At 57.1% G+C, this 57,671-nt stretch carries 47 protein-coding genes (1 of these 47 running past the window's edge); 23 read left to right on the forward strand and 24 right to left on the reverse strand.

Annotation, left to right across the window (positions count from 1 at the left end; translation table 11 throughout):
- From C1N84_RS19090 to C1N84_RS19100, 3 genes are all read left to right on the forward strand, one after another.
- Positions 1-822 carry a TIM barrel protein gene (locus tag C1N84_RS19090; RefSeq protein ID WP_058781498.1) on the forward strand — a complete coding sequence of 274 codons (822 nt, stop codon included), beginning with the start codon at positions 1-3 and terminating at the stop codon, positions 820-822.
- A gap of 31 nt (positions 823-853) precedes the next feature.
- Positions 854-1,864, forward strand: a complete 1,011-nt coding sequence (locus C1N84_RS19095) for a Gfo/Idh/MocA family protein (protein WP_211724645.1) — start codon at positions 854-856, stop codon at positions 1,862-1,864.
- A 158-nt stretch (positions 1,865-2,022) separates the two neighbouring features.
- On the forward strand, positions 2,023-3,261 hold the full coding sequence (locus C1N84_RS19100; RefSeq protein WP_264443854.1) for an aromatic amino acid transporter: 1,239 nt from the start codon (positions 2,023-2,025) through the stop codon (positions 3,259-3,261).
- A 205-nt stretch (positions 3,262-3,466) separates the two neighbouring features.
- Here C1N84_RS19100 and C1N84_RS19105 read toward each other — a convergent pair whose 3' ends face one another.
- Positions 3,467-4,363 carry an SDR family oxidoreductase gene (locus C1N84_RS19105; protein WP_264443851.1) on the reverse strand — a complete coding sequence of 299 codons (897 nt, stop codon included), beginning with the start codon at positions 4,361-4,363 and terminating at the stop codon, positions 3,467-3,469.
- 99 nt (positions 4,364-4,462) lie between these two features.
- Here C1N84_RS19105 and C1N84_RS19110 point away from each other — a divergent pair, with 99 nt between their 5' ends.
- Positions 4,463-5,308, forward strand: a complete 846-nt coding sequence (locus C1N84_RS19110) for a helix-turn-helix transcriptional regulator (RefSeq protein WP_264444703.1) — start codon at positions 4,463-4,465, stop codon at positions 5,306-5,308.
- Between the two features lie 170 nt (positions 5,309-5,478).
- Here the strand turns inward: C1N84_RS19110 and uraH are convergent, their stop codons facing one another.
- From uraH to C1N84_RS19130, 4 genes are all read right to left on the reverse strand, one after another.
- Positions 5,479-5,892, reverse strand: coding sequence for a hydroxyisourate hydrolase (gene uraH / locus C1N84_RS19115; protein WP_264444701.1), 414 nt, complete (start codon positions 5,890-5,892; stop codon positions 5,479-5,481).
- 129 nt (positions 5,893-6,021) lie between these two features.
- The gene (locus C1N84_RS19120; protein ID WP_264444699.1) at positions 6,022-7,122 is read right to left on the reverse strand and encodes an NADH:flavin oxidoreductase/NADH oxidase; all 1,101 of its coding nucleotides are present in this window, start codon (positions 7,120-7,122) and stop codon (positions 6,022-6,024) included.
- Positions 7,123-7,482: 360 nt separating this feature from the next.
- Positions 7,483-8,397, reverse strand: coding sequence for an SDR family oxidoreductase (locus C1N84_RS19125; RefSeq protein ID WP_264444697.1), 915 nt, complete (start codon positions 8,395-8,397; stop codon positions 7,483-7,485).
- A gap of 36 nt (positions 8,398-8,433) precedes the next feature.
- Positions 8,434-9,171 (reverse strand): SDR family oxidoreductase, encoded by a 738-nt coding sequence (locus tag C1N84_RS19130; protein ID WP_082678671.1) that lies wholly within the window; start codon positions 9,169-9,171, stop codon positions 8,434-8,436.
- A gap of 119 nt (positions 9,172-9,290) precedes the next feature.
- Between C1N84_RS19130 and C1N84_RS19135 the strand changes: the two genes are divergently transcribed.
- Positions 9,291-10,205, forward strand: a complete 915-nt coding sequence (locus C1N84_RS19135) for a LysR family transcriptional regulator (protein WP_059010882.1) — start codon at positions 9,291-9,293, stop codon at positions 10,203-10,205.
- A 42-nt stretch (positions 10,206-10,247) separates the two neighbouring features.
- On the opposite strand, the gene C1N84_RS19140 is transcribed toward C1N84_RS19135, so the two are convergent.
- Entirely contained in the window at positions 10,248-10,979 is a 732-nt protein-coding gene (locus C1N84_RS19140; RefSeq protein WP_125311799.1) for an N-acyl amino acid synthase FeeM domain-containing protein, read from the reverse strand.
- Between the two features lie 607 nt (positions 10,980-11,586).
- Here C1N84_RS19140 and C1N84_RS19145 point away from each other — a divergent pair.
- Positions 11,587-13,140, forward strand: coding sequence for a diguanylate cyclase (locus C1N84_RS19145; RefSeq protein ID WP_394517668.1), 1,554 nt, complete (start codon positions 11,587-11,589; stop codon positions 13,138-13,140).
- Here C1N84_RS19145 and C1N84_RS19150 read toward each other — a convergent pair.
- Together C1N84_RS19150 and C1N84_RS19155 are read right to left on the reverse strand one after the other, a co-directional pair.
- Positions 13,137-14,636 (reverse strand): UbiD family decarboxylase, encoded by a 1,500-nt coding sequence (locus tag C1N84_RS19150; protein ID WP_104093283.1) that lies wholly within the window; start codon positions 14,634-14,636, stop codon positions 13,137-13,139. The genes C1N84_RS19145 and C1N84_RS19150 overlap by 4 nt on opposite strands.
- A 10-nt stretch (positions 14,637-14,646) precedes the next feature.
- Entirely contained in the window at positions 14,647-15,240 is a 594-nt protein-coding gene (locus tag C1N84_RS19155; protein ID WP_211724669.1) for a UbiX family flavin prenyltransferase, read from the reverse strand.
- A gap of 136 nt (positions 15,241-15,376) precedes the next feature.
- On the opposite strand from C1N84_RS19155, the gene C1N84_RS19160 reads away from it, so the two are divergent.
- A complete protein-coding gene (locus C1N84_RS19160; RefSeq protein WP_059010833.1) occupies positions 15,377-16,279 on the forward strand; it encodes a LysR family transcriptional regulator in 903 nt (300 codons plus the stop codon).
- Between the two features lie 124 nt (positions 16,280-16,403).
- Positions 16,404-17,324, forward strand: coding sequence for a LysR family transcriptional regulator (locus tag C1N84_RS19165; protein ID WP_058781485.1), 921 nt, complete (start codon positions 16,404-16,406; stop codon positions 17,322-17,324).
- Here C1N84_RS19165 and C1N84_RS19170 read toward each other — a convergent pair.
- Together C1N84_RS19170 and C1N84_RS19175 are read right to left on the reverse strand one after the other, a co-directional pair.
- Positions 17,314-19,008: a thiamine pyrophosphate-binding protein gene (locus tag C1N84_RS19170; protein WP_394541889.1), complete on the reverse strand. Its 1,695-nt coding sequence runs from the start codon at positions 19,006-19,008 to the stop codon at positions 17,314-17,316. The two genes, C1N84_RS19165 and C1N84_RS19170, sit on opposite strands and share 11 nt — an antisense overlap.
- A 144-nt stretch (positions 19,009-19,152) precedes the next feature.
- Positions 19,153-20,193, reverse strand: coding sequence for a tyrosine-type recombinase/integrase (locus C1N84_RS19175; protein ID WP_264444688.1), 1,041 nt, complete (start codon positions 20,191-20,193; stop codon positions 19,153-19,155).
- 556 nt (positions 20,194-20,749) lie between these two features.
- Between C1N84_RS19175 and C1N84_RS19180 the strand changes: the two genes are divergently transcribed.
- From C1N84_RS19180 to C1N84_RS19195, 4 genes are all read left to right on the forward strand, one after another.
- Positions 20,750-21,733 carry a DUF1852 domain-containing protein gene (locus C1N84_RS19180; RefSeq protein WP_021509409.1) on the forward strand — a complete coding sequence of 328 codons (984 nt, stop codon included), beginning with the start codon at positions 20,750-20,752 and terminating at the stop codon, positions 21,731-21,733.
- A gap of 27 nt (positions 21,734-21,760) precedes the next feature.
- The gene (locus C1N84_RS19185) at positions 21,761-22,789 is read left to right on the forward strand and encodes a methionine synthase (RefSeq protein ID WP_021509410.1); all 1,029 of its coding nucleotides are present in this window, start codon (positions 21,761-21,763) and stop codon (positions 22,787-22,789) included.
- A gap of 353 nt (positions 22,790-23,142) precedes the next feature.
- A complete protein-coding gene (locus C1N84_RS19190) occupies positions 23,143-23,526 on the forward strand; it encodes a hypothetical protein (protein ID WP_031280087.1) in 384 nt (127 codons plus the stop codon).
- A 31-nt stretch (positions 23,527-23,557) separates the two neighbouring features.
- Positions 23,558-25,615: a pyrroloquinoline quinone-dependent dehydrogenase gene (locus C1N84_RS19195; RefSeq protein WP_394541916.1), complete on the forward strand. Its 2,058-nt coding sequence runs from the start codon at positions 23,558-23,560 to the stop codon at positions 25,613-25,615.
- Positions 25,616-25,749: 134 nt separating this feature from the next.
- On the opposite strand, the gene malG is transcribed toward C1N84_RS19195, so the two are convergent.
- Genes malG through malE form a run of 3 tightly spaced genes read right to left on the reverse strand, consistent with a single transcriptional unit; the run spans position 25,750 to position 29,431 of the window.
- A complete protein-coding gene (malG, locus tag C1N84_RS19200; protein ID WP_021509413.1) occupies positions 25,750-26,640 on the reverse strand; it encodes a maltose ABC transporter permease MalG in 891 nt (296 codons plus the stop codon).
- A 9-nt stretch (positions 26,641-26,649) separates the two neighbouring features.
- Entirely contained in the window at positions 26,650-28,182 is a 1,533-nt protein-coding gene (gene malF, locus C1N84_RS19205) for a maltose ABC transporter permease MalF (RefSeq protein WP_264444681.1), read from the reverse strand.
- 58 nt (positions 28,183-28,240) lie between these two features.
- Positions 28,241-29,431 (reverse strand): maltose/maltodextrin ABC transporter substrate-binding protein MalE, encoded by a 1,191-nt coding sequence (gene malE / locus C1N84_RS19210; protein ID WP_165899346.1) that lies wholly within the window; start codon positions 29,429-29,431, stop codon positions 28,241-28,243.
- Positions 29,432-29,792: 361 nt separating this feature from the next.
- On the opposite strand from malE, the gene malK reads away from it, so the two are divergent.
- The 3 genes from malK to malM all read left to right on the forward strand — a co-directional run bounded on the left by malK (position 29,793) and on the right by malM (position 33,271).
- Positions 29,793-30,902 carry a maltose/maltodextrin ABC transporter ATP-binding protein MalK gene (malK, locus tag C1N84_RS19215; RefSeq protein ID WP_058770170.1) on the forward strand — a complete coding sequence of 370 codons (1,110 nt, stop codon included), beginning with the start codon at positions 29,793-29,795 and terminating at the stop codon, positions 30,900-30,902.
- Between the two features lie 41 nt (positions 30,903-30,943).
- Positions 30,944-32,245 (forward strand): maltoporin, encoded by a 1,302-nt coding sequence (locus C1N84_RS19220; protein ID WP_058759162.1) that lies wholly within the window; start codon positions 30,944-30,946, stop codon positions 32,243-32,245.
- A 114-nt stretch (positions 32,246-32,359) separates the two neighbouring features.
- Entirely contained in the window at positions 32,360-33,271 is a 912-nt protein-coding gene (gene malM, locus C1N84_RS19225) for a maltose operon protein MalM (RefSeq protein ID WP_058776338.1), read from the forward strand.
- Positions 33,272-33,365: 94 nt separating this feature from the next.
- Here the strand turns inward: malM and malQ are convergent, their stop codons facing one another.
- On the reverse strand, positions 33,366-35,441 hold the full coding sequence (gene malQ, locus C1N84_RS19230; RefSeq protein ID WP_211724677.1) for a 4-alpha-glucanotransferase: 2,076 nt from the start codon (positions 35,439-35,441) through the stop codon (positions 33,366-33,368).
- 8 nt (positions 35,442-35,449) lie between these two features.
- Positions 35,450-37,852 (reverse strand): maltodextrin phosphorylase, encoded by a 2,403-nt coding sequence (malP, locus tag C1N84_RS19235; RefSeq protein WP_058781475.1) that lies wholly within the window; start codon positions 37,850-37,852, stop codon positions 35,450-35,452.
- 276 nt (positions 37,853-38,128) lie between these two features.
- Between malP and malT the strand changes: the two genes are divergently transcribed.
- The 3 genes from malT to C1N84_RS19250 all read left to right on the forward strand — a co-directional run bounded on the left by malT (position 38,129) and on the right by C1N84_RS19250 (position 41,484).
- The gene (malT, locus tag C1N84_RS19240; RefSeq protein WP_264444675.1) at positions 38,129-40,831 is read left to right on the forward strand and encodes an HTH-type transcriptional regulator MalT; all 2,703 of its coding nucleotides are present in this window, start codon (positions 38,129-38,131) and stop codon (positions 40,829-40,831) included.
- Between the two features lie 126 nt (positions 40,832-40,957).
- A complete protein-coding gene (gene relB, locus C1N84_RS19245; RefSeq protein ID WP_058759167.1) occupies positions 40,958-41,197 on the forward strand; it encodes a type II toxin-antitoxin system antitoxin RelB in 240 nt (79 codons plus the stop codon).
- Positions 41,197-41,484, forward strand: a complete 288-nt coding sequence (locus tag C1N84_RS19250) for a type II toxin-antitoxin system RelE family toxin (RefSeq protein WP_021509424.1) — start codon at positions 41,197-41,199, stop codon at positions 41,482-41,484. Before relB ends, C1N84_RS19250 begins: the two co-directional genes overlap by 1 nt.
- Positions 41,485-41,602: 118 nt before the next feature.
- Here C1N84_RS19250 and C1N84_RS19255 read toward each other — a convergent pair whose 3' ends face one another.
- Together C1N84_RS19255 and C1N84_RS19260 are read right to left on the reverse strand one after the other, a co-directional pair.
- Positions 41,603-43,384, reverse strand: a complete 1,782-nt coding sequence (locus tag C1N84_RS19255; RefSeq protein WP_264444672.1) for a bifunctional diguanylate cyclase/phosphodiesterase — start codon at positions 43,382-43,384, stop codon at positions 41,603-41,605.
- 429 nt (positions 43,385-43,813) lie between these two features.
- Positions 43,814-44,695 (reverse strand): LysR family transcriptional regulator, encoded by an 882-nt coding sequence (locus tag C1N84_RS19260; protein ID WP_264444670.1) that lies wholly within the window; start codon positions 44,693-44,695, stop codon positions 43,814-43,816.
- 104 nt (positions 44,696-44,799) lie between these two features.
- On the opposite strand from C1N84_RS19260, the gene budA reads away from it, so the two are divergent.
- Entirely contained in the window at positions 44,800-45,582 is a 783-nt protein-coding gene (gene budA, locus C1N84_RS19265; RefSeq protein WP_238562326.1) for an acetolactate decarboxylase, read from the forward strand.
- 14 nt (positions 45,583-45,596) lie between these two features.
- Complete coding sequence (gene alsS / locus C1N84_RS19270; protein ID WP_262264959.1) at positions 45,597-47,276, forward strand: acetolactate synthase AlsS; 1,680 nt, start codon at positions 45,597-45,599, stop codon at positions 47,274-47,276.
- 83 nt (positions 47,277-47,359) lie between these two features.
- Here the strand turns inward: alsS and C1N84_RS19275 are convergent, their stop codons facing one another.
- The 7 genes from C1N84_RS19275 to C1N84_RS19305 form a co-directional block, all read right to left on the reverse strand.
- On the reverse strand, positions 47,360-49,009 hold the full coding sequence (locus tag C1N84_RS19275) for a methyl-accepting chemotaxis protein (protein ID WP_394541917.1): 1,650 nt from the start codon (positions 49,007-49,009) through the stop codon (positions 47,360-47,362).
- A 159-nt stretch (positions 49,010-49,168) separates the two neighbouring features.
- Entirely contained in the window at positions 49,169-50,179 is a 1,011-nt protein-coding gene (locus tag C1N84_RS19280; RefSeq protein ID WP_264444663.1) for a GlxA family transcriptional regulator, read from the reverse strand.
- A 271-nt stretch (positions 50,180-50,450) separates the two neighbouring features.
- Positions 50,451-51,569: an NAD(P)/FAD-dependent oxidoreductase gene (locus C1N84_RS19285; protein WP_222987158.1), complete on the reverse strand. Its 1,119-nt coding sequence runs from the start codon at positions 51,567-51,569 to the stop codon at positions 50,451-50,453.
- Positions 51,570-51,602: 33 nt separating this feature from the next.
- On the reverse strand, positions 51,603-52,676 hold the full coding sequence (locus C1N84_RS19290) for a Gfo/Idh/MocA family protein (protein ID WP_264444660.1): 1,074 nt from the start codon (positions 52,674-52,676) through the stop codon (positions 51,603-51,605).
- Positions 52,676-53,422: an amino acid ABC transporter ATP-binding protein gene (locus C1N84_RS19295; protein WP_021509433.1), complete on the reverse strand. Its 747-nt coding sequence runs from the start codon at positions 53,420-53,422 to the stop codon at positions 52,676-52,678. Before C1N84_RS19295 ends, C1N84_RS19290 begins: the two co-directional genes overlap by 1 nt.
- A gap of 1 nt (position 53,423) precedes the next feature.
- On the reverse strand, positions 53,424-54,230 hold the full coding sequence (locus tag C1N84_RS19300; protein WP_021509434.1) for an amino acid ABC transporter permease: 807 nt from the start codon (positions 54,228-54,230) through the stop codon (positions 53,424-53,426).
- Between the two features lie 73 nt (positions 54,231-54,303).
- Positions 54,304-55,125: an ABC transporter substrate-binding protein gene (locus C1N84_RS19305; protein ID WP_058759175.1), complete on the reverse strand. Its 822-nt coding sequence runs from the start codon at positions 55,123-55,125 to the stop codon at positions 54,304-54,306.
- A gap of 195 nt (positions 55,126-55,320) precedes the next feature.
- Between C1N84_RS19305 and C1N84_RS19310 the strand changes: the two genes are divergently transcribed.
- The 3 genes from C1N84_RS19310 to C1N84_RS19320 all read left to right on the forward strand — a co-directional run.
- Positions 55,321-56,397 carry a LacI family DNA-binding transcriptional regulator gene (locus C1N84_RS19310; RefSeq protein ID WP_159377730.1) on the forward strand — a complete coding sequence of 359 codons (1,077 nt, stop codon included), beginning with the start codon at positions 55,321-55,323 and terminating at the stop codon, positions 56,395-56,397.
- Positions 56,398-56,591: 194 nt separating this feature from the next.
- Positions 56,592-57,053, forward strand: a complete 462-nt coding sequence (locus C1N84_RS19315) for a hypothetical protein (protein ID WP_264444654.1) — start codon at positions 56,592-56,594, stop codon at positions 57,051-57,053.
- Positions 57,054-57,123: 70 nt separating this feature from the next.
- Positions 57,124-57,671 carry the 5' portion of an SMI1/KNR4 family protein gene (locus C1N84_RS19320; RefSeq protein WP_264444652.1) on the forward strand. Its footprint extends 91 nt past the window's final position, so 548 of the gene's 639 nt are visible here — the first part of the coding sequence; it begins with the start codon at positions 57,124-57,126; its stop codon lies beyond the right edge, outside the window.

The raw sequence follows: 57,671 nt of genomic DNA on the forward strand, positions 1-57,671 counted from the left end.
ATGACCTACAAAATAAGCAGTGACCGATTCTGTGTTAACCGTAAAATTGCCCCTCATCTCAGCATGGCGGAATTCTTCGCGCTGGTGGAACAGCTGGGATTAAATAAAGTTGAAATACGCAACGATATGAAAAGCGGCAGCGTGACCGACGGCGCAGGCGGTGAGGAGGTGCGTCGTCTGGCAGCGCAGCATCAGCTTGAGATCGAAACCATCAACGCGGTGTATCCCTTCAACCAGTTAGATGATGCGGTGCTGGAAAAAACGCGCGCGCTGTTAGCCGATGCGCGCGCCACCGGGGCGAAAGCGCTGGTGCTCTGTCCGCTCAATGATGGGACGCCGGTGAGTAATGAGCAAACCGTACAGGCACTGCAAACCCTGGCGCCGCTGTTTGCCGAATATGGTGTTGCCGGGCTGGTTGAACCACTCGGTTTTCCGCAGAGCTCACTGCGCTCCGCCGCGCTGGCGCAGCAGCTTATCGCTCAGGCCGGCGTGCCGTTTAACATCGTGCTCGATACCTTCCATCATCACCTTTACGAAGGCGCCGAACAGGATTTCGCCGGTGGCGTAGACGTGAATCACATCGGCCTGGTGCATCTCTCTGGCGTAACGGATGCGCGCCCGACTCATCAACTCACCGACGAAGAGCGCATCATGCTGAGCGCGGATGACCTGCTGAAATCCCGCGAGCAGGTGCAGCGCCTGGAAGAGATGGGCTATCGCGGTGTTTATGCTTTCGAGCCGTTTTCGTCGGTGATGGAGAGCTGGAGCGCTGAGGATATTGCGCGCGAAATCCGCAGCAGCATTGACTACCTCAACCACTAACCAATCCGACATTTCGCTGAAGGAACCTCGCATGACACTCAATATTGGTGTAATCGGCACTGGCGCTATCGGCCGTGAACACATTCGTCGTTGCAGCCAGGTGCTGCAGCATGCGCGCGTGGTCGCGCTTAATGATATCAATCGCAACAACTGTGAGCAGGTGATTAACGAGCTCGGCTTGCAGGCGGAGATTTACGACAACGCGCACGATTTAATCGTCGCGCCGGAGGTGCAGGCCATTCTGGTTACCTCATGGGGCCCGACGCATGAAGAGTTTGTGCTGGCAGCCATCAAAGCCGGCAAAGCGGTATTCTGCGAGAAGCCACTGGCGGTGACCGCGCAGGGCTGTATGAATATCGTCGAAGCGGAAATTGCCGCGGGCAAAAAACTGGTGCAGGTGGGTTTTATGCGACCGTACGACAGCGGCTATCGCGCGCTGAAAGCGGTTATCGACGGCGGCACCCTGGGTGAGCCGCTAATGCTGCACTGCGCGCACCGCAATCCGGCTGTTGGCGATGCTTATACCACCGATATGGCGATCACCGATACGCTGATCCATGAACTCGACGTGCTGCGCTGGCTGCTGAACGATGATTACGTCAGTGCGCAGGTGATTTACCCACGCAAGACCCGCCACGCGTCATCGCACCTGAAGGATCCGCAGATTGTGCTGCTGGAAACCGCGAAGGGCATCCGCATTGATGTCGAGATCTTCGTTAACTGCGCCTATGGTTACGACATACAGTGTGAGGTGGTTGGCGAGAGCGGCATTGCGCGCCTGCCTGAACCGATGTCGGTGCAAACCCGTCATGCGGCGCAGCTCTCCACCGGCATTCTGACCGACTGGAAAAAGCGTTTTATCGCTGCCTATGACGTTGAGCTGCAGGATTTCATTAACAACGTGCTGTCGGGCAATATGACAGGCCCGTCGGCGTGGGACGGCTATGCCGCCGCCGTGGCGGCCGATGCCTGTGTTGCGGCACAGAATAACGGTGACATTGTCCCGATTACCATGCCGCCACGTCCGGCTTTCTATCGTTAATCCCGTCACATCGCGGCTGGCGCACCGTGACCGGTGCGCTTTTATGTGACATTGTCACCTGTTGACAGCCATCTTCCCGTCAGTCACCGCCCGCGCCTCACATTTGTTAGCGATCCCGTGTATCATCGCCGCCTTTATGTTGTGCAAGGAAAAGTGTGATGACGGAGAGCGTAATGGCGCGCCGCCAGCCCTCGGTATGGTGGGGCGCCATGATCATCTGTGGGACGGTAGTGGGCGCCGGTATGTTTACGTTGCCGATCGTGATGGCCGGGGCGTGGTTTGGCTGGGCGCTGCTGCTGCTGGGCATAAGCTGGGGCGCAATGCTGCTCTCCGGGCTGCTGTTTATGCGTGTCAGCCTGCATTGTCCGCCAGGCGCGGGCTACGATACGCTGACGCGCGATTTGCTTGGGCGCGGCTGGGCCAGCATCAATGGCCTCAGCATCCTGTTTGTGCTGGGCATTCTCACCTACGCTTATATTTCAGCCAGTGGTCCGGTTTACCAGCACTCGCTGAATCAGCTTGGCGTGCCGCTCTCAACCGCCGGGGCCAAAATCGCGCTGACGTTGTGTGTCGCCGCCGTGGTGTGGCTCGGCACTACCGGCGTCAGTCGTTTGATGACGTTCTGTGTGCTGGCAAAAATCCTGCTATTGATTTTGCTGTTCGGCGGGCTGTTAACCCAGGTAGACGTGCCCTCGCTGTTCGCTGCCGCCGCGCCGGGAGACAGCTACTGGCCTTACGCACTGGGCGTGCTGCCGTTCTGTCTGGCCTCTTTTGGCTATCACGGTAACATCACCGGACTGGTGAGTTATTATCAGCGCCGCGAGTCGCCGGTGACACGCGCGCTGGTGCTGGGCACGCTGATGTCGCTGGCGCTTTACCTGTTCTGGATTGTCTGCACCATGGGGAATTTGCCGCGCGCTGTGTTTCCTGACATCGTGCAGCAGGGTGGAGATATTGCCGCACTGATGGCCGCGCTGCGCGATCATCTGCACGTGCGCGCGTTGTCGCTGATGATGTCGGTGTTCTCACATTTTGCGGTGATTGCCTCGTTTCTAGGCGTGACGGCAGGTCTGTTTGATTTCATCGCCGACCGCCTCGGCTGGGGGCATTCCCCGCGCGCGCGGCTGCAAACCGCCTGCCTGACATTTTTGCCGCCGCTGCTCGCTTCGCTATGGTGGCCGCATGGCTTCGTCGCCGCCATCGGTTTTGCCGGTCTGTTTGCCACGCTGTGGGCGGTGATTATTCCGGCGCTGCTGGCGCGGCGTGCGCAACAGCGCTTCGCCGATCGGCCGCGAACGCCACTGGCGATTGGTCTGGTGCTGCTTTTCGGCGCGCTGAATGTGCTGGCATGGACGCTGAGCTGGCTGGGTGTGTTACCGCAATTTGCTGCGGCCTGAGTGGCGAGAGTCGTGGGGTTCAGAGGTATTCGTAGCGGCGCGATTTATCGCGCGAATCTGGCCACCGCGCCGTTGTAAATTGTGCGATAAATTGCACCGCTTACGGTAACAGCACCAGCTTGTAGCGGCGCGATTTATCGCGCTAATCCATTCGCCGTACCGTTGTAAATTGCGCAATGAATTGCGCCGCTACCCGGCGCTGGGGCTACGACTGGGTTGAATAATTCACTCTGCTTAAATCAGCGATAAGACCCGGTCCTGTGGGCTGCCAGTTGAGCTGCTGACGCGTCCAGGCACCGCTGGCACGCAGATCCAGCCTGGCGAAAGCGGCGAACCAGCCGAAATGCTCCGCGGCCTGATCGGGTTTCAGCGAAACGGCAGGAATCCCCAGGCCTGCTGCCACGGTTTCAGCAATCAGCCGTGAGGCAATACTTTCCTCTGCTACCGCATGATACCGTTTGCCGCGTTCGCCTTGCTCAAGCACTTTTACGTACAGCCCGGCCACGTCATCAACGTGTGCCGCACACCAGGCGTTTTCACCTCCACCGATGTAAGCTGCCGCGCCTTTCTCCCTGGCAAGAGCGATGTAATAGCTGATTAATCCCTGACGTTCGCTGTTGTGAACCTGAGGTAAACGCACCACACGAAGATCGATCCCCGATTCAAGGAGCTTATTGCCTTCCAGCTCCGAGGCGACGCGTGGGTTAGGGTGTGCCGGGTTGAAATTCTGCTCAAGAGCGGGCTGGCCGCTGCCGTCATCACCCATTCCGGTACCAGAAGTGATGAGCAGCGGACGCTTACTGCCCTGCAACACAGAGCCAATCGCGCGAATAACGCGGCGGTCTTTTTCGCAATTGTCGACAAAACGGCTGAAATCATGATCGAAAGCGGTGTGAATCACCGCATCACATTGGTCAATGCCGGCAATCCACGCCTGGGGATCTTCCAGCGTACCGCGCTGGGCTGTGGCGCCCTTATCGTTTAACTGCTGAGCTGCTTCTTCTGAACGTACAAGACCGGTCACCTGATGGCCGCGAGCCAGCAGGTCCGATACAACGCGTGAGCCGATAAAGCCCGTCGCTCCCGTTACAAAAATACGCATAGCCTGTCTCCTGAGTGATTTAGTGCGACAGCGTAAGCGCGGATCTTTTACTATTAAAGTAGTGAGGTTATCAGGGTATAAACATTAACAGGGTGATTTATGACGCTGCTTTCTGAAAATCCGCTGGGTGAGTTTTTAAGGGCACGCCGTCTGGCAATTGACCCGGCTTCGTTTGGTTTTTTGCCCGGCCGCCGACGTACGCCGGGCCTGCGCCGCGAAGAGGTTGCCCAGCTCGCGAATATCAGCCCGACCTGGTACACCTGGCTTGAGCAGGGCCGTGGGGGAGCGCCCTCGCGTGAGGTACTGAACCGCATTGCTGCCGGGCTGCGGCTTACGTCTCCCGAGCGCGATCATCTGTTTATCCTCGCATTTGGGCATCCGCCAGAAAACCGGGTAAGTCGGTCCGACAGCATAACCCCACGGCTGCAACGCGTACTGGAAAGCCTGACGATTCCGGCGATTATCAAAACCGCCACCTGGGATGTGGTGGCATGGAATCACCCGGCGACGGTTGTGCTGAAGGATTACGGGCAACTTCCGCCCGCGCGGCGCAATATTCTGCGCCTGCTTTTTACCGATCAGGAAGCGCGGGGGATGCAAGACGACTGGGAGGGCGTGGCCCGTCTCATCGTCAACGCCTTTCGGGCGGATGCCGCGCGCCTGGGTGCTTCAGAGGAAATTGATCGACTGGTTGAGGAGCTATCCGCTCAAAGTGCTGACTTCGCCCGCCTGTGGCGTAACAACGATGTGGCCGGGCATGGCGAAGGGTTTAAGGTGCTGCATCATCCGCAAATGGGAACGATTGCCCTGGAGTTCTCGACCTTTTCTGTTGAAGGCAGGCCGGATTTAACGATGATGCTCTTTAATCCGGCAACCGATGAAAGCAGAGCGAAAACAGAGCGCTGGATTTCACAGAACCCAGCTCAGCAGTCAGACAGTTTTTAATGCGTCAGCCAGCACGCTATAGCAATCACACCAGCCGAAAAAAACAGGTTTACCCTGTAATAGGCAGGAGCAACGAAATAGAGGTTCTCCTGCCTGATTCAATCGCTTAACGAGGCAACGGTTCAACAAAACGTACTGGTATAAATATACCGTCCGCAGCGCCTTTTGGCTTAGTTGCCGCGATAGGTGGAGTAGCCGTACTGGCTGAGCAGCAGTGGAATATGGTAGTGCTGATCGGCATTATCCAGGTTGAACATCACCGGGATTTCCGGGAAAAAGGTCGGCTGGGCGTTTTTTTTGTAATAGTCACCGGTTTTAAAAATTACGCGGTAAATCCCGGTCTGCGCCTTCTGGCCCGCCGGGTAAAGCGCCGGGATGCGCCCCTGTTCATTGGTGGTGCCCTGCGCCAGTTTCACCCACTTGTCGCCCTGTTGCTTATCCAGCTCGACCTCAATACCTGCGGTCGGTACACCGGTTTGCAGATTCAGCACATGCACGCTCAGGGGATTTTTCATCTCAGCGGCCAGGCCGCTCACGCTGAAAGCGCAGAGCGCGCCGCCCAGTAAATAATGCTGCAATTTCATCTCATCTTCCTTTTGGTTAATTGGCCGGGAAAGCATAAGACGAAAACAGTGCAGTCGCGCACAATGGGCTGAAATCTGTGAAATTTCCCAGAGCAGAACCGGCAACCGGGCGGCTGCCGGCCAGGAGAACTACTGGTTGCTGATCAGGGTGCCTTTCAGGCCGTGCGGTTCGGAACGCAGATACTGAGGCGGCGCTTTGGCCTGCGCACCCAGTTCGGCGGCGGCGTGCCATGGCCAGCGTGGGTCATACAGCACCGCGCGTGCCAGCGCGATCAAATCGGCATCCTGCTCCTGCAGCGCCTGCTCGGCCTGTTTCGGTTTGGTAATCAGCCCCACGCCAATCACCGGAATCGAGACCTGCTGGCGAATCTCGCGAGCGAACGGCAACTGATAACCTGGACCGACGCTGATTTGCTGCTGCGGTGCCAGGCCCCCGCTGGAGACGTGAATGTAGGCGCAGCCTGCGGCTTCGAGCTGCTGGCTGAAAACAATCGATTGCTGATTATCCCAGCCGCCCTCGATCCAGTCGGTGGCCGACAGCCGCACTCCAACCGGGATTTCCGCCGGCAGCGCAGCACGCAGTGCCTTAAACACCTCAAGCGGGAAACGCAGACGGTTCTCTAATGAGCCGCCATATTCATCGTCACGCTGGTTGCTGAGCGGCGACAGAAACTGGTGCAGCAAATAGCCGTGTGCAGCATGCAGTTCGACCAGCTGAATGCCGATGCGTACCGCGCGCAGGGCGCTATCGACAAAAGCCTGTTTCAGCTGCGCCAGATCCTGTTTGCTGAGTGCGGCCGGCGGACGTTCATCCTGTGCAAACGGCTGCGCAGACGGCGACACGGTCTGCCAGCCGCCGTGTTCCTCAGAGAGCTGCGCACCGCCTTGCCATGGCGCTGCACAGGACGCTTTGCGCCCGGCGTGACCCAACTGAATGCCAATCGGCAGGGTAGCGTAGCGCCGCACGTCCTGCAGCACGCTGGCCAGCGCGGCTTCTGTCGCGTCGTCCCATAACCCCAGGTCGCCCGGCGTGATACGGCCAATGGCTTCCACCGCCGTCGCCTCGATAATCAGCAGTCCCGCGCCGGAGAGCGCCAGCTGGCCGAGATGAATGCGGTGCCAGGCCGTTGCCTGACCTTCTTCCGCTGAGTATTGGCACATCGGAGCAATCACAATACGATTTTCCAGCGACAGCTCGCCAAGCTGCGTCGCGCTAAACAGTAAACTCATGCATACCTCATATCCGCACGTTAATGACTCACTACAGCATAGGAGCTGCAGCCGGATTTGCAGCAATGCCAGATGTAAGCGGCAATGACATGCATTAATTACAACATACTATTAGTGATTGATGTAATGGCGCCGGGTTCGGCTAACGTGCCGGTAAGGCTGACTAGCGCCCTTTATTCAAACCAGGGGCTGAGGCTCAACAGAATGCAAGCTAACGCTAAGGGATGCTGAATTGTTGGTAGGGTGTACAAGCAAGGATATTTTATAGCGCAAAACCACAGATAAGGGTGACAACGGTGTGCATTTCCGGCGCTCCTGTTTGGTAAAGCGACCGGCGAGCGATCCCGCCGGTCACGCCTGTTACCCTTCACACGACGGTGCTTTCGCTGGCGTCAGAAGATCGGACAATCCAACCCGATGTAGCATTTCGGCGCGCAAACGGTCGATGACCGCAAAGCCGATATTCGCGCCGTCATCGGACGGATCGTTATACACACGAAATGGACGCGTACCAAACGGCATACCGACAACATCGGTTATCTGTGCTGCAACGCGCGCGGGATCGGCATCTTCCGGCACTATCTCCGCAAAGGCCTTTTGCACATCATCGCCGAAACCGGCATAAGGACCTGCTTCATACTCCGCGACACGCCCGGTGTCGGCAGGACTTCCTGAATGGGCAAAATGGTTCGTCCCTTTGGTAAAGGCTCCCGGCACGATGATTGTCGTCTCAATGCCGAATCGGCTGAGCTCGCGCGCATACTGAACGGCAAGCGTATCCATCGCCGCTTTGGCGGCAAAATAAGGGGCCAGATAGGGCGGTGTGCCGCCGGTCACGCTGGAACTGGAAATCCAGACCAGCAGGCCTTCACGGCGGGAGCGCATATGCGGCAGTATGGCCCGGTTGACGCGCTGCGTTCCCAGCACGTTAACGTCATATTGCTGGGCGAACTGCTCTGGAGTGAAGGCTTCGGCCGGGCCGAACATCATGTGGCCAGCATTGTGTACCACCACATCAAGCTTCCCGGCGTCGGATATTACCGTTTCAATGGCAGCATCAACCGATATGTCGATCTGAACATCAAGTTCCAGCGGCCGCAGTTCAATTCCCTCCCGCGTGGAAAGTTCGCTTAACTGGCGGACATTTGCGGCATTACGGCCCGCAATATCCCGCATTGATGCATAAACGGTATGACCAGCACGAGCCAGCGCTTCGGCGGTCAGGCGACCGAAGCCGCTTGACGATCCGGTCACAAGGATAATCTTCTGAGACATAACAGTACTCCTTTGACTAATTCTGCAGTTTGCGGCTCAGACCATTCCGCCATTGGCGCGCAGGATCTGTCCGTTCATCCAGCTGCCCTGTGGTCCGGCGAGGAAAGAAACAACACTTGCGATATCCTCAGGCGTGCCGAGGCGTTCCAGCGGATTCATTTTGGACATGCGCGCGATCAGTTCATCGCTTTTCCCGTTGAGGAAGAGGTCGGTCGCAGTCGGACCGGGCGCGACGGCATTGACGGTGATGCTGCGTCCGCGCATCTCTTTGGACATGATGGTTGTCAGTGTTTCGACGGCCGCTTTGGTCGCGGCATAGACGCCATAATTCTCAAGCTTAAGCCCGACAACCGACGTGGAGAAGTTGATGATGCGCCCACCAGAACGCAGGCGGTTTGCCGCTTCGCGCAGGGTGTTAAACGTCCCCTTCAGATTGATGTCAATCTGCTTGGTAAAACTCTGATCGTCGGCGCTGGCCAGCGGAGACAACATCATTACGCCGGCATTATTGACGAGCACATCAATACCACCAAACGCAGATTCGGCTAAATCGAACATGCGTTTGACCTGGCTGGCATCAGCAACGTCCGCCTGCGCGGTGATAGCTCTGCCACCGGCGGCTTCGATCTCCTCAACCACGGCGGCAGCAGCCTCTGCGTTGCCGGCATAGTTCACTACGAGGGCAAAGCCGTCCGCAGCAAGCTGCCTGGCAATGGCGGCACCAATTCCGCGGGATGCACCGGTTACGATTGCAACTTTCTCTGAAACAGACATAGATATTCTCCCATTTTCGCGCGGTATCGCGCCTGAACACGGAGAAAATCTAGCACTGTATCCTTTCCGGATAATCAGTCATTATCAGGTATCAGAATCCGATAATGACGAACAATGCCATGGACAGAATTGATACGATGCGCGTTTTCACGCGTGTGGTAGCGCGCCGCAGCTTCACAAGGGCGGCGGAAGACCTCGGCCTGCCACGCTCGACCGTAACGGACGCGATTAAGCAACTTGAGTCGCGCCTGGGCATTAAGCTACTGGAACGCACCACGCGTCACGTCAGCCCGACGCTGGACGGTGAAGCCTACTACAAGCGCTGCGTTTCTATACTGGACGATATCGAGGATGCCGAGGGCGCGTTTGCCGGCGCCCGGCCGAAGGGATTGCTGCGTGTCGATGTTCATGGCACGCTGGCAAGACATTTTGTTCTGCCGCACCTACCTTGTTTCCTCGAAGCTTATCCTGATATCGAAATCTATCTGAGCGAGGGTGACCGGCTGGTCGATCTGGTGCGTGAGGGAATTGATTGTGTCCTGCGTGTCGGAACGCCGCAGGACAGCGATATGATCGCGCGGTGCGTCGCCACGCTGGAAGAGGTCACGGTCGCTTCGCCCGGTTACGTCTCCCGGTTCGGACTTCCGTCGGATCCGGATGAACTGCATTGCGGCCACAGGATGATCGGATTTCGCACCACGGGCAGCAGCGGCATCCTGCCGCTGGCATTCAGGGTGGACGGCAAGCGCATCACCACGACGATCAAAACTTCAATTACGGTTAATGCGGCTGATACCTTTGTATCCGTGGCGCGCATGGGACTCGGCATCATCCAGGTGCCGCGTTATCACGTGGAAGATGATTTGAAGACGGGGACGCTCGTCGAATTGCTCAAAGCCTTTCCACCTGAACCGTCTCCCGTCTCTGTCCTGTATCCGCGTAACCGACAGCTATCACCCAGAGTCAGGGTCTTCATCGAATGGCTAAAAGAACTCTTCCTGCAGCACGACGTGGATAGCAATGCCGGCAAGTAATCTGTGTGAAAATCGAAAACGGTGCAGAGGAGGCTGGCGCCGTCACAGATTACACAGATATTGATAGAGCTCCGCGTCCCGCTGATCTGGCGTAAAGCGCGGACAGCTGTGGCACTGCTGGCTCAGCGTGCGGTAGTGCTGCAGTAAACCAAGTTCACGCAGCATGCGCAGCCAGCCCATCGGGCCATAACACTGCTGCTCATAAATTTTGTCGCGGATACTTTTCACGTCCACGCGCAGCAGCGTGGCGTTAAGGTCACTGTAATCCGGGTGCTTTTTGGTGCCGCCGACCTGTTTGAACAGGAAATTGCGCTCGTAAAACGCAGCAACCTTCTCTTTGACCTGAATAAAGATGTCATCCACCTGTTCAATGAAAATGGTGTAGATCATGATTTTCAGGTACAGCATAAACACAATATTTTCACTGTCTGCCTGATAGCGTACCGACAGCGTGCCAAGCTCTACCACTTTGCGCTTTTCCAGCTGCAGGGCGGCCATCTCTTCACGAAAAAGTTTGCTGCATGGCAGACGGTTATTGTGATTGGCGATGACACTTAGCGTGCCGAGGATATCCTGGCCTTTGCGGGCGAGAAACAGCGTGCTTTCCGGATTCAGCAGCCCTTCGTTATAGAGAAAAATTGAGCGTTTTTCCTTAACGATTCCACTGCGCCGGTACTGTTCGTTGGTCACCTCCATCCCTTTAAGGAAGTCAATCAATCCGCTTGCCGGTGTAATGCTAATGCGCTGATCGATACCATTAAGTATCCTGCACATTCTGTGGGTTCTTTTTGTCAGTACGCCATCAGAGATAGCGCTGCTAATCACTGATTTCCTTGTTAAATGCACTGTAATCCTCAACCAGTCCACATTAAAGTTTCGCTAATATAATAAATATAATTTAATGATTGAATAAATTTTTGCTGCAAATTTAGATCTTCAGAAAAGCGTGGCGGCAGGGGATAAGGCGCGTTACAGGGGAGAAAATACCGGCGGTAACAACCGGAACGACAGCAGGGTTAATGATTAGCGTGATTTAATATTCGTGGCGGGACCAGCAGCATGGCGCTGGCTGATTTCAACGCCTCGTCGCGACAAAGGATTTTAACTGGTCAATAAACGCTCTCAGCGAGGCCGACATATGGGGATTGTTAACGTAATAGAGATTAAGACCTGAAAACACTGCAGACCACTCGCCCAGTACCTGCCTGAGTTCGCCGCGTTCAATCCAGGGTTGGGCGAACTGATCGCTGGCGATTTATGCAGCATTCACCCGTCGTCCAGTGGCCATCGCCACGCCTGACATCATTACCGTCTTTAATCCTGAAAATCCCGTCGCTGATTATGTGCTTAACTTAGCGTTAACACGGCAACAGGGTGAAACATGACGTTTAAAAGGAAAAATGAAGCGGCAATCATTTCAGGTTCCTCGCTGCTGCGCAGTATTTTGCTGTCCGGCGGATTGCTGATATGCGCGATCATTGCGCTCACCCTGTGGACGCTGCGCGAAGACTGGCACGGCGCGGTGCGCCAGACGGAAGAGATGGCGGTCAATCTTTCCCTGTCACAGTCACGTCAGGCGGAAGATACCGTGCTCCAGACCGAACTGGCCCTGCGTGAAGTGCAGCGCGACCTGCAGGCGCAGCCGCTGGAAAAGCTAAACGCCGCCAACCTGAGCCAGATTATGCGCGATCTGCAAAGCCGTCTGCCGCAGCTGCATGGGCTGTTTTACTATGATGAGCAGGGATGCTGGATCGCCACCTCCACGCGCAGCGTGCCGGTGGGCACCAACAACTCTGACCGTGAATATTTCCGCTATCACCGCAACAACAGCCGTGACAGTTTGCACATCGGCCCGGTGATCCGCAGCCGCAGCACTGGCGATCTGGTTATTCCGGTTTCTCTGCGCGTCAGCGATGCAGCGCGTGATTTCAAAGGCATCCTGTTAGCCACCATTAAAGTGGATTATTTCCGCCGTTTTTACAGTTACTACGAACTGGGGCCGCGCGACGTGCTGGTACTGATGCTGGCAGACAGCACGGTGCTTTATGCCCGTCCGATGCCCGACAGCTATATCGGCAAGAGTCTCTCCGCCAGCCATCTGTTCCAGCAGATGCTGGTGAAAGCCGATCGCGGCAGCGGCGAGTGGAACGCGGCGCTGGATGGCCAGGTGCGCATCTTCGGCTTCGCCAGCTCAGAACGCTATCCGCTGGTGGTCGCGGCCGGTTACGACAAGCGCAATCTGTATCTGCGCTGGGTGAAAGGAAGACTGCAGGATATTTCCCTGAACGTGGCGCTGCTGGTCGCGATTATCCTGCTGGGACTGTTTGTCATTCGTCAGGCTCGGCATAGCCAGCATTATCAGGAAGCGCTGCTCAAACTAAAAAACGACCTCGCCGATGCCAATCATCATCTTGATCAGCTGGCGTTTTTCGATGGGCTGACCGGTCTGGCTAACCGCAGACAGTTTGACCGCTTTTTGCAGAATGCTTTGCATAATCTGCGGGAAAAATCAGCACCGGTGTCACTGATATTAATGGATATTGACTACTTCAAACACTACAACGATCGCTACGGGCACGTGGCAGGCGATCACTGTTTACGCCAGGTGGCCGACGCGCTCAAACGCCTTAAGCTACGGCAGAGCGACATGGTCGCGCGCTATGGCGGCGAGGAGTTTGCCATCATCCTCGCCGGTGCCGATCAGCAGGCGGCGCTGAATATTGCGCGTCAGGCAGTACAGGTGATTGCTGACCTGCATCTGCCTCACGCCGCCTCCGCACTGCCCGATGCGCAGGTGACGCTCAGCGCGGGCTGTGCGACCACCTGGCATGACGATCAGGCCGGCAACCTGATCGAGCATGCTGATGCGGCGTTGTACCAGGCCAAGCATAGCGGACGCAATCAGGCGCAGGCCTGGCGGGCAGTGAGTGATTAACGGTTAAAACCAGGAATGAAGCGTGAAACATCGACTTCCATAAACTGCGAGCGCTGGAAGTTGTGTTTCAGGTCATACGGCACCGTACAGTCAAAAATGGTTTTACAGGTAATGCCATGGGCGCGAATCGAGTTGCTGAAGGCCGGATCCTGTGAAGGATCGAGCGGGTGACAGCGCACGCCGGGAATAAAGATGGTATCCGCGTCGCCCTGATAACGCGTGGTCATTGCCCAAATCACGTCATTTAAATCGAACACATCAACATCCTCATCGACCAGGAACACGTGCTTCAGCTCTGAAAAGGCCGAGAAAGCCAGCAGGGCAGCCTGACGCTGGCGTCCCTCATCCTGCGGGCCGCGCTTATTGATTTGCAGCACCGCAACATATTTCCCGGTGCCTGGCGACGGGCAATGTACATTCTTCACCAGACCCGGTAACGCACGCTCAACCATATCGAGAATGCTGGCTTCGGTCGGGATTCCGGCCAGATTGGTGTGCTCGTCGCTCGGTCCGATGCAGGTTTGCAGGATGGGGTTTTTGCGGTGCGTCACGGCTTTGACTTTAATCACCGGCACTGCCGCCTGCGCTTCACCGGTATAACCCGGGAATTCCGGCATCGCTTTACCGCTATGGGTATGCTGATCTTCCTGTACGCGATAATCCGGCACCAGTTCACCCTCAATCACGATCTCTGCATGGGCAATGGCGCGGGCATCAACGGCGACACCCTTAACCAGCTCAACCGCCCGACCGCGCAAGCCCCCGGCTATCGCCAGCTCATCAAAACCGAGCGGCGTGGTCGGCGGCTCGAAACAGGCACCAATTTCGATGGCCGGATCGACGCCAATACTGATGGTAATCGGCAACGCTTTGCCCGCCTGCTCAGCCTTAATGCGGAACTGATCAAGATGGCGGCCTGGCACAAAGTACATCGAGATCTCATCTTTGCCCTGAACACACAAGCGGTGAATAGTGACGTCATGTTCGCCGGTTTCCGGATCGGCGGCATAACACATCCCCATGGTGAAATAGGGGCCGGCATCTTCAGGCGTGTTGGTTGGCGCGGGCAGCAGGCGGCGGATATCAAAACCGTCATCCGTGGCGAGGTGCACCACTTCCTGACAAACTGCCTGCTGCTGGCTTATTTCCACCGGTGCTATGGCGTTATGTACCGATGAACGCAGCAGATGCGCCAGCTTTTCTTTCGGCACCCCTAACAGGCGCGCCACGCGCTGCCGTGAAGCCAGCAAGCCAATCAGTACGCGAAAGTTGGCGTAACCTTTGATGTGATTAAACACCATCGCCGGTCCGGTCTGTGTGGGACGCATCACGGTGCCGCCCGCGCCAACGTAACGATAGACACCGGACAGTTCCGCTTCGGGATTCACCGGTTCATCGGTCTCAATATACTCACCATCAAATTGCTTCAGCAGTTCGATGGCAGAACGCAGATCGTAAACCTCACTGCTGTGCGAAGAGGGAGATGTGTTTGACATAGGCTGTTCCTTAGTTTGAGAGTGTCTGGTCATCACTGGCGGGATGCAAACCCTGCCAGCGCGTGGCGCCAGCAGTGTCGATGCCAAGCTGATCCAGCACGCGACCCACGATATGATTTTCCACATCGGCGATTGTGGCCGGATGGTTGTACCAGGCCGGCACAGGGGGAATCAGGCTGACGCCCATGCGTGACAGCGCCAGCATGTTTTCCAGATGAATGGTGTTAAGCGGGGTTTCGCGCGGTACCAGAATCAGTTTGCGCTGCTCTTTCAGGACGACATCAGCGGCGCGGCCAATCAGCCCTTCCGCATACCCGCTGCGGATACCGGCCAGCGTTTTCATGCTGCAGGGAATAATCACCATCCCGTCGGTGACAAATGAGCCCGAAGAGATAGTCGCGGCCTGGTCACCGGCCGGATGAAACACATCGGCCAGCTGTTTGATGTCGTTGAGAGAACAGTTGGTTTCATGTTCCAGCGTCACTTTTCCCCAGCGTGACAAAATGAGATGCGTTTCGATGTGCGGAATGTCCGCCAGCTGCCGCAGTAATCGCAGCGCGAGTGGGGCACCGGTGGCACCGGTTACGCCGACAATGATGCGCATAAGGCCTCCTGTGAAAGGCAAAAATTTCCGGCGCGTTCCTGCCGTCGCCGTCCTGCAGGCAAAGATAATGCGCTCGCTAATCAGGGTCTAATTGGTATTATGCTTTTATTAATAACGAATCCTTATCAGGTGTGGCATGGATTACCGTAAGCTGCGTTCTTTTCTGGCACTCGCCGATACGCTGCATTTCGCACGGGCGGCGGCGGCGGTTAACCTCACGCAACCGGCGTTGTCTCAGCATATTCAGGCACTGGAGCAGCAGTGGGGCGTGAAGTTATTTGCGCGCGACAAGCGTAAGGTGAGTCTGACGCGCGAAGGCGCATTGCTGCTCGGGGAAGTCCAGCAGACGGTGCAGCGTGTGGAGCATCTGCAGGACACGATTAAGCAGGTGGCCGCCGGACGACGCGGCATGTTACGCATTGGCTATGTGGGCACGTCCATGCTGGAGCCGGCGCTGGTCAAAATTATCCGTGCCTTCAGACGTGATTTTCCGCAGATCGCGCTGCAACCCGTGGAGTACAGCGTCAACCAACAGCTAAGCCTGCTGGAGAGCGGCGATTTGGATATCGGCATCCTGCGCGGGCCGCTACCGGAACGTCGTCAGATTAGCCGGCAAATTCTGCATCAAACCTCGCTGTGTGCGGTGCTGGCCGACGACCATGCGCTGGCGCAGCAGGCCTGCGTCTCGCTGACTGATTTGGCGGCGGAGCCGCTGATTTTGCAGGAAGATCCGGAAGGTATCGGGCTGGGTGGCGCGGTGCTTAATCTCTATGCCGCCGCCAGGCAGATTCCCACCAGCGTGCTCCGCGCACGCGATGTGGCCACCGCCGTTGACCTCGCCGCGCTGGGCCTGGGCGTGACCTTCATCCCCCACGCCCCGGAGAGATTTTTGCGGCAGGATGTGGCACTGCTGCCGCTGGCGCAGCAGGATGTCACAACGGCACTCTACCTGTGCTGGAAAACCGGCGCTGCTAACCCGGAGATCCGGCGCTTTGCCGGGTATGCGCAGTCACACTATGGTGATGAACCCGCTGCGTAATCAGCCGGCCATTCCAGCCTCAGCGGCGTTATGGGGATCAATATGGCGAATTGCTATGCCTTATCAGCCAACTTGTGATTCACTGACGTAATCTATTGTCAGATTATGCGTGAGAAGCGCAGTCATGAAGCCAACACTGAATCAGCTAATGAGTTTTTGTACCGTGGCAGAAGTGGGGAATATAGGCCGGGCAGCAGAAAAGCTGAATATTTCGCAGCCACCGCTAAGCAGACAAATAGCCCAGCTCGAACGTGATGTGGGTGCGAAACTTTTTACCCGTAATGCCAAAGGCATGAAACTTACCTTTGCCGGCGAGCAATTTTTAAAAGATGCTTACGCCGTATTAAGAATGATGCAGCAGGCGTGTAGTAATGTGCAGGCTGTTTCAGAAGGGCAAATGGGATTGATTAAGCTGGGCGCAACCATGTACGCATCGTACAGTGTGGTGCCGCAACTGGTCATGAAACACAGAATGAATTATCCCGGTATTGATCTGCAATTCCAGGAGATGATCCCGACCGGGTTAAACGCTGCGCTGGAGGATGGGCGGCTGGACGTTGCGATCAGCTTTTCGGAAGTCACCAGCTCCGCGATTAATTCATTGGTGTTATTGCGTGAACCGTTAATTGTCGCGCTTCCTGCGGACCATCCCCAGGCCAGTGTTGAAAATTTCACCCTGGAAACGCTGGCCAATGACCCGTTTATCATTGTGCCTCGTTCTATGTCGCCGCTGCTTTATGACAGGATTTTTAATCAGTGCCTGAAAGCCGGCTTCAGTCCCCATATTGGCGTTGAGGTTTCCGTCCAGCAAACCATCGTTAATTTCGTCGCTCATGGATTAGGGGTGGCCATCATTCCGGCAAGTATGGCTACAGCGCAGATAAGAGGCATTAATTATCGGAAAATTGCGGACGCAAATACCATCGAAAATATCCTGATGTGGTCTTCTGATAATAAAAATCCAGCGCTGGAACACTTTGTTAACCAATGCCGTGCCCTCGCAGAGGAGTTAAGCACGGCATCGGATACCCGCATCAGTTCTTAGCAATCACGATTTCGATCAGGCTGGGTTTACCGCTGGCGATAGCCTCCTCGACAGCCGCAGCGATCTGTGAAGCCACCTCAATCTTACGCGTTTTCAGCCCCAGCGCGGTGCCAAGTGCCTGATAATCAATCACCGGATCTACCAAATCCATGGCGATAAAGCGATTGGTTTGCGCCGAGGTATAATCGTCTTTAGACCGCATAAAGTTCTTAAGAACATTATATTCAGTATTGTTCATCACAATAAAGGTTACCGGCAATTGCTCATGGGCGGCGGTCCACAGCGACTGAGGCGAATACATTGCCGCACCATCCCCCACAAAACAGACAACAGGGGCTTTGCCCAGTCCGAGGGAATATCCCACTGCAGCGGGCATGCCCCAGCCCAGACCGCCACCGCGCATAAAAGCATATTGATCTGCTCTGTTACTCGACAGCGATCTACGCAGCGATTGTGAGGTCGCAATGGCCTCGTCAACAATTGTTATATCCGGACCAATAGCACGCGCGGCCTCAAATGCGGCGATCAATGGCGTGATCTTCGTGGCCGACTGCTGCTCTTGTACCGACTGTAATAAGTTCTCTTTAGTTTGTTCGTACTGTGCTGCCGCAGCCGCGAAACGACGCTGATAATCCGGGCGATTATGCGCGGTAGCCTCTTTCAGCTCAGGTAGCAGCACCGCCAGCGATAATTTAATATCGCCGAGAGTTGAGAGCTCGCTACGATAAGTTCGCCCCAAATCGCCGGCATCAGCTGAGAGCTGGAACACTTTACAATGCTCCGGCACGGCACGCCCCTCGGTGTAGAGGATGGTGATGAGCGATTTACCGCCGAGCGCAAAGATTGCATCGTATTGATCAAGCGCTTTGGCAATGTCCGTCGCCTGAGTAGAGAGATTGCCTCGCCACAGAGGATGCGCGGTAGGATACGGAATCCGATTCGGCCAGGTTGAGCCATAAACGTCAGCGGCCAGCAACTCAGCCAGTGCCACAACTTCCGCGGCCGCGCCGCTTTGATGAATCTCATCGCCGGCAATAATCGCGACCTTGCCGGGGGTAAAGGCGGCTAATTTTTTGGCTAACAGCGGCAGTGAACCTGCGACCGCTTTACGATCAACGTTAGACGGCGCGCCGATGTCGACAGAGCTCATGGCTTCCATCACATCCATCGGTAAAGAGAGGAAAACCGGGCCTTTGGGCGCAGCGTCCGCATCATGAAAAGCACGGCGCACCAGGATTGGCAGCTGGTCAACACTGGTGACTTCCTTCGACCATTTGGAAAAAATCTTACCCATACTCACTAAATCCCCCAACAGCAGGGGATCGGTGATGCTGTGGCGTAAATCCTGCTGGCCAGCCGTCACCACTAATGGCGTTTGGGAGCAAACCGCATTATGCAGATTGCCCATGCCGTGTCCCAGACCGCCGGCCGTGTGCAGATTGAGAAAACCGGGCTTACCGGCAGCCTGCGCGTAACCATCGGCCATCGCAACCGCACTGGCTTCCTGCAAGGCAAGCACATAGTTGATGTTGGGATTTCGGAGCAGGGCGTCCATGAGCGGTAATTCAGTCGTACCTGGGTTACCGAACACATACTCAACGCCTTCACTCTCTAACACTTCCAGCAGGACATCACCACCGCGGCGTACCGGGGTGTCGTTTAATTTTGCAATGGGTTTATTCATCGTTGTTCACCTCTGACTATCGGTTAATAATCCGCCAGTTTCTGGGCTGAATTTATCTTAGAAGCAGGGTGAGCGTTGATTCCAATACTAAGATTGGCCGGTTTGATACCCTAAAAGGTATGGCTATGAAGCAAAGCCGCGTGATTAAAGGTGCCCATTCATCAAATCCACCATCGCCCCGGCATGCGCATCAACGTGGCGAATATAGCGCATCACCGTTTCCGGCTTCTTCCAGGTGCCTTCCTGCATGATCTGCGCGGTGCTGTACTTATTGCTGGCCATATCGATGGCGGCACCGACCCGGGTGCTATGTCCCGACCAGCCGCGATAGCGATTCTTATTGGGTTGCACGCCGGTGCCTGGTCCCGCTTCACGCCAGGCGCGGACGAAAATATCCTCCAGCGCGCGAGTCGAGAGCGGTTTATCGCAGACAATTTGCGCCTGATTAGCGCGGTGCACCGGGCCAAAAATGAACGCGTCGGGTTCAGCGATCAGCCCGGATGCCACCAGCCATTCGGTCAGACGTTGTGATGAGAGATCGCCGAGTGCCTTAATCAGTCCCCCGGTCATCACAATGGTTTTGGTCCAGGCGACATCAAGAATGATACGGCCATCGGCCGAACGCGAAATGTCACGCACCCGCAGGCGACTCAGTTCACTGATGCGTAACAGCGTGGCGTAAGCTACATGCAAAAATGCCAGATCGCGCTGCTGTTGCAGGCGATCGGAACCCGCCCAGCGCTGATCCAGCGTGAGTAAATCCCGAATGCGAAAGGGGATGGCCTGACCGGCACGTTCACCGGCTATCACCGCGCTGCGATTGATTTTTTTCACCGCGCGGAATACTAGCGGCGAAACATTGGGCGGCACCAGACCGGCGTTACGGTGTAACATGGAAATCAGTGCAGCATGAGTTGCGATGGTCGAAGAGGCGCGTCCCGATGCCTGAAGCCATAGCAGATAATCACGCAGATCGGCAGGATCCATCGGCAAAAATTGCCGGCCATGTTCAGTCGCCCAGCGGCTGCCGATGCGCATAACGCTCAGCAACTGTCGCCACGTGTTATCAGAAAACGCTTCTTTATCACTGACAAATTCTCTCAGGCGTTCAGCAATATCCTCATCAGCACTGTGCATCAGGGCCGGGCTGGCGGTAATTCCGGGCAGGGTGTCCGTTTTACTCATTAATTTATGACGTCGCTACGTGAATTCTGTGCATGTTGCAGGGGCATCACCCGCCAAATTTAACGTAGCAGTGCCGGTTTTTTATGCACGGCGTGGCGCTGACACACTGCATCATGTTAACCAAAGGTGATGATCCTGCGGATCCTGACTTCATATAATGCCAATTATATGAAGTCAGCTATTCTAACCGCTGAAAATCTGGATGGAAAACGCTGATGGTGAAGTTTTTTCAACTGACAAACGCCCCGCCAGCTGTCAGGCTAAGGATCGACAGTGTGATAGCGCAGATTAGCGCCTGATTTTGCAGGTTTTTTGCGCAAGCGCGGCCTGCTTTACTTCAGCGCGAGCCTGGTGCAGGCAACATGAAGTTAGCTCATCTTGCTTTGAAATTTAATCACTTTTCCTCACGCAGGGACTCTGGCATAACTAAGGTCATGTTAAATATTTTCGACAATATGACCACTGCTGAATTTGCAAACCTGTAAACGTTTTGAGAACTCCGGTAAAGGAGAGAACAGCGTCAGGTTGCAAGCAGAAATCAGGATGCCCGCTCGCGATGAAAAATGATTTTACCTTTAGTATAAAAAGCACGCGCTTCGATGAGAATTACAATCCCTCCAAAGATACGCGCATTACCACCAATTTTGCCAACCTGGCGCGCGGCAGCAATCGTGAAGAGAATCTGCGCAACGCGCTGATCATGATGAACAACCGTTTCAATTCGCTGGCGAACTGGGACAACCCGAAAGGCGATCGCTATGCGGTTGAACTGGATATCATTTCTGTAGAGATGAATCTGGGTGCAGGTGGCGAGGGTAAAAGCTTTCCGGCGATTGAGATCCTGAAGACGAATATTGTTGATAAAAAAACCAGTGAGCGCATTGAAGGGATCACCGGCAACAACTTCTCTTCATACGTGCGTGATTATGATTTCAGCGTTCTGCTGTCCGAGCATAATAAAGGCCGTTCCGGTTTCAGTATTCCGGATGACTTCGGCGTGCTGCACGGCAATATTTTCCGCCATTTTGTCAACTCAGAGACGTATAAAGCCAACTTCCGCAAAGCGCCGGTCATTTGCCTCAGCGTCTCCAGCAAAAATATTTACCGTCGTACCGGTAATCAGCATCCGGTGCTGGGCATTGAGTATCAGCAAAATGAATCTTCATTGACCGATCTCTATTTTGCCAAAATGGGACTCAGAGCGCGCTATTTCATGCCGGCCAACAGCGTGGCGCCGTTCGCCTTCTACTTCGCCGGTGATTTGCTCAGTGATTACAGTAACCTGGAGTTGATCAGCACCATCAGTACCATGGAAACCTTCCAGAAGATTTACCGCCCGGAGATTTACAATGCGAACTCACCGGCGGGCATTGAATATCAGCCAGACCTGTATCATCAGGATCACTCGCTGACCAAAATTGTTTACGATCGCGAAGAGCGTACCCGCCTGGCGATTGAGCAGGGTAAATTTACCGAAGAGCAGTTTATTAAGCCTTACCACAGCATTCTGAAACAGTGGTCTGATCATTTCGCTCTTTGATTAACGAATAAATAAGGTTATTGATTAATGAAAACATTATTACCGACGTCAACGGCTGGCAGCTTACCGAAACCCTCCTGGCTGGCGCAGCCGGAAACATTATGGTCGCCGTGGAAATTGCAGGGCGATGAGCTGATTCAGGGCAAACAGGATGCGCTGCGTTTATGTCTGGACGACCAGCAGCAGGCCGGTATTGATATCGTCAGCGACGGCGAGCAAACGCGCCAGCACTTCGTCACCACCTTTATCGAACACCTTAACGGCGTTGACTTTGAAAACCGTAAAACGGTGCGCATCCGTAATCGCTATGATGCCAGCGTACCCGGCGTGGTGGGCGAAGTGAGCCGGCAGAAACCGGTCTTTGTTGATGATGCCAAATACCTGCGTCAGCTGACGCAGCGTCCAATTAAATGGGCGTTGCCTGGCCCGATGACCATGATCGACACGCTGTATGACGATCACTATAAAAGCCGTGAGAAGCTGGCCTGGGAATTCGCTAAAATTCTCAACCAGGAAGCGCGCGAATTAGAAGCCGCTGGCGTTGATATTATTCAGTTTGACGAACCCGCCTTTAACGTCTTTTTCGACGAGGTGAATGACTGGGGCATTGCCGCCTTAGAACGCGCCATCGAAGGGCTTAAATGTGAGACCGCGGTGCATATTTGCTACGGCTACGGCATCAAAGCCAACACCGACTGGAAGAAAACGCTGGGTACCGAGTGGCGCCAGTATGAGGAGATCTTCCCTAAACTGCAGAGTTCCGGTATCGATATCGTTTCGCTGGAGTGTCAGAACTCACGCGTTCCGATGGATTTGATTGAACTGATTCGTGGTAAAAAAGTCATGGTTGGCGCGATTGATGTCGCCACCAACACCATCGAAACACCGGAAGAAGTGGCTGCCACGCTGCGTAAAGCGCTGCAGTTTGTAGATGCCGATAAACTCTATCCAAGCACCAACTGTGGCATGACGCCGCTGTCGCGTCATGTGGCTTACGGCAAGCTGCAGGCATTAAGTGCCGGCGCAGAGATTGTGCGGAAAGAACTGCAGGGCTAACGCGTAACGCCTTATTTGTCTCTAACTCAGTCCGCAGGGTTTAAATATCCTGCGGACTGAGCCTCGGTAATCAACATCCTTGCCGTGCCGCCTGTCTGGCCTCGCTAAATTATCCTTTGTAAATACACGCTCCGACCATTACAAATTCCCCATTTTTATCTGACTCCCTCTCTGCATCTAATCCGGCGGGCAGCCTGAATATCATCGTCTATACTCAGCAACGCGAAGTGATATATGTCGCTGCTTTTCACGCTGCGCTGGCGTTAATTTGATTAGCCCGCGCGAACAACAGCCGCATTGACTCATCAGTACACGCTGTTTTCCGTGCTTTCATCCTTAAGGGACTTCCTGGTATGTTGCAATCTCAATCCTCCCGTTTGGGCAGTTTATTGTTGCTGCTGGCGGCACTCATCGGCTTTGCCGTCGCGCTGTATGCCTGGCTCACGCCACTCACCGGTGTCACCGGCACCATTGGCGCGCTGGGCGTCGCTATTGCCAGCGTCGTGCTGGCGGTGCTGACCTTCCTGCTGCGCGCGGCCACCGGCCGTGCCGGGCGCATTTTCCTGATCGTCATCACGCTGCTGCTGCTATGCGCGATCGGTTTTGCTGCCGCGCTGCTGCATCAGGGGATCATTACACTGGCAATGGTCATCGGGCTGATGGGTCTGATTATGCTGGCGCGCAACCCGGCGCATCGCGTTCGCCACGCCACCGCACAAGGAGCTAACCGTGCATAATGAAAAATACGTTCCGCTGCTCAAAGTCGGCATGACTGCCCTGGCGCTGCTGATGGCACCTGCCACGCTACGCGCCGAAGATAAAGCCGCTGAGGCGTCGATGGGTACGCAGGAGAAACTCAACGTGGATGCGGCCGATCAGCAGGCACCCGGCACCACGCACGCCACCGATGATGTCTCCAGCGGCAAGCGCGACGGCGAGAAAGTGGCCTCTGCCAGCCAGCCGGCCACGCCGCTGGTGCCCTCCACGGCGACGTGGGACAGTTTTCACGGCCAGCTCAACGCGCAGAAATACAGCCCGCTGAAACAAATCACCGCCGACAACGTCAGCAAGCTGAAAAAAATCTGGGAGTTTCACACCGGTGACGTTTCGGATGGCAAGGGCGACACGCCGGCGACCGTCTGGTCCGCCACGCCAATTTTTGCCAACGATACGCTGTACATCGGCACGCCATTTGATCGGCTGATTGCGCTGGATCCGGGCACCGGCAAGGAGAAATGGCACTACGATACTAAATCGCCACGTCAGGCGCTGACCCAGCCGGTACTGAAAAATCGTGGCGTCTCTTACTGGCAGGCGAAAAATCCGCAGGCGGGTCAGGCCTGCCAGAAAATCGTTTATATGGGCACCGTTGACGGCAAGCTGTACGCACTGGATGCCGATTCCGGCAAGCCGTGCGAAAACTTTGCAGATAAAGGCGTGCTCAACGTCAACCAGTGGAATACGGTTAACGCTAAATTCCCGCTGTCCCTGCTCCAGCCGCCGACGGTGGTGGGTGATCACCTGATCGTTGGCTGGGCGGGCAAAGACTGGGCTTACGCAGAAGCGCCGCCGGGCACGGTGTTTTCAATCAACGCGCAGACCGGGGCACGTGAATGGACTTTTGACGCCATCCCGGCCAGCATTCGCCCGCGCACCGGTACGGCTAACGTCTGGACCCACATGTCGGCCGACGAAGCGCATGGCCTGGTTTATCTGCCGGTGTCATCACCTTCGCCAAACTACTGGGGCGGCAACCGCGTCGATCCAATTCCACTCGGCACCTCCACGACTGCGCTGGATGTAAATACCGGCAAAGTGGTGTGGTCGCGACAGTGGGTGCATCATGATGTGTGGGATTACGACATCAACTCAGCACCGACGCTGATGGACATTACCGTGAACGGCAAGCAGATTCCGGCGCTGATTCAGGCCACCAAGCAGGGTTTCCTGTTTGTGGTCAATCGCCTGACCGGTGAAGATGTCTGGCCGATTGAGGAGCGTCCGGTGCCGCAGGGCGATGGTTCGGTGCAGGGCGAGAAACTGTCGCCGACCCAGCCGTTCCCGACCAAACCGGCACCGCTGCTGGATCAGTCCAAAAAACCGGCGATCTGGAAGCTGGCCGATATTGTTGGTGCCGGTCAGTGCTCACGCCTGTGGGATAAACTGAGCTATGACGGCATGTACACGCCGCCGACTACCAAAGGCGAAGGCGCACTGACCTATCCGGACAGCGCGGGCGGCGTGCAGTGGGGCGGCGTGGCGTTCGATCCGCAAAAACAGATCGCCATTGTGAACACCTCACACATCGTGCAATACGTGAAGCTGTACAGCCGCGCCGATTACGACAAGGCCGATAACGGCTCGGGTAACGAGAGTGGTTTCGCCCCGCAGGAAGGCGCGCCTTACGGCCTGCGCCTGATGGTGGCGAATAACTGGCTCGGCATGCCGTGCTGGCAGCCTCCGTTTGGCGAGATCGTGGCGCTCGATATGCACACCGGTGATGTGAAATGGCGTCGTCCGGTCGGCGCGTCGCAGCAGTACGGCTTCTTCATGCCGGAAAGCTGGGGCTCGCCAACCATTGGCGGTCCGGCAGTCACCGCCGGCGGCGTGATCTTTATCGGTGCCTCAATGGATGCCAAAGTACGCGCCTATTCACTGGATAACGGCGAAGAGCTGTGGTCCGATCAGGTCGAAGCGCCCGCGGTTGCCAACCCCTCGGTGTATGAATACAAAGGCCGGCAGTATGTTGCCTTTGTCGCCGGTGGTAACACCATCCTGAAGGATCAGGTGGGTGATCAGGTGGTGGTTTACGCACTGCCGGAATAACCCAGCGCAGTAAACCAACAAAGTGGGGCCACGGTGCCCCACTTTTTTTATGCCCGCAATAAAAACGGCGGCCATTGGCCGCCAAAACCTCAACAGGTGGTTGCCGTTGAGGAAGCAGTGGTACTGATGAATCTTTAACCTTTTACACCGCCTGCCGTCAGGCCGCTCACCAGCCAGCGCTGCGCCAGTAAAAACACCAGCGTGATGGGAATGGCGGACAGCACGGCCGCCGCGGCGAAATCGCCCCACAGATAGTTCTGCGGATTAAGATACTGCTGCATCCCTACCGCGAGGGTATAGCTGTTGACGTCGCGCAGCAGCAGCGAGGCGACCGGTACTTCGGTGACCGCAGCGATAAACGCCAGGATAAACACCACCGCGAGGATTGGCACCGAAAGCGGCAGCAATACCAGACGAAACGCCTGCCACGGCGTGGCACCATCCAGCGCCGCCGCTTCCTCCAGCGAACTATCAATGGTTTCGAAATAGCCCTTAATGGTCCAGACGTGCAGCGCGATGCCGCCCAGATAGGCGAAGATCACGCCGCCGTGGGTATTGAGGCCGAGAAACGGCAGATATTGCCCCAGCCGGTCAAACAGCGCATAGAGCGCCACCAGCGATAGCACCGCCGGGAACATCTGAAAAATCAGCATGCCCTTAAGCAAACTGGCGCGACCGGCGAAGCGCATGCGGGCAAACGCGTAGGCGCAGGTGGTCGAGAGCGCCACAATCCCCAGTGCGCTGATAGCGGCGATCTTCACCGAATTCCACAGCCACAGCAGCACCGGGAAGGGCGGCGGCGTCACGCGACCATCGGCATGGGTAACGCTGAACCCGAGCGCCAGCCGCCAGTGTTCCCAGGAAATCTGTTCCGGGATCAGACTGCCGGTGGCGAAATTGCCGCTGCGCAGCGAGATGGCAATCACCATCAGCAGCGGGAACAGGATTGCCGCGATAAACAGCAGCAGCAGCAGATGCGTCAGCAGCAGACGCAGCTTCTGCGATTTCGGTTGTACCATGGCCATAACGCCTCCTTAATCAAACTTCATGCGTAGCGCTTTCAGGTTAATCACCGCCAGCGCACCGACCAGCAGGAAGATCAGCGTGGCGATGGCTGCCGCCAGGCCGAAGTCCTGACCGCCGCCGCCCTCAAAGGCGATGCGCCAGGTGTAGTTGACCAGCAGATCGGTGTAGCCCGCCGGCGTAGTGGTGCCGAGTCGATCGGGGCCACCATTAGTCAGCAGCTGCACCAGTACGAAGTTATTGAAGTTAAAAGCAAAGCTGGCGATCATCAGCGGCAATAGCGGTTTCAGCAGCAGCGGCAGCGTAATCAAAAAGAAATTCTGCAGCGGCCCGGCGCCATCCATCGCGGACGCTTCATACAGATCGTCCGGGATCGCCTTGAGCAAGCCCATGCACAGGATCATCATGTAGGGATAACCCAGCCAGGTATTGACGATCACCAGCATGGCGCGCGCCAGCGTCGGATCGCTGAACCACGCTGGCTTGAAGCCAAACAGCGCATTGAGCATGACGTTGATTTCGCCAAAACTCTGGTTAAACAGCCCCTTGAAAATCAGTATCGAAATGAATGCCGGTACCGCGTAGGGAAGAATCAGCAGCACACGATAGATGGCCTTGCCCCGCAGCGCTTCCCACTGCACCAGACACGCCAGCACCATGCCTACCGCGACCGTCAGCAGCACGGTTAACAGCGAAAACAGCAGCGTCCAGCCAAATATCGCCAGGAACGGTTTCTGAATGCCCTCGTCGGTGAACACGCGGGCAAAGTTTTTCCAGCCTGCGCCAACGGTAAAGCCAGGGCTGAGCTGTTCGCTGGCCCAGCTGCCATCTGCATTGATCTGCTGATAGAACCCCGTGTCCCGGTTAGCCTGATAGCGAGCACCGTTTTGCTGATTTCTCAGCTGTCCCGGTGCGTCCAGCACATACAGCGGCCGCGTGCCGGAAAACTGGCGCAGCGAACTCATCACCAGCTCGCGACCATCCGGCAGCCGGGCAGTTAACTGACTCAGCGCCTGACGGTTTTGGGTGATGATTTTTAAGCTGGCGCGCGCGGTGGCGGGCAGCGCGGCTGGCGTGAGGCTGAGCTGCTGTTCACCACCCAGCGTAAACGGCGCAGACAGGAAGCTGTTTTCGCCCGCGCTGAGCGCCAGCTGCCAGCGATCGCCCTGCGGATACAGCGCGAAGTTCATCGCGTCCCCGGCCTGATACTGGCGACTCAGCAGCACCTGCTGCGCGCGCGCCTCACTGAGCTGATTGGTGCTGCTGTAGTTGGTGAAGGCAATGGCGACGGTACAGGCCAGTGGAAACAGCACGAACAGCGCCATGCCAGCCAGTCCCGGATAAACGTAGCGCCAGGCATAGGCGCGCCGGTTGGTGTAAATCCACAGGCCTGCGGCGCTGACTACCAGCGTGACCAGAGCAAACAGGTATTCACCCTGAGCATACATCAGCACCAGAAGGTAGCCGACCAGCAGACAGCCGATCCCGACCAGCAGGCTGCGCAGCACCAGGCTGTGCCGTCTCTTTTGCGGTATTCCTGACATGATACGGTGTTCCTTAACAGCCAGTGGCGAGCCGACAGCCGTCGGCTCCGTAACAGCATTACTTATTGAGACGCGCCTGCGCATCCTTCAGCGCCGCATCGACGTTTTGACGACCACTCAGCGCATTCAGCGTCGCGGTGCGCATCGCATACCAGAAGGCCGCCATCTGCGGGATGTTAGGCATGATGTCGCCATTGCGCGCATTGTTCATGGTGGCGGCGATGCGCGCGTCTTTCTCCAGCGTTTGCTGGAAAGACTTCAGGGTGACCGCGCCCAGCGGCTTGTCCTTGTTAACCGCGTTGAGACCGGCGTCGGTCAGCAGATAATTTTCCAGAAACTCTTTGGCCAGCTCTTTATTAGGACTGGCCGCGTTGATGCCCGCGCTCAGTACGCCGACAAAGGTTTTGGTCGGCTTGCCGTTCAGCGTCGGTAACAGCGTAACGCCGTAGTTGATGCCGCTTTTGTCGATATTGCTCCACGCCCACGGACCGTTGATGGTCATCGCGGTTTGTCCTTTATTGAAGGCCGCTTCGGCAATCGAATAGTCGGTATCGGCATTAAGGATTTTGGCTTTCACCTGATCGACGAGGAACTGCATGCCTGCTTTCGCGCCGGCGTTGTCGACGCCGGTATCTTTCACGTCATAGCCGCTATCGGTCTTTTTGAAAGCATAGGCGCCACCGGCGGCCAGCAGCGGCCAGGTGAAATAGGGTTCCTGCAGGTTAAACATGATGGCGCTCTTGCCTTTGGCGCGCAGCTGCTTATCCAGCGCCGCCATCTCTTCCCAGCTTTTCGGTGGGGTGGGCAGCAGATCTTTGTTGTAAATCAGCGACAGCGACTCCACAGACACCGGATAGCCAATCAGCTTGCCGTTGAAGCGCACTGCATCCCAGGTAAACGGAAACAGTTTTTGCTGGAAGTTTTGATCCGGTGTGACTTCGGCCAGCAGTCCTGACTGGGCATAGCCGCCAAAGCGATCGTGCGCCCAGAAGATGATGTCCGGCCCATCCCCGGTCGCGGCGACCTGCGGGTATTTCTCTTCCATTTTGTCAGGATGTTCAACCGTCACGCTGATACCGGTGTCCTGCTCGAATTTTTTGCCTACCTCGGCGAGGCCGTTATAGCCCTTATCACCGTTGATCCAGATGACCAGTTTACCTTCTTCAATTTTGGCCACGGCCGAAGCCGAAAACAGTACGGCCGTAAGGGCGGAAAGGGCCAGAACGCGTGCGCCGGTTTTCATTGTCATAACTCCATCCTGTTAGCGGAAGCGGAAATCATTAATGGCATCATTGTGCGGCGGTATGCCATTTCTTCATCCTCCTGCGATCTACGCCCAACGGCACTAAGCCGTGATCGCGCTTGCAAAACAGCGCCTTAATACGCGCTGGCGCACACTATTGACGCGTCAGCTCTGCGTGACAGCTCACAAAATTGCCGTGAACGTCGCGCCGGCGCGGCTGGCGTACGTGTACTCCTCCTCCCGCCTCATCCCCCAGTAAAAACCCACACGGTGGAGGATGTTGCGCCGTCTGCCCCTGCCCATAGTGGTCGCCGGAGTCTGCCTGCGGTGCTGCAGGCAAGCATGAGCCTGCGAAGAGGAAAGCATCATGGCGAGCGTTGCGTTACACCATGTCACCAAGGCCTGGGGCGATACTGAGGTATCAAAAGACATCAATCTGGAGATCGGCGAAGGGGAATTTGTGGTGTTCGTCGGTCCCTCCGGCTGCGGCAAATCAACGCTGCTGCGCATGATCGCCGGCCTGGAAACCATCACCCGCGGCGATCTGCTGATTGGCGGTCAGCGTATGAACGATGTTCCGCCCGCTGAGCGCGGTATTGGCATGGTGTTTCAGTCTTACGCCCTTTATCCGCACCTTTCGGTGGCCGAAAACATGTCGTTTGGCCTTAAGCTGGCCGGCGTAAAGCGTGCTGAGATCCAGCAGCGCGTCAATCAGGTGGCGGAGGTGTTACAGCTGGCGCACCTGCTGGAACGGCGACCCAAAGCGCTGTCAGGCGGACAGCGGCAGCGCGTGGCCATCGGGCGCACGCTGGTGGCCGAACCGCGTGTGTTTCTGCTCGACGAGCCATTGTCCAATCTTGATGCCGCGCTGCGCGTACAGATGCGCATCGAAATCTCACGCCTGCATAAGCGCCTGAAGCGCACCATGATTTACGTTACGCACGATCAAATCGAAGCGATGACGCTGGCCGACAAGATCGTGGTGCTGGACGCCGGTCGCATCGCCCAGGTCGGCAAGCCGCTCGAACTCTATCACTATCCCGCTAACCGCTTCGTTGCCGGTTTTATCGGCTCGCCGCGCATGAATTTTCTGCCCGTCAAAGTGACCGCCACCGCCATCGATCAGGTGCAGGTGCGTCTGCCCAACGATCAGCTTGTATGGCTGCCGGTGGAGAGCGCCGGCGTCCAGGTCGGCAGCAACATGTCGCTGGGTATTCGTCCGGAACATCTGCTCTCCAGCGACATCGCCGATGTCACGCTGGAGGGCGAAGTGCAGGTGGTTGAGCAGCTCGGCCACGAGACGCAGATCCATATCCAGATCCCCGCCATTCGTCAGAACCTGGTGTACCGCCAGGAGGACGTGGTGCTGGTAGAAGAGGGCGCCCTGATGGGTATTGGCCTGCCGCCGGAGCGTTGTCACCTGTTCCGCGAGGACGGGAGCGCCTGCCGCAGGCTGCATCAGGAACCCGGTGTTTAGCCCTGCAAAACAATAAAAGCAATGACCTCAGGAGATAGAAAATGTTAACTCTGCGCAAACTTCCCGTCGCGATTGCCATCGCAGCGGGTACGCTCTCCGCTCAAGCCATGGCGGTCGATTTTACGGGTTACGCCCGTTCGGGTATCGGCTGGACCGGCAGCGGCGGTGAGCAACAGTGCTTTCAGGCTACCGGCGCGCAAAGCAAATACCGTCTGGGCAACGAATGTGAAACCTATGCTGAACTGAAACTGGGTCAGGAAGTGTGGAAAGAGGGCGATAAAAGTTTCTATTTCGATACCAACGTCGCCTATTCCGTTTCCCAGCAGAATGACTGGGAAGCGACCTCACCGGCCTTCCGTGAAGCCAACGTGAAAGGAAAAAACCTGATCGATGCGCTGCCGGGTTCCACCATCTGGGCCGGTAAACGCTTTTATCAGCGTCACGATGTTCACATGATCGACTTCTACTACTGGGATATCTCCGGTCCGGGTGCCGGTCTGGAAGATGTCGATCTCGGGTTTGGTAAGCTCTCGTTCGCCGCGACGCGCTCTTCCGAAGCGGGCGGCTCTTACACCTTCTCCAGTGACCAGATTCGTGATTACGCCACCAGTACCGCCAACGACGTTTTTGATGTGCGTCTCGCCGGCCTGGAAACTAACCCCAATGGCGTGCTGGAACTGGGTGTCGACTATGGCCGCGCCAACGCGCGTGACGGCTATCGCTTAGATGACGGCGCGTCGAAAGATGGCTGGATGTTCACCGCGGAACACACGCAGAGCATGCTGAAAGGCTACAACAAGTTTGTGCTGCAGTACGCCACTGATGCGCTGACCTCGCAGGGCAAAGGCCTGCCGCAGGGCAGCAACATCAATAACAACGGCAATATGTACCGCATCCTCGATCACGGTGCGATCTCGCTGGCCGATCGCTGGGATCTGATGTACGTGGCGATGTACCAGAACGTCGATCTGGATAACAACCGCGGAACCGAGTGGTACACCGTCGGCGTACGTCCTATGTACAAATGGACGCCGATCATGAGCACCCTGCTGGAAGTCGGCTATGACAACGTTAAGTCACAGCAGGTCAGCGAACGCAACGGCCAGTACAAAATTACCCTGGCGCAGCAGTGGCAGGCTGGCGACAGCATCTGGTCACGTCCGGCGCTGCGCCTGTTCGCTACCTATGCCAAATGGGATGAGAAGTGGGGCTACAGCAAAGACGCCTCCGGCGATATCACGTCGCTGGCCGCAGCGGACAGCAGCGGCAACGGTCTGTTCACCAACAGCCGTGGCGACAACGATGAGTGGACCTTCGGCGCACAGATGGAAATCTGGTGGTAAGGCGCTGCGCAGGTTAAGCAAACATCCGCCGTGCGGCAGACGCACGGCGTTTTCGGACAGCGGCAGCCATTGCCTGGCCCACGCCGCTGCCTGACAGCTTGTTGGGATATCACAATGAAAAAACATCTTATCGCCTTCTGCCTGAGCAGCGCGCTGCTGACCGGCGTCATTATGCCAGTTCAGGCCGACATCAATCTGGTGCCACAGGATCTTTCCGCGGCGCCGTCCATTCCCACCGCGCGGCTGCAGCAGCTGAGCTGGCAGCCGGTGGATGCTTCACGTGCACAAACCACCACGCTGACACAAAGCGCAACGCCGCTGGATGTACGTGGCGTAACAGGGGCCATTGCGGCTTACAGCCTGCCTGCCAATCAGGGCGAGCTGACGGTTACGCTAAGCAGCGAGGTGGTACACAATCAGGTCTTTGCCCCTAATGTGCTGGTACTGGACGAAAACCTGCAGCCGGCCGCGTGGTTTCCGAGCCGCTTCTTTAGCTATCAGCAGCCCGGCGTGATGAGCGCCGACCGGCTGGAAGGAGTGATGAAGCTGACGCCGGTGCCGGGCCAGCAGAAGATCTATTTGCTCGTGTTCACCACCGACCAGGATTTAACCCAGACCACCACGTTGCTGGATCCGGCCAAAGCTTATGCCAAAGGCACCGGCCATGCGGTACCGGATATTCCCGATCCGGTGGCGCGTCACAGTCGCGACGGCAAAATCAAACTGAAAGTGGCAACCAGTTCCGGCTCGTCGATACTGGTCGGCCCGCTGTTTGGCTCAGCCGCGCCTGCCGCCGTGACCGTTGGCAGCACCCGGCCGGCCATGGCCGCCACGACGGCGCGCGCGCCAGCGCCTGAACCGGCACCGCTGGTGAATGAGACGGAAAGCTATTTCAATCAGAGCATTCGTCAGGCGGTGCAACAGGGCAATATCGATAAAGCGCTGAAGCTGCTGGATGAAGCAGAGCGTCTGGGATCGACCTCGGCGCGGCAAACCTTTATCAGCAGTGTTAAAGGCAAGGGGTGAAACTGCCCCGACAGTGCTGAGTTGCCCCACCTGGTGCGCTTCGGCGCACCTTTTTTATGGCACTCCGACCTGCACGCAGCAGGTCGGTTTCGTGCTACTTACGCTGACGCTGACGCTGACGTGATTGTACCGCCGTCAGCAACGCATCGATCCTGTCATCCTCCGCCATCGCTTCCAACGTTACGCTTAGTTTACGTCGCCAGTTGGGATACTGATCGACGGTGCCCGGCACGTTGACCGGCAGTGCCATATCCAGCCACTCTTCCGGCTGCAAACCGAGCAGCGCACACTGGCTGCGGGCCAGATAGCGATGGATCGCCTGACTAAGCTGATGGCTCATGCGCACGCTGGCCCGCCGGAAGCGGCGGCGCGGCGGCAGATCACCGCTGCGCAACAGCGTACGCAGCAACGCCTGTTTAGCCAGGCGCCGATCGCGATACAGGCCAGCGAGAATCGCCCGATCGGGGTACAGCCCCAGCGCGCTGCCCAGCCGCAAATCGTCACTTTGCCACCAGCCGCGCAGCGTCGGCATATCATGGGTGGTGGTAACGGCCATCGCCTGACGCGGCCACGTCGCTGGCGCGCGGAAGTGGCGCTGCGATTCCTGCTCAAAGTAGAGCACTTTGTAGGAGTACACACCGGCGTCGCGCAGTTTATCAACGATGGCTTCCGGCACGGTGCCCAGATCCTCGCCAATCACCATGCAACGATGGCGCTGGCTCTCCAGTGCCAGAATCGCCAGCAAATCATCCACCGGATAGTGCACATAGGCACCGTGCGCCGCGCTTTCGTCCTTCGGTATCCACCATAAACGCAGCAGCGCCATCACATGGTCAATGCGCAGCGCGCCGCAGTCGCGCATGCTGGCGCGCAGCAGGGCGATCCACGGTTCATAGCCGCGCGCGGCCATCACCTGCGGGTCCATCGGCGGCAATCCCCAGTTCTGACCGAGCGGACCGAGGATATCCGGCGGCGCGCCAACGCTGGCGTCCAGGCAGTAAAGCTGCCGATCGCGCCAGGTTTCCGCGCCATCCGCCGCCACGCCCACCGCCAGGTCGCGATACAGCCCGATCGCCATCTGCTGCTGCTGACACAGCTGCCAGCAGGCGGCGAATTGCTCTGCCGCCAGCCACTGCAGCCACATGTAGAAGCGCACCTCGTCGCTGTGCTCGATGCGGAACGCCAGCACTGCCGCACTGTTCGCCTGCTGCCATTCGGCCGGCCAGTGTTGCCAGCCATAACCCGTGCCATCCTGGGCGCTGCGCGCCGCGTGCAGCGCATCAAACAGCCCCTGATGCAGCAGGCTGTCGCCCCCGGCACGCACAAACTCTGCAAACGCCTGCGCCTGTCCATCATCTGCCGTGCGCCGGCGAAACTGCTGCCAGGCAAGCCGCAGTCCCTGCAGCTTAAGCCGGGTGACGGCAGGGTAATCCACCCACGCGGCGTCACGCGCTGCCCGAATCGCCTGCTGCGTCTCCTCAGCTTGCCACCAGGCCTGCGCCGCGTCGCTGAGGCCAAAATCGGCCACGGCGCTCACATCGATATAGAGGATGTTGAGCCAGCGCCGGGACGAGGGACTGTAAGGGCTGGCGCTCTCCGGTGCGGCAGGAAACAGCGCGTGCAGCGGATTGAGCCCGACAAACGCGCCGCCGCGCCGCGCGGTTTCAGCGATCATCTGCCGCAGATCGCCGAAATCCCCGATGCCCCAGTTAGCCGCAGAGCGCAGCGTATACAGCTGAATACAGCTGCCCCACAGCGATTCGCCCGCCAGCAGTTCCGCAGGTTCGTAGCAGCGGCGGGGTGCCACTATAATCGGGCAACAGTGACACTGTAACTCCTGGGTCAATGTCAGCTGGTGATAACCGGCGGGCAACGCGGGCAACACCAACGCTTCACCCGGCTGGCAGCGCCCGGACCAGCTTTCACCGCTTTCGCTCGTCAGCTGCCATTCCGCGTCGGCGCTGAGCACCGGTGCCAGACTCAGTGGCTGTCCGACATAAAAAATCACCACCGGCGGCAGCGGTGCGGAGCCGTTCACAGGCGCCTGCATCAGCGCAGCGAGACGCTGATGGGTAAGAGCAGAAATCTGCCGCGGTTTTCCGTGCGCATCAATATATTCCGCAGCAATAAGCGCGTCAGCACGGCGATCAAGAGCATCTTTGGGTTTCATGGCGTTCCTTAGCGGCTGGCCTGCCAGATACGTTGCTGATAGTCACGAATGGCGCGATCGGCACTGAACATGCCGCAACGCGCGGTATTGAGGATTGCGGCGCGCGTCCAGGCCTCAGGATCGGCCCACAGCGCTTCAACCTGCTGCTGCGCGTTGAGATAGTGGCGAAAATCAGCCAGTACCAGATAAGGATCGCCGCCTTGCGCGCCCAGGCTGTTGACCAGATCGCTGAACGCCGTGCGGTCGCCGTTACTGAAGGTGCCATCTTCCAGCGCGGTCAGCGCGCGATCCAGCTGCGCGTCCTTACTGCGCCAGTTCAATGGCGAGTAACCGGCCTGTTTCAGCGCGCTGACCTGCTCTACGGTATGGCCAAAGATGAAGATATTCTCTTCACCGACCTGCTGCGCGATTTCAACGTTGGCCCCATCCAGCGTACCGATGGTGAGTGCACCGTTCAGCGCCAGCTTCATATTGCCGGTACCGGATGCTTCTTTGCCCGCAGTAGAGATCTGTTCCGAGAGATCGGCGGCCGGGATCAGGCGCTCGGCAACCGACACGTTGTAATCAGGGATAAAGACAATTTTCAGCCGGTCGCCGACGCGCGCATCGTGGTTAATGGTCTCTGCTACTTTATTGATGGCGTAAATGATGTTTTTCGCCAGCGCATAACCCGGCGCCGCTTTGGCACCAAACAGCATCACGCGCGGAGCCAGATTGGCCTGCGGATCGCTGACCAGCGTTTGCCACAGCGCAATCATGTGCAGCAGCATCAGGTGCTGCCGTTTGTATTCGTGCAGCCGCTTGATTTGGACGTCAAACAGCGCATCAGGCTGCACCGCAATGCCGGTTCGGGCGGCGATCCACTCTGTCAGTGCCTGCTTGTTGTGCTGCTTAATGGCGCGATATTCGGCGCGGAAGGCGGCGTCATCGGCGAATGGCGTCAGATCCTGCAGCGCATCGAGATCGTTAAGCCACGGACGCTGCAGCGTTTTGTTGATCAGCGCCGCCAGCGCCGGATTGCACTGGTTGATCCAGCGACGCGGCGTGATGCCGTTGGTGACATTGTGAAACTTCTCCGGCCACAGCGCGTGATACTCGGGGAACAGGTCCTGTACCACCAGCCGCGAGTGCAGCGCCGCCACGCCGTTGACTGCAAAGCTGCCGACCACGCACAGATTTGCCATGCGCAGTTGCTGATCGTGCACCAGCGCCAGTTTTGACCAGATCGCCTGATTACCCGGCCAGCGCGCCTCAACCTGCTGTTTTAGCTGCGCATTGAGCGTATTGATGATCATCAGATGGCGCGGCAGCAGGCTGCGCACCAGGCGCAGGTTCCAGCACTCCAGCGCTTCCGGCATCAGCGTGTGGTTGGTATAGGCGAAGGTGCGCTGGGTAATGCGCCATGCGTCCTGCCAGCTGAGCCGGTGCTCATCCAGCAGCAGGCGCAACAGCTCCGGGATGGCCAGCGTCGGATGCGTATCGTTCAGCTGGATCACTTCATAATCCGCTAACGTTTCGATGGATCGTCCCGCCGCCTGATGACGGCGCAGAATATCCGCCAGCGTACAGGCACACTGGAAATACTGCTGCATCAGACGCAGCTTTTTGCCTGCCTGATGGTTGTCATTCGGGTAGAGCACTTTGGTCAGTTTTTCCGCCTCAATGCCTTGCTGTTCTGCACGCAGAAAATCGCCGTTATTGAAACGCTGGAGATCAAACGGTCGGGCATGCTTTGCCTGCCACAGACGCAAGGGCTGCGTGATGCCGTTGCGGAAACCGACCACCGGCAGATCCCAGGCTTCACCCTGCACAACAAAAGCAGGCTGCCAGTGCGCCACGCCGTCAATGGTGGTCACGCTGCCGCCCAGTCCGACCTGCACGTCAAGCGCCGCGTTGTGGCGAAACCAGGGATAACGATCGCGCTGCCAGTCATCCGGCTGTTCGTGCTGCGCGCCCCCGACAAAATGCTGGCGAAACAGACCGTACTGGTAGTTCAGGCCATAGCCGAGCGCAGGCTGGCCGGTGGTCGCCATCGCATCGAGAAAACAGGCGGCCAGCCGTCCCAGACCGCCGTTGCCCAGTGCCGGATCGGTTTCACGCTCCAGCACGTCACTCAGCGTCACGCCTGCTGCGGCCAGCGTCGCTTTAACGCCGTCGTACCAGCCGAGATTCAGCAGATTGTTGCCGGTCAGCCTGCCCAGCAGAAACTCCATTGACAGATAATTAACGTGGCGCTGTCCGCCAGCGGCCGGCTGCACCGGTATATCCGCCAGCAGTTCGGCCAGCGCGCCGCTCAGCGCGTGCCACCACTGGTCGGGGCTCATTTCCTGCGCATCCGGCAGGCCAAAACGTTGCCACTGGCGCACCAGCGCGGCAGAAAAACGGTCAGGGTCAAATGTGGGCAGTGCCATAGGGAAACTCCAGTCGAATAAATAGGGTTACAGGCAGTGTGACGCTGCCGCCAGGCGGCTACCTCCTCCTGTAAAAAATTCCACGGGGAGGACAGGGAGGGTGGAGAGGCTGAGGTAAATCTGAAAGCGCGGCAGGAGTGTGATAACACTCGCTTTTGTAAAGCGTAACTAATCAGTTCGCTTGCATTCAGTAACCGAATCTCCGAACGTGTATGACTATTAATTACGAAGCGTAAAAAAATGATGCGCTGAACGTTAACGGAGAAGCGTGCGCCCATGTTGATACCCTCAAAACTGAGTCGTCCCGTTCGTCCTGAAAGCACGGTTACCCGCGATCGTCTGCTGCAAAAGCTCAGCGCAGCGGCGAATTACCGGCTGGTGCTGATTGCCAGCCCGGCGGGCTACGGCAAAACCACGCTGGTATCGCAGTGGGCGGCTGATAAAAGCGAGCTGGGCTGGTATTCATTAGACGAGGGCGACAATCAGCCGGAGCGCTTCGCCGATTACCTGATCGCCGCGCTGCAGCAGGCTACCCGCGGCGCATGCAGCCGCAGCGAGACGCTGGCGCAAAAGCGTCAGTACGTGAACCTCAATGCGCTGTTCGCCCAGCTGTTTAATGAGCTGGCCGCGTGGCAGCAGCCGCTGTGGCTGATCATCGATGATTATCATCACATCACCAATCCTGCCGTGCATGAAGCGATGCGCTTTTTCCTGCGCCATCAGCCGGATAACCTGACGCTGGTAGTGCTGTCCCGCAATCTGCCGCAGTTGGGTATTGCTAATCTGCGCGTGCGTGAACAACTGCTGGAGCTGGGCAGCCAGCAGCTGGCCTTCACCCATCAGGAGGCGAAACAGTTCTTCGACTGCCGCCTGAGTGCGCCGCTCGCGCCGGATGAGAGCAACCGTCTGTGTGATGATGTAGCAGGTTGGGCGACCGCGTTACAGCTGATCGCACTGTCCACCCGTCAGGGCGCGGCATCGGCGCAGGACTCCGCTCGCCGGCTCTCCGGTATTAATGCCAGCCACCTTTCCGATTATCTGGTCGAGGAAGTGCTGGATAACGTCGATGCCGCCACGCGCCATTTTTTGCTGAAAAGCGCGTTATTGCAGTCGATGAATGATGCGCTGGTCGCCTGCGTGACCGGTGAAGACAACGGGCGCATGCGGCTGGAAGAAATTGAACGTCAGGGGCTGTTTATTCAGCGCATGGATGATTCAGGGCAGTGGTTCAGCTATCACCCGCTGTTCGGCAGCTTTTTGCGTCAGCGCTGCGAATGGGAGCTGGCCAGCGAGCTACCGGCCATTCACCGCGCGGCCGCGCAAAGCTGGATGGCGCAAGGTTTTCCCGGCGAGGCGATTCATCATGCGCTGGCGTCCGGCGATACCGATATGCTGCGCGACGTGCTGCTGCAGCATGCGTGGACGCTGTTCAACCGCAGCGAACTGGCACTGCTGGAGCAGTCGCTGAATGCGCTGCCGTGGCGCACGCTGCTGGCCAGTCCGAAACTGGTACTGCTGCAGGCCTGGTTGATGCAGAGCCAGCATCGCTTTTCTGAAGTTAACCGGCTGCTGGCGCGCTTTGAGGAAGGCTGCGACTGCGAAATTGACGCCGCGCTGCAGGGCGAATTCAATGCGGTGCGCGCACAGGTGGCCATCAATCACGGCAACGCCGACGAAGCAGAGCGGCTGGCACGGCTGGCGCTGGAAACGCTGCCGGAAACGCGTCGCTACAGCCGCATTGTGGCCACCTCAGTGCACGGCGAAGTGATGCATTGCAAAGGTGACCTGACCAACTCGCTGGCGCTGATGCGGCAAACCGAACAGATGGCGCGCCGCGATGAAGCCTGGCACTACGCGCTGTGGAGTTTGATTCAGCAGAGCGAAATCCTGTTCGCGCAGGGCTTTTTACAGTCAGCGTGGGAGATTCAGGAAAAAGCGTTTGTGCTGGTGAGTGAACAGCATCTGGCGAACATCCCGCTGCACGAGTTTTTACTGCGCATCCGTGCGCAGCTGATGTGGGCGTGGGGCCGGCTGGATGAGGCCGAACACGCCGCGCGCGCAGGCATCAAAGTCCTGAAAGGCTATCCGCCCCAGCAGCAAATCCAGTGCCTTGGGCTATTGATTCAGTGCTCGCTGGCACGCGGCAATCTGGATAATGCGCGCAGCTATCTCAGCCGGCTGGAAAACCTGATGAATAACGGCGTGCTGCACAGCGACTGGATTGCCAACGCCGACAAAGTGCGGCTGATCTACTGGCAGATGACGGGCGATGCACAGAGCGCCAGCCACTGGATGCGCCATACCGATAAACCCGCCTTTGCCAACAATCATTTTTTGCAGGGCCAGTGGCGCAATGTGGCGCGGGCGCAGATCCTGCTGGGCAACCTCAGCCAGGCCGAAGTGATCCTCGATGAGCTGAATGAGAATGCGCATGCGCTGCGGCTGATGAGTGATTTAAACCGTAACCTGCTGCTGCTAAATCAAATCTACTGGCAAACCGCGCGCAAAGCGGAGGCGCAGCAGGCGCTGATCGAAGCGCTGAAGCTGGCACGCAGCACCGGCTTCGTTAGCCACTTCGTGATTGAGGGCGAAATGATGGCGCAGCAGCTGCGCCAGTTAATTCAGCTCAATACGCTGAGCGAACTCGATCAGCATCGGGCCCGGCGCATTCTCAATGAGATCAACAAGTATCACCGGCATAAGTTTGCCCATTTCGATGAGGGCTTCGTCAGCCGGCTGTTGAACCACCCGGATGTGCCGGAGCTGATTCGCACCAGTCCGCTGACCCAGCGCGAATGGCAGGTGCTGGGGTTGATCTACTCCGGCTACAGCAACGATCAGATCGCCGGCGAGCTGGACGTCGCGGCAACCACCATCAAAACCCATATCCGTAATCTGTACCAGAAGCTGGGCGTCACCCATCGCGCCGAAGCGATGCACCAGGCACAGTCAATGCTGAAACTGATGGGCTACGTTTAAGGCAGAAGTCGTGTTGCGGTGAATCTCATTACCTGCAGAGCGCGTATAACGCTGGGCAGGACTTGATATATGCATGAGGGAGTGAAATACTTGTAATGACATTTGTATGTACAAGAGGTGTAGGACATGGGCAGCATCAACCTGCGTATTGATGATGAACTCAAAGCACGTTCTTACGCTGCGCTTGAAAAAATGGGGGTGACTCCCTCTGAAGCGCTTCGTCTCATGCTTGAGTATATCGCCGAAAATGAACGTTTACCGTTCAAACAGACACTGCTGAGCGACGAAGATGCTGAGCTGGTCGAAATAGTGAAAGAGCGGCTTCGCAATCCTAAGCCAGTTCGTGTGACGCTGGATGACCTTTGATGGCCTATTTTCTGGATTTTGACGAGCGGGCACTAAAGGAATGGCGAAAGCTGGGCTCGACGGTACGTGAACAATTAAAAAAAAAGCTGGCTGAAGTACTTGAGGCACCCCGTATTGAAGCGAACAAGCTTCGCGGTATGCCTGACTGCTACAAAATAAAGCTCAGGTCTTCAGGTTATCGCCTTGTCTATCAGGTGATAGACGAGAAGGTGGTGGTTTTCGTGATTTCGGTTGGTAAAAGAGAACGCGCGGAGGTTTATAACGAGGCCGTGAAGCGCATTCTCTAAAACTAAGCCGGGTATTTCTGTTTCACCTTTAAAGTATCATTCTGCTTTAAGCTAACAGACTCATCGTATTGCCACTGAATCTGCTCCAGACGCTCCCCGGCGTACACTGAACCATACCTCAGCTTTGTGCCGCGAGCTGGCGCGTCAGCCACGCATCCAGCTCGCTTTCCGGCAGCGGGCGCGCATAAAAGTAACCCTGCGCCTGATCGCAGCCGTACTCCGCCAGCGCAGCAACGGTGTCGACATTCTCTACGCCTTCAGCCAGTACGGTGTAATCCAGCTGTTTCAGCATGGTAATGATGCTGCGCGCGATAATCCGCGACGCGGTATCTGAGGCGATTTCGCTGATCAGCGCGCGATCAAGCTTGATCACATCCAGCGGCATCCGTCGCAGGTAGCCGATATTGCTGTAGCCGGTGCCAAAGTCATCCAGCGAGATGCCAAACCCACGCAGCTTGAGCATCTCCAGCCCCTGTAGCGCGGCGGGACTGTTAATAATCTGCTCGGTCTCCAGACATTCAATGCCCAGCAGCGAGGTCGGCAGGCGGGCCTGCAGCATCTTCGTTTCCAGCGCATCGGCAAAGCCGGGATCAGAGAAGTCGCGGCTGCTGATATTGATAGTCACCGGCAGCTGGAGAGGGCTGTGCTGCAGGCGTTTTAGCCTGGCGATCGCCTTGTCGGTCACCCAGCTGGTTAAGGCACTGAGCAGCTCGGTCTGTTCCGCCAGCGGGATAAACAGATCGGGAGCGAGTTCGCCGCGCTGCGGATGCCGCCAGCGCACCAGTGCCTCCAGGCCAACGGGCCGGCCACTGTTCAGGCAGATCTTCGGCTGGAACGCCAGCCACAGGCCCTGATCCTGTTGCAGTGCCGCAGCCAGATCGTTCATCAGCAGAAAGTCCTGAGTGCGGCGCTGATCGGCTACCAGGCTGAAGCTCATGGCAGGCACCCGGTTGCCAATCGCCTCATGCAGGGCACTTACCGCCCGGCGCAGCACTTCCTGTGCGCGGAGTTCTGCTGGAATGAAAATGACCTCGCCGGTAAAGCAGGTGAGGGCGACAGAGATGCCCGCGTCCAAATCCGCGCTGATCCCTGCCAGGTTTTCCGCCACCGATGCGGCGGTCAGCGGGCTGTTATCCATGGTGAGAATCGCAAAACGCCCGGTGGCGACGGTATAAATGATGTCGTCCGCACCGGGCTGCAGGCGCAAAGGCAGTAACGTGGTGACGTGCTTCAGCAGGCTTTCCACCGGCCCCATGCCCATGGAGCGCGCCAGCTCGTAGGCGCGCGGCATGTCAATGCAGTCGATCAGGATCAGCCGCTGCGGCGTCCGGTCCCCGATGGAGGCCAGCCGCTGCAGGTCGCGAATCAGGCGCTGGCGGTTAGGCAGTGCCGTGACCGGATCGGTGAAGCCGGCGCAGTGCCACGCTTCGAGGAATGACATCACCAGATCGGCCAGCAGCTGTAATACCTTCACCTGATCAGCGCTGAACGGGTGCGGTGCAACGTCGGTCACGCACAGCGTGCCCAGCACGTAACCGTCACGATGCCTGAGCGGCACACCGGCGTAAAAGCGGATAAAAGGGGCACCGATGATCAGCGGATGACGGGCAAAACGCGCATCCAGCAGGGTGTCGGAGATAACTACCGCGCCGTCACTGTCCACGGCGTGGCGGCACAGCGAGTCCTCGCGGGAAGACTGCTCCAGCGCAAAATTGTGGGCGGCGCAGATATGCTGATGTTCATCATCCAGAACCGAGACAAAGCTACCTGGAATACCCAGTGCCTGACTGGTCAGCCGGACAAAGTTTTGTAATACGTCGTCACGGCTTTCGTCGCGACTGCGCAGCGCCTTCAATGCCCGCGCACGGCGATCGTCGTCACCGTTAAAGTTCATCAGCATAAGTTCCTCCGCGCCGGCCTGGTTCCGGTGCGAAATTTAACAGCAAAAGTGCAGTCTGCAGCCGACAACACAGTGTCGCTGGCAGGATAATTCCGCGCGCATTAAATAATAGTTATCACTCATGGTAGGCTTAACGCGGGCATCTGTCATATTTATTTTCTTTAACGAGTTTTTTAGTAAGCGACGATTCCTTTATTTCATCGAACTGCAGTGCAATGCGCGCATTAGCCGGCCAGATAATATCGTTTATTTCTACCTATAAATAAGTAGCACGAACAACAGATAGCGCTTGAAAATGAAGCAGTTACTAATTGCGCCGTTGAAATACACCGTGTGCCAACATTCTCCGGTGACCTTTAATGAGCGATATAATAATATCCCGCGAGATTATTATCGTAATAAATGTTGCCAATTCCGTTTGTGCCGGACTTAATCACTTTCAATTAAACTTAACAGATGCAGCACCGTTTTGGCCGGATGATTACGCCGCCAGGCGAAGGCAATGTCGGTAAACAATGTATTATTCTCAATGTCACGAAACACCAGTTGTGGATTACTCACGCAGCACAGTGAAGCCGGCACCAGCGCAACCCCGCAGCCTGCGCCCACCATGCCGAGCGAGGAGGTAATCTGCGGTGCCTGCTGAAAGCGTGTTGCATCAAAGCCGGCGCGCAGACAGGCACTGACGATTAATTCGTACAGGCTGGGCGCAACCTCGCGCGGGAAAATAATCAGTGATTCTTCGGCCAGCTGCGCCAGCGAGACTTTCTGCAAATGGCTAAGCGGATGGCTGGCTGGCAGCGCCACTTTCATCTCCTCCGTGGCGATCACTTTCAGGTTAAACGCCTTACTGCTCTCACACGGCAGACGAATGAACGCCGCATCCAGTAAACCTTCCCCTAAGTCCTGCATCAGCAGCGCCATGTTCTCTTCCCGGGTGATGAGCTCCATCGCCGGGTAGCGCGTTTTGAAGGCGCGAATCAGTTCAAACACCGGCGCGCCAAACGCCACCGAGCTGGCAAAACCCAGTGACATCTGGCCGCTCATGCCGCGCGCCACGCCGCGCGCCTTTTCCAGCGCCATATCGGCCAGCTGCACAATCGCTATCGCATCGGGCAGAAACGCGCGGCCCGCATCGGTCAGTTCCACGCCGCGCGTCAGGCGCTTCAGCAACGGCGTGCCGATCTCGTGCTCCAGCCGCTGGATTTGCTGGCTGAGCGGTGGCTGCGATATGCCCAGCAACTCGGCAGCGCGGGTAAAGTGCTGCGTTTCAGCAACGGCAACGAAATAACGCAGGTGGCGAAGTTCCATATCAAAAACGTCTCGAAGTTGGCAGTTTTCACTATTGGATTCTGTGAGCTATGTAGCCCACCATGATATTAACACGGCTTAACTATCTGATTGTGAGGCAGCAAATGTGTAACTTTGTATCTGATTGTTCATGCGAAGATCAGCTAAAAGCATCCGTCACTCAACTGGAACAGCAATCACCAGAAAAGGTTATCTATCAGACCTCCCTGATGAGTGCGCTGCTCAACGGCGTCTATGACGGTTCAACCACCGTCGCGCAGCTGTTGCAGAAGGGCGATTTTGGCCTCGGCACGTTCAATCAGCTGGATGGTGAACTGGTGGCATTTGACCGGCAGGTTTATCAGCTGCGCGCCGACGGCAGCGCCAGTCCGGCGCGGCCTGAGCAACAAACCCCGTTCGCCGTGATGACCTTCTTTAAACCGGAACATCAGCACCGCTTTGCGCATACCGCCACGCGCGATGACGTCCATCAGGTGATTGATCGCATCATCACCTCCGATAACCATTTCTGCGCGCTGCGCCTGAGCGGCCGCTTTGCCTCGGTACAGACGCGCACCGTGCCCTGCCAGTGCCGTCCGTATCGCTCTATGCCGGAAGTGCTGGGCAATCAGCCCACCTTTGATTTTCGCCAGCGCGACGGTGAGCTGATTGGATTCCGCACGCCGCAATATATGCAGGGTATTAACGTCGCCGGCTATCACGAGCACTTCATCACCGACGATCGTCAGGGCGGCGGGCATATCCTCGACTATGTGCTGGAGCAGGGCACGCTGACGTTTGGTGCCATCAGCAAGCTGGTGGTCGACCTGCCGCAGGATCGAGAGTTTTTACAGGCCGATCTCAATCCGCAGGATCTGGATGCCGCGATCCGTTCCGTCGAAAGTTAATCGCAGAGGTGATCATGAAACAGCTTAAAACCCAGACGCTGTGGAACAGTGGTGCAGACCTGGTTGTCGCTCAGCTGGAAGCGCAGGGCGTAAACCATATTTTTGGCATTCCCGGTGCCAAAATCGACAAGGTGTTTGATTCGCTGGTGGATTCCTCCATTCAGCTGATTCCGGTGCGCCACGAGGCCAACGCGGCGTTCATGGCCGCGGCGATTGGCCGTCTGACCGGCCACGCCGGCGTAGCGCTGGTGACGTCTGGCCCCGGCTGCTCGAACCTGGTGACCGGCATGGCCACTGCCACCAGCGAAGGCGATCCGGTGGTGGCGATCGGCGGGGCGGTTAAGCGCTCCGACAGTGCCAAACAGGTGCATCAAAGCATGGACACGGTGGCGATGTTTCGCCCGGTGACCAAATTTGCCGTCGAAGTCACTGATGCCTCGGCGCTCGCGGAGTGCGTATCGAACGCGTTTCGCCATGCCGAAAACGGGCGCGGCGGCGCATCATTCCTCAGTCTGCCGCAGGACATTGTTGACCAGCCGGTGTCAGGCAGCCTGTTACAGCGTTCAGCACACATCACGCTGGGCGCTGCGCCCGACGCGCTGGTGAATGCCGTAAGCCGCGAGATTACGCGGGCGAAAAATCCGGTGATTATGCTGGGCCTGATGGCCAGCCAGCCGGAGAACAGCGCGGCGATTCATGAACTGCTGAGCAAAAGCCGTATTCCGGTGACCAGCACCTATCAGGCGGCGGGCGCGGTGCGGCAGGAGCACTTCTCACGCTTTGCCGGCCGGGTTGGCCTGTTTAACAATCAGGCCGGTGACCGCCTGCTCCAGCAGGCGGATTTGATTATCACCATTGGTTACAGCCCGGTCGAGTATGAACCGGCCATGTGGAACAGCAGCAACGCCTTGCTGGTGCACATCGACGTGCTGCCCGCCGAGACCGATAACCACTATCAGCCCGACGCCGAACTGGTAGGTGATATCGCCGGTACGGTGCGCAAAATCGCCGCGCAAATCACGTCGCCGCTGCAGCTCAGCGACGCTGCCGCCACCATTCTGCAGGATCGGCAGCAACAGCGTCAGCTGCTGGCGATGCAGGGTGCCAGCCTCGATCAGTTCGCCCTGCATCCACTGCGTATCGTCCGGGCGATGCAGGACATCATTAATAGTGACGTCAGCCTGACGGTCGACATGGGCAGTTTTCATATCTGGATTGCCCGTTACCTCTACAGCTTTCGGGCACGGCAAATCATGATTTCCAACGGGCAGCAAACCATGGGCGTGGCGCTGCCGTGGGCGATTGGCGCCTGGCTGGTCGATCCGTCCCGTAAAGTGGTTTCGGTGTCGGGCGACGGCGGCTTTCTGCAATCCAGCATGGAGCTGGAAACCGCCGTCAGGTTAAAGGCCAATATTCTGCACATCATCTGGGTCGACAATGGCTATAACATGGTGGCGATTCAGGAAGAGAAGAAATACCAGCGCGTGTCCGGTGTGAACTTCGGGCCGGTGGATTTCAAAGCTTACGCGCAGGCGTTTGGTGCCGCTGGATTTTCGGTGAACAGCGCAGCTGAACTGGAACCCACGTTGCGGCGGGCGATGGAGGTGGAAGGACCGGCTGTGGTCGCCATCCCGGTAGATTACAGCGATAACCCGCTGTTGATGGGGCAGCTGCACCTCAGCCAGCTGCTGTGAGCGGAGGCGAAGCCGGACCGGCCGTGAACATCACGGCGGTCCGGAACAATAACGCAATTTACGGTCTGGCCGGGCGGATGGGGTTAAAAGCTCTGCCAGTCCGCGTCCATGCCGTGCCCGGCGGCCACGGGTACAGCAGCCGGACGTTTCAGCGCGGAGACCGTTTTCGGGCGCTCAGCAGGTCGCGCGGACCCGGCCAGTGAAAACTGATTCACCAGGCCGGACAGAGTTTGCGCCTGATCCTGCAATGACGCGGATGCGGCAGAAGCCTCCTCTACCAGCGCCGCATTCTGCTGCGTGACATCATCCATCTGATTAATCGCCAGGTGTACCTGCGAGATGCCGGTGTTTTGCTCTTCGGCGGCGGCAGCGATTTCGCTTACCAGGTCATTCACCTGACGGAACGCGGTTTTCAGTCCGGCCATGTTCTCTTCCACCGCTTCGGCCTGTACCGCACCAGATTCCACCAGGCTGTAGGAGGTATCAATAAGCTGTTTGATCTCCCTGGCTGCCTGGGTCGAACGCTGCGAGAGGTTGCGCACTTCACCCGCGACCACCGCAAAGCCCTTTCCGTGTTCGCCGGCGCGCGCCGCTTCGACGGCAGCGTTAAGCGCCAGAATATTGGTCTGGAAGGCAATGCCTTCGATCAGCGTGACAATTTCGGTGATTTTTTTCGAGCTGGAGCGGATCTCCGCCATGGTGCTGAGCATATTGCCCAGCGACACCGCGCTGGCGTCTGAAAGTTCTGTCGCGTTACCGGCCAGACGATTAGCCTGCCGGGTATTGTCGGCCGTCTGACGCACGGTTTCGCTCAGTTCCGCCATACTGGCCGCCGTCTGTTCCAGCGAGGCGGCCTGCTGTTCCGTCCGCGAGGAGAGATCTTCGTTGCCGGCGGCGATTTGTGCCGACGCAGAACTGACAGCGTGAGAAGCGGTACTGACCTGCGCCAGCGCGCTGCCAACCCGGTCAAGTAGCTGGTTAAAGGCGCGGGCCATGTTGCCGACTTCGTCTTTTTTGCTGTCATCGGCGGTGACGCTCAGGTCAAGGCTGCTGCCAACGTGATCCATCACCTGACCAATCGCTTTCAGGCTCTGACGAATGCGCACCAGAGTTAACGCGGTGAGCGTACCCAGTAACAGCAGTGTCACCGCGACCCCGGCACTCAATCCCCAGAATGTGCGGTGATAAATCTCCTGGTTGACCACGCGCAAGCCGTCACCCAGCGACAAATTAAGCGACATCTGCTGGCGATAATCATTTTTTAACTGGCTGATGGCGCCGCCAATACCGCTTTCGGCTTCCAGCATGCCGAGCGTGACGTCATCCTGATGAGCGTGTGAAGCAGCCAGAAAGGCCGGCAACCGCGATTCAACCACGCGCAGCGTCGCCAGGCCTTTAATGGTGATCTGCTTGTCTTCGTCGCTGGAGATATCATTGGCTAAATAATATTCTGCCAGCGTTTTAATATCGGCCAGGCGCTGGGCGATCTCTTTCTCGACCGGCGGCATGCGCGCATTGTCAGTCTGGCTTTGATGCTTATATAGCGACAGAGAGAGTTTATTGCTGCGATCGATCAGCTCGGATAAATCGCGAATAGAAGGAATTGCGTTAGCCTGTACGTATTCAAAACGGTCCTGAAAACCGCCCAGCAGTCGCACAGAAATAATACCCGTCACCACCAGTGAAGCTGAGAGCAAAATGAAAGCCAGGGTAAGTCTTTGAGTAATATTCATCATCTGTTTACCTGGAAAAAAGTTTAAAAGGAAGAACACAACAACTCAGCGTTAATCGGCATCACATCACAAAAGGTTATTTCAAAAAATATGAATAAATTAACTTCTCAGGATCATTAATTTTGAAGTAATTAAAAAACTTTCAAAATGCGTGGCGTACTATTTGGCGCTAATTACCTGCGCCTTACGGTGTGCTATCCACTCACGATACTGAGCCGGCGTCATCGCCATCACCTGATGGAAGGCTTTACGGAAGGCGGTGTCTTCGCTGTAGCCGCACTGCATGGCGGTCTGACGCACGCTGACGTCGGTGCTGGCCAGAATGGTACAGGCCAGTTCAATGCGGATGCGGGTAATAAACTCTTTTGGCGTCTCCTGCGACAGGGCTTTCATTCTGCGCTGCAGGGTACGCCCGGTAACGTTCAGTGCGGCTGCCAGTTGCGCGGCATTGATGGCAGGATTTTCCAGGCGGATGATCTCCTGCGCCCGCACCAGAAACGGCGTGCTGCTTTTCCCCATTCCCGGCGAGTCGGGAAGGTGGGTGTGCAGCACAGGGTTATCGGCCAGCGACATCTCCCGGGTGAGATCCGCCACCGCCTTGCCGGCGCTTTTTTCAATGATATACAGGGCCAGCGATATCCACGAAAAACAGCCACCGCTGGTAATGACGCGATCGTCTTCCTCCAGCGTTTTGCCTTTCGCCAGTCGCGCCTGCGGATAGCGCGCCTGTAGCATATGGCTGACCCACCAGGTGGTGGTACAGGAACGGTCATTCAGCAAACCCGCCTCGCCGAGGATCACGCCACCGGTGCCCGCAGCAGCAACCCAGACACCCTGCTGATAGAGTTTGTTAAACCAGCCGGCAGCCTGACGGATACTGTCGAGGTTGATCGGTTGCAGGTCGGGTCCCAGCAACATGCCGGGCGCAATCACCACATCAACCGCACCGGCCCCCTGAAATGAGCTGTCGATGTGAATCAGGCGGCCTTCCGTATCCCACACCGGGTCACCGTTGGCGCTGACAATCAGCGTTTCAAAAGCTTTATCGGGAAAGCGTGCGGCGTGCACGGGGGAAGAGGCAATCGCTTTGTTGGTTATCCAGAAAAGGTCGGTCATTCCGGCAACGGCGGACAGTACGCTACCTTCCAGGGCGAGTATGGCGATACGCATAAGGGGTTTCCTGTGTTCAGATTGTCGTGATTTGCGTGAAAAATGTGACATTTTCCGCCGCTGAAGCTTTGTGGCCTCAATAGCGGACTCTTAGTTTATCTGGCCCTGGCGGTTGTCATCGGAAAAGAAACCGGCAATAAGCGGATATCAGACCAGCAGGGAAGCGGAAAGGGCGCGTGGATGAAGCGATGGGATCGGGCAAACGAGAGGTGTGTGACAGACAACAGGGCGTGTAGCCAGCGCCACCATCATCGTGGCGCTGGTGCTGACGTTAGCTGAATCTTTCCGGGCGGAAGGTCGCCAGCATCGGGTGTTTAACGCCGGTGAGTATCTCCTGCGTCAGTATCTCACCGAGGATCAATGCCAGCGTGGCGCCGGAATGGGTGAAGACAACAAAACAGCCGGGAACCTGCTGCAGCTCACCGACCACCGGTTCGCCATCGCCAGGAATCGGTTTGAGACCGATTTTCCAGCTGCTGGCTTTCAGCGGCGCGCCGTCAGCGATCAGGTTACCCGCTTCCGCCATCAGCTGGTTAATGACTGCGGTATCAATGCTGTACTGCCCGTCGGCCTGCGCGACGATGTGCTCTTCATACCAGTCGTGATCGACGGCGATGGTGTTGCCGGGATTAGGCCGGACCGCCGCGCGCGGCGTATTCATTACCACCTGCAGCCGGTGATCGCCGGGCTGGCTGGTCACCAGCATAGAGACCGGAGAACCGTTGGGGATGTGCACGCCGAGCGGGGCAACCACTTCCGGCGTCCACGGGCCACACGCTACCAGTACGCGATCGGCCAGCAGCTCACCGCGTTTTTCGCTGCGAATGCCGCTGGCCCGGCCGTCTTTGGTGATCACGCTGGCTTTACCGGCGTGCTCAATGATCTCTCCGCCCAGCGCGCGCAATGCCTGAACCAGATGCTCAACCAGATGCGGCAGGCTGACCCAGCCTTCACCGGGGTTGGCAATCGCCACCTGACTCAGGCTGGCCGGATTCACCTGTGCATCGACATCACCGACCGTGGCGCGATTGATCAGCTTTGAGTCGTAGCCCTGCGCTTTTTCATAGTGATGACGCGCTTTGGTGCCCGCGTCATCGTCTGCGGCCCAGTAAATCGCGCCGTCGAAGCGCAGCCAGTCGAGCTGCGGATGACGGGCAAACAGCGTGCGATAGCGGTCAATGCCCGCCATGCGCAGCGCATGGTAAGGCTGCGAACGCTCGCCCGCGGAGTTGAGCCAGGAGAGGGATCGGCCGGTGGCGCCGGAGCAGAGTGCCGCTTCCGTCACCAGCGTGACCTGCGCGCCCGCCTGCGCCAGCTGCCAGGCGGTTGAGACGCCGAGGATGCCGCCACCCAGCACGATAACGGTTTTTGCCACGGTTTTGTCAGACATCATTCATTCCTTCTGTTAAAAAATGTTCGCCCTTCAGGCAATACGTACGCGATGCTGCTGATGGAGCTGCTCAATAAGCTGTAAAACGCCGAGCGCTTCACGCGCATCAACCGGCGGCGGCCCACCATGTAACAGCGCGTGGGCTAACAGCTGATAGAAAGCGGGGTAGTCGCCACGTTCAATCGGCACCGTTGTGGTTGCCCCGACCGTGCCGGCCCGGGCAACGTTTTCTGCCGGCGTGACGCCGTACTGGCTATCGCCGGGCGACATGCCAGCCGCCAGCTGCGGCTCCTGATTGTCCAGCCCCCAGTGGGTGAAAGCGCCTTTGCTGCCCAGCAGGTGAAAGCGCGGCGCATTCAGTGCCGCCTGGCCATTCATCCACAGCCGCGAGCGCACGCCGTTGTGGTGCAGCAATGAGACAAAACAGTCCTCGTCGCTGTCCGATTGCGGGCCGGAATGGCGCGCCAGCTCTGCCGTGGCATGGGCGACCGGGCCAAAGAGCTGGATGGCCTGATCAATCAGATGGCTGCCGAGATCCAGCAATAAACCACCGCCCTGTGCCAGCGTGACACTGTCACGCCAGTTGCCGAATCCCTGCGGTCGCCACCACTCGAAACGCGACTCAAAACTCCTTACGGTGCCGAAGGCTTCCTGGTGCACCAGGCGCTGTAATGTCAGAAAGTCGCCGTCCCAGCGTCGGTTATGAAACACGGTGAGCAAAGTATTGGCCTGCTGCGCGGCGGCGATCATCGTTTCTGCCGCCTGCACGTCTGGTGCGAACGGTTTATCCACCACCAGATGGATCGCGCGCTGGCTGGCCTGCACAGCCTGCTCCGCGTGTTGCGCCGGCGGCGTGGCCAGCACGATGAGATCGATGCCGATCTCGCCGCCATCAATGGCCTTGAGCAGCGCTGGCCAGTCCGGCAGCACGCGCGCCTGGGGGTAACGTTGCTGCGCGGTCGCTACGCGTTGGGCATCACCTGTGACGATAACGTCGAGACGATAGTCGGCGTTATGGGCAAGCAGCGGTGCATGAAACACGCTGCCGGCGACGCCAAATCCCACCAGCGCCGTGCGGACTGGGCCGCTAACCTGAAGATGTGTCATTACAGCACCTCCGACAGAAAACGCTGCAGGCGCGCGGACTGCGGACGGTCAAAGATTTGTTCCGGCGTGCCGGCTTCCACGATTTCGCCTTCATCCATAAACACCACCTGGTCGGCCACGCGCCGGGCGAAGCCCATCTCATGGGTCACGACCACCATGGTCATGCCGCGCTGGCACAAATCGGCCATTAGCGTCAGAACGCCTTTCACCAGTTCAGGATCGAGTGCCGAGGTGGCTTCATCGAACAGCATCACTTCCGGCTCCATTGCCAGCGCGCGCGCTATTGCCACCCGCTGCTGCTGACCTCCGGAGAGATCGCGCGGCCGGTGATCGGCTCGCTGAGCAAGCCCCACCTCGGCCAGCCGCTGACGGGCAATCTCCAGCGCTTCGGCTTTCGGGCGGCCTTTCACTTTCCACGGTGCCAGCGCCACGTTTTCCAGCGCGCTGTGATCGGGAAACAGGTTGAAATGCTGAAACACCATGCCAATTCTCAGCCGCAGCGCATCGGGCTTGTCCTTCAGCACAGAACGCCCGGCCAGTAAGACATCGCCGTTCTTCGGCTCATGCAGGCGATTGATGCCGCGCAGTAGGGTGGATTTTCCCGATCCCGAGGGACCGATGATGCAGGTGGTAGTGCCCGGTTCGATGCTCAGCGACACATTGCGCAGCACCTCAATCGGGCCGTACGCCAGCGTCAGATTGCGCAGCTCGAGGCTGGCGCCGTGAAATGCAGATGGCATGGCCATATTAATGTCCTCGCTCGCTGGTAAGGGAGACCGCCGGAACCACGTTGCGCTTTTGCTGCACTTCATCGAGCTCCTTCAGGCCGCTTTGTGGCGCGGTGGCGCGGCGACGTCCGGTACGGTAGCGGACGTCGATGTAGTTCACGGCGTGGGTGAGCGGCACGGTGATCACCAGATAGAACAGCCCGGCCAGCATCAGGGGTGACAGGTTGCCGCTCAGCACGGCGGCATCCTGACCGACGCGGAACAGCTCACGCTGACCGGTCATCAGGCCCAGCAGATAAACCAGCGACGAGTCTTTGATGATGGCGATGAACTGATTGACTATCGCAGGCAACACGCGGCGGATGCCCTGCGGAATGATCACCAAGCGCATCGCCCGGCCATAGCTCATTCCCAGCGCCCGGCAGGCTTCCATCTGCCCCTGTTCCACGCTCTGAATACCGGAGCGGAAAATCTCGCCCATGTAAGCGCTGGCAATCAGGCTCAGGGCAAAAATGCCGAGCGGATACGGCGTCGGACCAAATAGCTGATAGCTGAAACGCGCCAGGCCCTGACCAATCAACAGAATGGTGAGGATGGAAGGCAGGCCGCGAAACAGATCGGTATACAGCCGCGCGGGCACGCGCAGCCAGCGCGAGGGCGAGATGCCCATCAGCGCCAGGATCAGGCCGAATAACGTGCCCAGCACGGTGGCCGCCACGGAGATAATGATGGTGTTGACCAGTCCGGTTGCCAGCAGCTGTGGCAGGACGTCCATCATTGATGGAATATCAAAAAACGTACGGGAAAGAATAGTGATCAGATCCATAGCCGATTCTCGGTTGCGGGTGACGGACATGCGCCGTCACCGGATGCATTCTCACGCATAACGATGCGCAGGGTTATTGGCCGCCGGGCAGATACTGTTGCGGCATTGGCGAACCCGGGAACCACTTCTGGTACAGCTGTTTCCAGGTCCCATCCTGCATCGCCGCTTTGATGGCTTTATCCAGCGCTGCTTTGAACTCGGGCTTGCCTTTGGCGATGGCGACACCCGCAGGCGCGTCAAATGAAGGGATGTTCGCCGCCGTGACCAGCTTAAAGCGGGTGGCATAATCTTTGGCGGCTTCGTAGTCGAGGAACATGGCATCAAGCGTGCCGTTATTCAGCGCGGACACCGCTGCGTTGTTATCGGGGAAACGCACCAGATCGGTCTGTTTGAAGTGCTGCAGCGCATAGTTCTCCTGCAGCGTGCCCTGAATCACCCCCAGCCGTTTATGCGCCAGGGTTTCAACGTTTTTCACCCCGGAATCGCTGCGGGTCAGCACCGTCAGATAGCCCGCAAGATAGCCGGTGGAGAAATCGACGGTTTTTTCGCGCAGCGGGGTGATGCCAATCGCGGCGACGCCGGCATCATACTGGCCATTTGCCACCGCCGGCAAAATGGCGGAGAAGTCCTGACCGATAAAATCCACCTGATCGATGCCCATGCGATGCGCCACATTTTTGAAGAATTCGACGTCAAAGCCGGTGAAGTTGCCGTTTTTATCGGTGAAGGTGTAGGGCTTCGCGTCGCCGAGGCTGGCAACGCGGAGATGACCGGGTTCGATCAAACCCCAGGGATTACTGTCGCTGGCGGCGTGGGCGCTCCAGCTGGCGGAAACCAGCATTGCCGTGCCGAACAGGGCGGCGGTCAGGTGATTGAAACGTTTGTGCGATGTCATAAGGCTCTTCCGTCTGTGCAGGTGAAACTTCAGAGTTCGCCAAGCCGGTTTATTGTTATTGAGACCGGTCTCAACGCGGGGCAAAATGAAACCGGCTCTGGTTGTGAGACCGGTCTCATTCGGATATACTGATATTAAGCACACGCTATCAGCAGCGTCAATTATGTTGTTATCAACTTGTGATTCGAAATAATTATGACCAATGAAAATGCTCGTTCACGCGGTCCGACCGTCGCCGACGTCGCCCGCGCCGCCAATGTTTCCAAAGCTCAGGCGGCACGCGCGCTGGGCGGGTATGGTTCCGTCAGTGAAGACGTGCAGACGCGGGTGAATCAGGCTGCTGAAGCGCTGGGATACCGACCGAACGAGCTGGCGCGCAGCATGAACACCGGCCGCTCCAATACTATCGGGGTGATTGTCGGCGACATTGAAAACCCGCACTTTGGCCTCGCGCTGCGCGGCATGGCCGACGTCGCGCGCCAGGCGGGTTTTCACCTGCTGCTGAGTAACAGCGATGAAACGCTGGACGAGGAACGGGAAGCCGTGCGCGTGATGCTGGATAAGCGCGTCGATGGCATCATCGTCGCGCCGTGCAGCTCATTGTTTGAGGATAACGAGCATCTTCGCCAGGTGCTGGCAGAAGGGCGTTCATTAATGATGTTCGACCGGGCAGTGCAGGGGATGGAGGTAGAGACCATCCAGGCGAACTTTGTCGCAGTGGCCAAACAGGCGACGGAGCTGTTACTGGCGGCCGGACATCAGCGTATTGCTTATCTCTCGAGCATGCGCAGCGCTGCACCTTATTCGCCGGCAATCACGCTGGGCCCCACGCCGGTGGCGCAACGTGTTAGCGGAATGATTGATGCCTACCGGGCCGCAGGTAAGGAACTGGATCCAGCGCTGATTCGGCTTAATGCGCTCAGCGAAGCCATCATTGAGCAGATCCTGACTGAACTGCTGGCGCTCGCCGAACCACCCAGCGCGCTGATTGCCTCCGATAACCTGATTGCGATGGGCATCCTGCGCGGTCTGGCCAAACGCGGCCTGCGCGTACCCGAAGATATCTCTTTTGTGATGTACGACGATTTTCCCTGGACCGAGCTGATGTCACCGCCGCTGACCGTGGTCGCCCAGCCGGTATATGAAATGGGGCGCGAAGCCGCGCGCCGGTTGATTTGCCACATCCGCCAGCAATCCGCCGGCGCCTTACCCGCATTTGACAGCTGGATGGTGGTGCGCGGCTCAGTGGGGGCAAACCCGTCGGCCCGGTGATACAATGTGCCGCGGCAGGCTTGTGGAATTTCTCCCTGCTTTTTTGGTCGCCATGAATGGCGCCCCTACAGAAAACGGCGCAGTTTTGTCCTTTCTTACGCACCAGTGAAGCATTGGTTTTACTGGTTACACCACTACTTCTCATGATGAAAAAATAGATCTGAAGGTGACTCTACTAAGGAAAAAATACCATTATGATTTCAAATGATAATGTTCTTAATGCATCATCCTTCATGTTGCTATTTTTGTTGTTGCTGTTGGGAGTCTGTTTTTTTATCTTTGTTTATAAAAATCTTGGCGGCGCTAAGGTAGGTAAGGATTCTTTTCTTTATTTCAATTATATGTTTTTTAAACGTGATGCTTTATCAAACAGTGCATTGATTTTTCTTGTTCTTGGGTATGTGGCGGCGGCGATAGCTGAATATCGAAGAGGGTTTGATGATTTATCTTTAATATCTAATTTGTCTGGAGGGATGTCAGTTTTTCTTTTCGCACTCTATGGAAAGTATTTTTATCAGGGGTTAATTGAAGATAAAAAACCATCTTTCTTTATCAGGGTTTTCCTGACAAAATCAGACCTGTCTTTTGGTGCGATTTTTCTTTGGCTATCAAGACTTGCGTATATGACATGGTTAATAATATTCGTTAGCCATTAAATAACGATTAAGAATATGACCGCAACTGCCACCTTATACAGTAATAATAAAGATCCATAAAAGGAGTAACATGAAAGACTCAATTTCAAAGCTATTGTCAATTTGCAGCAATGAGTTAGCAAAGCCTTTCGATGATATGTATGGCACTCTTAAGCTCGAACCTTCATCAAAGTTTCCTGATTATGTTGCTCTGTTGAAAATGCGCAATGGGTTTTATGGTTTTGAATCAGCGCTACATGTCTTTCCGGGAACACACGAACAAGATGATTTTAATGTCTTTTCCTGGAATGAAGAAAAATTATGGCGCGAAAGCTATGGTGGTATGACAGATGGTCATTTCTTTTTTGCAGAAGATGCATTTGGTGGGCAATTTTCTTTAAAGGAGGATGGAATATACTCATTTGATCCCGAGACCGGTGAAAGCCAAAAAATGTGTGAAAATTTATCTCAGTGGTGCGATGCTATTCTAAATGATTATGACTTTCTGACAGGTCATTCGTTGATGCATCAATGGCAGATCACGCACGGAAAAATTAAGCAGAATCAGCGGTTAGTGCCTGTTATTCCTTTTGTTTTGGGTGGTGAGTTTTCAGTTAAGAATTTGCGTGCTCAGCAATC

The sequence above is a fragment of the Pantoea sp. SGAir0418 genome (assembly GCF_043529865.1).

Coding starts and splice junctions, on each gene's coding strand:
- C1N84_RS19090 (WP_058781498.1), top strand. CDS start 1: ATGACCTACAAAATAAGCAGTGACCGATTCTGTGTTAACCGTAAAATT.
- C1N84_RS19095 (WP_211724645.1), top strand. CDS start 854: ATGACACTCAATATTGGTGTAATCGGCACTGGCGCTATCGGCCGTGAA.
- C1N84_RS19100 (WP_264443854.1), top strand. CDS start 2,023: ATGACGGAGAGCGTAATGGCGCGCCGCCAGCCCTCGGTATGGTGGGGC.
- C1N84_RS19105 (WP_264443851.1), bottom strand. CDS start 4,363: ATGCGTATTTTTGTAACGGGAGCGACGGGCTTTATCGGCTCACGCGTT.
- C1N84_RS19110 (WP_264444703.1), top strand. CDS start 4,463: ATGACGCTGCTTTCTGAAAATCCGCTGGGTGAGTTTTTAAGGGCACGC.
- uraH (WP_264444701.1), bottom strand. CDS start 5,892: ATGAAATTGCAGCATTATTTACTGGGCGGCGCGCTCTGCGCTTTCAGC.
- C1N84_RS19120 (WP_264444699.1), bottom strand. CDS start 7,122: ATGAGTTTACTGTTTAGCGCGACGCAGCTTGGCGAGCTGTCGCTGGAA.
- C1N84_RS19125 (WP_264444697.1), bottom strand. CDS start 8,397: ATGTCTCAGAAGATTATCCTTGTGACCGGATCGTCAAGCGGCTTCGGT.
- C1N84_RS19130 (WP_082678671.1), bottom strand. CDS start 9,171: ATGTCTGTTTCAGAGAAAGTTGCAATCGTAACCGGTGCATCCCGCGGA.
- C1N84_RS19135 (WP_059010882.1), top strand. CDS start 9,291: ATGGACAGAATTGATACGATGCGCGTTTTCACGCGTGTGGTAGCGCGC.
- C1N84_RS19140 (WP_125311799.1), bottom strand. CDS start 10,979: ATGTGCAGGATACTTAATGGTATCGATCAGCGCATTAGCATTACACCG.
- C1N84_RS19145 (WP_394517668.1), top strand. CDS start 11,587: ATGACGTTTAAAAGGAAAAATGAAGCGGCAATCATTTCAGGTTCCTCG.
- C1N84_RS19150 (WP_104093283.1), bottom strand. CDS start 14,636: ATGTCAAACACATCTCCCTCTTCGCACAGCAGTGAGGTTTACGATCTG.
- C1N84_RS19155 (WP_211724669.1), bottom strand. CDS start 15,240: ATGCGCATCATTGTCGGCGTAACCGGTGCCACCGGTGCCCCACTCGCG.
- C1N84_RS19160 (WP_059010833.1), top strand. CDS start 15,377: ATGGATTACCGTAAGCTGCGTTCTTTTCTGGCACTCGCCGATACGCTG.
- C1N84_RS19165 (WP_058781485.1), top strand. CDS start 16,404: ATGAAGCCAACACTGAATCAGCTAATGAGTTTTTGTACCGTGGCAGAA.
- C1N84_RS19170 (WP_394541889.1), bottom strand. CDS start 19,008: ATGAATAAACCCATTGCAAAATTAAACGACACCCCGGTACGCCGCGGT.
- C1N84_RS19175 (WP_264444688.1), bottom strand. CDS start 20,193: ATGAGTAAAACGGACACCCTGCCCGGAATTACCGCCAGCCCGGCCCTG.
- C1N84_RS19180 (WP_021509409.1), top strand. CDS start 20,750: ATGAAAAATGATTTTACCTTTAGTATAAAAAGCACGCGCTTCGATGAG.
- C1N84_RS19185 (WP_021509410.1), top strand. CDS start 21,761: ATGAAAACATTATTACCGACGTCAACGGCTGGCAGCTTACCGAAACCC.
- C1N84_RS19190 (WP_031280087.1), top strand. CDS start 23,143: ATGTTGCAATCTCAATCCTCCCGTTTGGGCAGTTTATTGTTGCTGCTG.
- C1N84_RS19195 (WP_394541916.1), top strand. CDS start 23,558: ATGACTGCCCTGGCGCTGCTGATGGCACCTGCCACGCTACGCGCCGAA.
- malG (WP_021509413.1), bottom strand. CDS start 26,640: ATGGCCATGGTACAACCGAAATCGCAGAAGCTGCGTCTGCTGCTGACG.
- malF (WP_264444681.1), bottom strand. CDS start 28,182: ATGTCAGGAATACCGCAAAAGAGACGGCACAGCCTGGTGCTGCGCAGC.
- malE (WP_165899346.1), bottom strand. CDS start 29,431: ATGACAATGAAAACCGGCGCACGCGTTCTGGCCCTTTCCGCCCTTACG.
- malK (WP_058770170.1), top strand. CDS start 29,793: ATGGCGAGCGTTGCGTTACACCATGTCACCAAGGCCTGGGGCGATACT.
- C1N84_RS19220 (WP_058759162.1), top strand. CDS start 30,944: ATGTTAACTCTGCGCAAACTTCCCGTCGCGATTGCCATCGCAGCGGGT.
- malM (WP_058776338.1), top strand. CDS start 32,360: ATGAAAAAACATCTTATCGCCTTCTGCCTGAGCAGCGCGCTGCTGACC.
- malQ (WP_211724677.1), bottom strand. CDS start 35,441: ATGAAACCCAAAGATGCTCTTGATCGCCGTGCTGACGCGCTTATTGCT.
- malP (WP_058781475.1), bottom strand. CDS start 37,852: ATGGCACTGCCCACATTTGACCCTGACCGTTTTTCTGCCGCGCTGGTG.
- malT (WP_264444675.1), top strand. CDS start 38,129: ATGTTGATACCCTCAAAACTGAGTCGTCCCGTTCGTCCTGAAAGCACG.
- relB (WP_058759167.1), top strand. CDS start 40,958: ATGGGCAGCATCAACCTGCGTATTGATGATGAACTCAAAGCACGTTCT.
- C1N84_RS19250 (WP_021509424.1), top strand. CDS start 41,197: ATGGCCTATTTTCTGGATTTTGACGAGCGGGCACTAAAGGAATGGCGA.
- C1N84_RS19255 (WP_264444672.1), bottom strand. CDS start 43,384: ATGCTGATGAACTTTAACGGTGACGACGATCGCCGTGCGCGGGCATTG.
- C1N84_RS19260 (WP_264444670.1), bottom strand. CDS start 44,695: ATGGAACTTCGCCACCTGCGTTATTTCGTTGCCGTTGCTGAAACGCAG.
- budA (WP_238562326.1), top strand. CDS start 44,800: ATGTGTAACTTTGTATCTGATTGTTCATGCGAAGATCAGCTAAAAGCA.
- alsS (WP_262264959.1), top strand. CDS start 45,597: ATGAAACAGCTTAAAACCCAGACGCTGTGGAACAGTGGTGCAGACCTG.
- C1N84_RS19275 (WP_394541917.1), bottom strand. CDS start 49,009: ATGAATATTACTCAAAGACTTACCCTGGCTTTCATTTTGCTCTCAGCT.
- C1N84_RS19280 (WP_264444663.1), bottom strand. CDS start 50,179: ATGCGTATCGCCATACTCGCCCTGGAAGGTAGCGTACTGTCCGCCGTT.
- C1N84_RS19285 (WP_222987158.1), bottom strand. CDS start 51,569: ATGTCTGACAAAACCGTGGCAAAAACCGTTATCGTGCTGGGTGGCGGC.
- C1N84_RS19290 (WP_264444660.1), bottom strand. CDS start 52,676: ATGACACATCTTCAGGTTAGCGGCCCAGTCCGCACGGCGCTGGTGGGA.
- C1N84_RS19295 (WP_021509433.1), bottom strand. CDS start 53,422: ATGGCCATGCCATCTGCATTTCACGGCGCCAGCCTCGAGCTGCGCAAT.
- C1N84_RS19300 (WP_021509434.1), bottom strand. CDS start 54,230: ATGGATCTGATCACTATTCTTTCCCGTACGTTTTTTGATATTCCATCA.
- C1N84_RS19305 (WP_058759175.1), bottom strand. CDS start 55,125: ATGACATCGCACAAACGTTTCAATCACCTGACCGCCGCCCTGTTCGGC.
- C1N84_RS19310 (WP_159377730.1), top strand. CDS start 55,321: ATGACCAATGAAAATGCTCGTTCACGCGGTCCGACCGTCGCCGACGTC.
- C1N84_RS19315 (WP_264444654.1), top strand. CDS start 56,592: ATGATTTCAAATGATAATGTTCTTAATGCATCATCCTTCATGTTGCTA.